Source organism: Sulfolobus acidocaldarius DSM 639 (assembly GCF_000012285.1).
Classification (GTDB): Archaea; Thermoproteota; Thermoprotei_A; order Sulfolobales; family Sulfolobaceae; genus Sulfolobus; species Sulfolobus acidocaldarius.
This window is the reverse complement of sequence record NC_007181.1, coordinates 1312834-1369943: the sequence shown is the minus strand read 5'-3', so window position 1 is coordinate 1369943 and position 57110 is coordinate 1312834. Positions and strand designations below refer to the sequence as shown.

Genomic DNA, 57110 nt, shown 5'->3' with positions numbered 1-57110 from the left:
TCCTGAGAGGATAAACTAAGCCTCAATTCTTTTCAACCCCCTTAATAGCAATAAACCATCTGTCTCCCCGTCTGGAGACGTTAAATTAAAAGAGGCTCTTTCAGGATGAGGCATCATACCTATAACATTACCACTCTCATTAGCTATACCTGCAATGTTATAGATAGAGCCATTAGGATTATTTTTATCATCAACGTTACCATTCTCGTCAGAGTAGAGAAAAACTGCAATTCTTTTTGCCATCTCAGAGTCATTATGGTAATATCTTCCTTCAGCGTGAGCTATGGGTACTCTAACTACAGTTTTAGTTAAACCTCTGGTGAGAACAGTGTCAAACCTATTTACCTTTAGATAAACCCATTTGCTCAAGAAACGTAAATTCAGGTTAGGTAATAATGCACCCTGAAGTATCCCACTTTCCACCAAGATCTGAAAACCATTACAGATCCCGATAACTACTTTTCCAGCATCTGCCATCTCTTTTATTTTTTTCATGGTCTCTGTACTAGCAGCAATACTCCCAGCTCTCAGATAATCTCCGAAGCTGAATCCACCTGGTATAATTACTGCCTTAAAGTTATCAGGATCAAAGTCCTTATGCCTAACTATTTCACTCTCTACCCCCACCTCTTTAAGAGCCTTATAGACATCAATCTCGCAAGTGGTTCCTGGGAACTTAATTACTGCTACCCTCACTCCTTGACACCCTGATAATGATCTTATGAACAATGGGGTTGAACAGTCTCATCTCCTCAGCTATTCTCTTCACTGTCTCTTGAGCTTCTTCAGAAGAATTACTCTCTATTCTGAAAAGTAAATACTTGCCAGCTCTGGTTTCTCTTACGTTATTTGTAGATTTCTGTACAACATAACGTTGAATTGTCTCTCCTTCAGGATCTCTTATACCATCCTTACTGATTATTATGAGCTCAACATTATATAACGTCTTTATCACCTTGATATCAAGTTAAAGAAGTCTTCATATGCCTTCTTTACTACCTCTAATGACTCGCCCTTTCTGTATAAGTCTTTATCTAAAATTTTGTTTGTTTTTTCATCTCTAACTCTCATTGAATCAAGCGTTATCTCGTCTCCAACGATCAAATTGTTATCTTTATCTTTTCCGAACTCGAGCTTCAAATCGTATAAGACTAAACCCCTCTCTTTAAGGAAGTTTTTCATTACAGCATTTACCTTAACTATCACTTCCTCTACTATTTCAGCTTCCTTCCTGGTTAACAAGTTGAAGTACTGTAGGTGAGAGTAATTTAATAATGGGTCATGCCTTAAATCGTCTTTAAGGAAAAATTCCACTATTGGAGGATCAAATACCTCTCCCTCTTTTATAGGTAATCTCTTTACTATGCTTCCAGTTGCAATGTTTCTTAGAACTACCTCTACTGGAATCATCTTCAATTTAGTGACTATCATCGTTTTTTCGTCATACATACCAACGTAATGAGTTCTGATATCGTTCTTCTCTAATAATCTGAAGAACAGCGCTGAAGTTTGAGCATTTAAAGTACCTTTACCCGGAAGTTCATCTTTTCTGGCACCATCACCTGCGGTTATACTATCTTTAAATCTAAGAAGATAATGCTCAGGATCGAATTCATATACTATTTTGGTTTTTCCCTCTGCGACCCTCTTAGGTTCCATATAAATTTTATACTCGAGTAATATAAAAAACTATCCTATTTACGTGATGGTATTTTTACTTTATTAAGTAAATGACTCTTTTTATGACAGAGTGTAAACGAAGATATTATGAGCGAGATAACAATAGACGACTTCGCAAAAATGGATCTTCGAGTGGGGATAGTTAAAGAAGCTGAGAGGATAGAAGGAACTAAATTACTAAAGTTAATTGTAGACCTAGGAACTGAAACTAGGCAGATAATAAGCGGAATCGCAGAGTATTATACACCACAGGAGCTATTGGGTAAAAAGGTTGTTGTCATAGTAAATTTGAAGCCTAGAAAAATAAGGGGATTTGAAAGTCAGGGAATGATACTAGCTGCTGGATGTAAAGAAGATGAAGCAAAAGGAATAAAACCTAAGATATTAACTGTAGACGGGGAAACTCCCGCAGGAACGAAAGTATGTTGAATCCTTTTGAGAAAATTTCAATACCAAATGATCCTGAAACAGTTATAAAAACAATCCTTAACAGAATTCCAAAAATCAATGGAAATACTCCGAAGGACAGAGAAATAAGGAGAATAAAATATGTTGTGGAACAAGTTAGGAAATATCGTGTTTTTTTAGACACTTTTCCAAAAATAAGTGATCTTCACCCATTCTATAGAGAACTTTTGGAAATAACTTCAGGAGATATAGGACATTTTCAAAGATGCCTGTCTGCAATTAGGAAAAGTGTATTATTAGCTGAGAAACTCTCAGATGAATATATCTCACTCATAAAGAGGGATCCACAAAATAGACCAAATAAATATATGAGACAATACGTTGGAAGAGTCTTCTCCGTACTGAGGAAGAGGAAGGAGTGTATTGACTTAGTAATTAGAATTTCGAAGGAATTAAAGAAATTACAGACCATCGATCCCTATTTGCCGACAATAATAGTTGCAGGACCACCCAATGTTGGTAAAAGTAGCCTAGTGAGTAAAATATCCTCAGCTAAACCTGAGATAGCATCATACCCATTTACCACCAAGGAGATACATGTTGGACATATAACGTCTGGTATATTAACTGTCCAAGTTATAGATACGCCAGGGATCTTAGATAGACCTATGAAAGACAGAAACGTGGTGGAGTTAAAGGCTATTAATGCGATTAAGAACTTAAATGGCATAATCCTGTTCTTATTTGACGCATCAAACTCATCAATGTATACTTATAAGGAACAACTTGATCTATATAGAGAAATAATGGGCTTAGGAAAAGTGGTCATTCCAGTAATTAATAAGATTGATGACCTAAATGAGGAACTTTATAACGCTATAAAAAATGAAATAAAAAATGAGCAAATTTTTGAAATAAGTGCAGAGAAGAACACTGGAATAAATGAACTTTTAAACTACGCTCTTAAACTATTATCGAAACAGAGTGAAGTATTGGATAATTGAGATATTCACATCGATTCAGGGAGAAGGAGAAGTAATTGGTACACCGTCTAACTTCGTTAGATTAGCAGGATGTCATATGCGTTGCATATGGTGTGATACCAAGTACTCTTGGCATAAATATGATGGTAAAGAGTTAAGTATTCAGGAGATTATCTCGAAAATTAACGTCTCGGTAAAGACCACTACAATAACAGGTGGAGAACCCCTTCTACAAGACATAATCCCCTTAGCTGAAGAGTTAAAAAAACTAGAGCAGAGGATAGTAGTAGAAACTAGTGGAACTATAAAGCCTAACCAGAAATTAATGGAACTAGTAGACGTTTTCTCTGTATCCCCTAAATTGAGTAATGCTGGTTATAGGTTAAAGTACAACTTTAAGGACGACGACTGGGCTACCTACTATAAATTTGTTATAGTTAATCCCAAGACCGATATACCGGAAGTAATAAAATTTGTAGAAGAAAACAGGATAGATCACAGAAAAGTTCTACTCCAGCCTGATGGAAGAAGGAACGATTATGTAAATGCCTTAAAGGAGTTAGCTGATTCTGTAATGGAATTTGGTGTCCAGTTTAGAGTCCTCCCCCAACTTCATAGAATCATTAGCTACAGATAACTCCACTATATTCCTTAAATTGTTTAATTTTTCCTTTCCCTTGTTCAGGATTTCTAAAGAAACTTCTACCAAATGTTTTGCTTCCTCTTCTGGAAGATTAGGCTTAAGTAAATGAACCATCTTGACACCTGTCCTTAGTTCCACTAAAATTCCTTTATCGTTAAAGGATAAAATCCCACTATGTTTAAAACCAACGTCCCTAGCAAGTTTTAGAACGTTTAATGCTTCCTCCATATCCTTAGTGTAAACATGAATAATAGGTCCTTGAACAATGAGCCAAAGCCTTCGTACAATTCCCTTATCTAAAACATCATATAGATCTTCTACCGAAAATTTTAAATGATCTTTAAATACTACCGTGGAGTCTCTCCTTTCCCAAGGTAATTTAGCATCTATTATACTAATTCTACCACTGCAACTGCTCTGTGTATAAGACTTCTGCCTTGAGAAGAACGCTTTTAAAATATCATATATATCAGGGTCTAGATAACCTATCTCCTTGTCTCTGTTTATCCTCTCCCAAGCTTTAGCCTTATATTCCTCCCAACTAGTCATGCTTACGCTTTTTATCCAATATGCATATAAAGTATTTATGGATATACTCGATAAATTTCATTAAAGAAGAGAATGCGATAATTTATCTTAATGAAAATGAAATAAAAATAGACGACTTAAGAAGAGAGATACCTATAGGAGTAAGAGTAATATTAACAGGGAAGAACAAAAGGAAAAGACTCCTGGATCTCGGTCTTCTTAGCCTTATATTAAGAAAGTGTGAAAAAGGTGAGTACATAGTTAAGTTATTTCTAGATCTGTCCATTTCGATGAAGGATATAAAGGAGAAGATAGGAGTTTATACTGAACTAGAGTATCTAAGTCTATGTGATTTAGAGAGATTTAAAGAACTAGATAAGGATGTAATATACATATTGCAACAACTTAAAAATTTCGTACAGAATAGAAACAGTAACGAGCAGTGAAGCTGTAAGGGTTAGTGCAGGGATTACGAAATCAATAAGAAGAGCCCAGCTTAGTATTAGAGTTACACCCTTGAAAAGGAAAAACTAGTTTTTGAACGTTTAAATCCGCCTATATTCCCTCAGAGCTACTTATAGACAAGATCGAAATGGTCAATAAAAGGGTTACTAAACCAATTTTTAGAGGTCAAAATATTCTTAAATGCTGGGATTAAAAGAAGATACTTGTGAAGAAAAGGACGATTGCTGAATTACTCACTGACATTCGTATGGCTAAGTATAAAATCGATATGTGGATAAGTAAAGCTGAGAATAGAAACAAAGCGCTAGAAAGATTGTCGCTGTCAAACATAGGTAGATTTCCTTTGCTCAGTAAAGAATACATTAAGGAAACAGAGCTTACGAGGAAATACATAGTAACTTTGGTTCAACTAAAAATTCTATTAGAAATTCTTGAAATAAGGCTGGAAACATTGATAATTTTAGGGAATGTAGTTACCTACCTATCTCCACTGGTAGAGGCATTGAACGAGTTAAAGGGACAATTAGGAGCATCTATAGAGTTTTCCCCTATAATTGATGAAATTATTGAGACTATAAGGACAGTCTATATAGCTCCCAACACTGTTCAGCAGAGTCCCCAAATTAACGTGAAAGAGGAAGCTAGACAACTACTTAAAGAAGCTGAGGATGTGGCTAAGAAGGAGCTTAAAGAAAACTATAAAATTGAGATTTAAAACTATATAGTGAAAATAGAGTATGAGTAAACCTATAGTTAGGAGGATTCAATTAACTGGAGGCTCAACATATATTATCTCGTTACCTAAAGGATGGGTTAAGCAACATTCTCTCAAACCAGGAGATGAAGTCGAAATTGCTGAGGACAGGCAAATGAGACTAATTCTTAGTCCTAGAGCTGGGAATGATACAGATAAGAAAGAGAGAAGTATAACTATGAACTGTGAAGGAGCTGATATCTCGTTCTTAGTGAGAGAAATTATAGCGTATTACATGGCAGGATACTCATTGGTTGACGTTTATTGTAACAAGTTTAATACAATGGAGAAGGAGAAGATAAAAGAATTAGTAAGAAATAGACTTTTAGGTGCTGAAGTTATAGACGAAAGCTCGAATAATATATCTATTCAATTCCTGGTCAATGAAAAAGATTTATCCATAACTAAATCATTAGGAAGAGCATTCAATATATCCTATAACATGTTTAGAGACGCATTAAATGGGTTACAAAAAGGAGACAAGGAGTTATCCAAGGAGATAAGAAATAGAGATGATGACGTGGATAGGTTTTTCTTCTATACCATAAGACAACTCTCGTTATCAGTCGAATATCCAGATATACTTGATGAGGAGAAGTTCAATCTCACTCAGCTTACTGATATCTCATCAATAGCTAAGTCTATAGAGAGAGTATCAGATCATGCAATACGAATAGCTGAACAGACTCAATCCATAGAGAGGTTAAACAACGAAACCGTATACAACCACGGTATGTCAGTGATCGAACTCTACAAAACGTCATTTTCAGCTTTTTCCAATAGAGACCGAAAGAGAGCCCATGATGTTATAAATAAGGGATTTGAGACATTAGATACTAATAGTAAACTCTCAGAAAACGTTATTATGAACTTTCACAGTTTAAAGGACGATAGTTCCACGTTAATAGTGTTAGACTCAATAAGAAGGGTAACAAGATATTCAATGGATATTGCTGAGGCTACTATAGATCTATTGGCTAAGCAAACTGAGTGAAGAGTAATTTAAGATTTGTGAATTTTTTAGAGGAATTCGAGTAAACATTAAGTAATTCCTGAAATGTTTTAACTTTTTTAACTTGTTTACTTAATGACTCAAGTTCTGACTTATCCTCTAAAGTATACACACCATTTCTAAAGAGGATTAAAGCACACTCATTTGAAGTCACACCTACAGCTAGATAATTTCGCATAAATAGAAAATCTGCTGTCTCTAAATCCTTATGAGAGAAGAAACAGATGCCTGGATGCGTATGAGTAGAGGCAAGAGCTGAGGGATGTGGTAAAACAACCTTATCCTCTTCGCCCTCAAGAATCAGAAAGTATCCATCATCCAGCAATATATTAATATACTCTATTTCAGTCTCCTTAGTAGACCTTGCATACTCACTCATGGTAGTTCTAATGAAGTTTACATATTTCTCTGCAAATACTGAATAAAGATGATAATAAGTGTAATTGCCTTTCCCCACTTTAGATTCGTAGTATCCTGACAGGGTATACAAATTAACCAAATCTGTTGTGGGAACTTCACCGGTCTCTTCGTGTATCTCTTCAGCCTTATCTATCATTTCAGATATCCTAGCCAGTTCCTCGCTTAATTGGTTCTTATCATGTTTGCCGAACTTTACACTCATTTATTGTTACCTTCTGATTATCAATAAATTCTATTAGCGTTTTTAAAGGCTCTCCAGAGTCATAAATACTCCTTCCAATTATTTCATAATCAGCACCATTACATATTGCCTCACCTATTTTGGCACCTTGGACACCAACACCAGGAGAAATAATTATGGTATTTGGAAAATCTGATCTCGCTAACTTGAGCATTAAAGGCTTAGTGGCACCTACAACTATTCCTTTAGGTTTTGTCACATTGACTATACTTTTCAAGTACTTATAATAATCGTCATTCCATCCTTTATGGGACATTGAAAGAACTAGATACAATCCTTTGTTCCTACTGTCAAGATAGTTTTTCAATTTATCTAGAGCTCCTTCATAACCTATGAATGAGTGGGATATATAAGAGTCTGCAAATTGCTCTAGATTTTTCACAATAGATATCATGGTAGAGTCTATATCAGCTAACTTTAAATCAAAAATTATCTCGTCCCAGTCCAATTTCCTAATATCTTTAAGATAACCAAGACCTCCTTCTAGCAATGTTACATAGCTAATTTTTATTTTGTTTATATGGGTAGTGAAATCCTTTAGTAAGTTTATAGGCAAAATCTTATCTAAAGCTAAAATTATTCTAGCTTTTTCCAATATTTTTCACCATATAATCAGATATGAGCTTTTTTTCATTCTCAGCGACGAGATTTGACTTAATTAGAGAATTCAGTATTTCGCTTACCTTATATACTGACAATAACCTTATACCTACACTTTCTAATTTTTCAAAAGCTCCTTCTTCTCTATCGACTATAACTAGAGCATGTTCAACTTTACCTCCAGCTTTCCTTACCTCCTCCACTGCTTTAAGAATTGAACCACCAGTAGTAGCTACATCATCTACAACGATTACCTTCTTACCATCTACGTCAGCTTCCAACAATCTTTCAGTGCCGTGACCCTTTTTCTCAGCTCTGATGTATCCCATAGGTTTATTCAACTTACAAGCAATAAATGAGGCAAATGGAACGCCCCCAGTAACAACTCCCAATATCATATCAAAATTAATACCTTTTACTATGTCGACTGCAGAACTAACGACGAATGAAAATATGTCAGGATGGTTGGGGAGTTTCCTTAAATCTAGGTAATAGGGGCTAACTTTACCTGATGTTAACATAAAATTTCCTATCAAAAGCAATTTTTTATCAAGTAGAGCTTTCACGAAATCCATTTTAACCCTATTTAAACTGAAGGCAAAAGACTTTAAATATAATTTTAGACTAACCTTATTTAAGGGCGTTATTGAAACATATAATTTCGGCGTATAATTTTTCTCGTGATGAGCTAGAGGACATATTTGCCCTAACAGATAAGTATAGTAAAAATCTAAATGATACCAGAAAAATACTTAGTGGTAAGACAATATCCATAGCTTTCTTTGAGCCTAGTACACGTACATATCTAAGTTTCCAAAAGGCAATAATCAATCTAGGAGGAGATGTAATAGGGTTCAGCGGAGAGGAATCAACCTCAGTTGCTAAAGGAGAGAATCTAGCGGATACAATAAGAATGTTGAATAACTATTCTGACGGTATTGTAATGAGACATAAATACGATGGTGCGTCTAGATTTGCATCAGAAATATCAGATATACCAGTCATTAATGCAGGAGATGGTAAGCACGAGCATCCTACCCAGGCTGTAATAGACATTTACACAATAAATAAGCACTTTAATACAATTGATGGGTTAGTTTTTGCGCTTCTAGGAGACCTAAAATACGCTAGAACAGTAAATAGTCTGCTTCGTATACTAACAAGGTTTAGACCAAAGTTAGTTTATCTAATTTCGCCTCAATTGTTAAGAGCTCGAAAGGAGATACTTGACGAGTTAAACTATCCCGTTAAAGAAGTAGAGAATCCATTTGAAGTAATAAACGAAGTTGACGTTTTATACGTAACCAGGATACAAAAGGAAAGATTTGTAGATGAAATGGAATACGAAAAGATAAAAGGAAGTTACATTGTTAGTCTAGACTTAGCAAATAAAATGAAGAAAGATTCTATAATATTACACCCTCTTCCTAGAGTTAATGAGATTGACAGAAAAGTGGACAAGACTACTAAGGCAAAGTATTTTGAACAAGCCTCTTACGGTGTACCCGTAAGAATGAGCATACTTACTAAGATTTATGGTGAGTGAAATGGAGATCCAAGGTAATAGAAAGGAACTAATGGTAAGTAAAATAAAGAACGGTACAGTCATAGACCACATACCGGCAGGAAGAGCATTCGCAGTACTTAATGTCTTAGGTATAAAGGGACATGAAGGATTTAGAATTGCATTAGTTATAAATGTTGATAGCAAGAAAATGGGTAAGAAGGATATTGTAAAGATAGAAGATAAAGAGATAAGTGATACAGAAGCTAACCTTATTACATTAATAGCACCAACAGCTACAATTAATATAGTTAGGGAGTATGAGGTTGTAAAGAAAACCAAGTTAGAGGTTCCTAAGGTGGTAAAGGGAATACTGAAATGTCCAAATCCTTACTGCATAACGAGTAATGATGTGGAAGCTATTCCCACTTTCAAAACATTGACGGAAAAACCATTAAAAATGAGATGTGAGTATTGTGAGACAATAATTGACGAGAACGAGATAATGAGCCAGATATTGGGTGCAAATAATAAATGAACCTGACCTATTCAAGAGTTATAAAAGTAGAACCTGACTATAAGTACAACTCTTATAGAGTAATAATACAGTCTGCCATTGATCCTTTGCCTGGACAATTTATAAGTGTCATATTTCCTTCAGAAAGAGAAATACCCCTGACAGTTGCAGATTACGAAAATAATTTACTAACGGTGTATATAGATTCTACAACACTTCAGAAAAGATTTATGGAGAAGAAGAAAGTTCTACTGAAAGGACCTTTGGGAAAACCCTTAAAATATAAGGGGAAAAAGCTCTTGGGCATAATTAAAGATAAGAAGAATTACTTAGACATTCTCTATCCCTTAAAAGTAGGGAAAAGGCTTGGAATGGAAGTAAAAGTTTATTGTCTCGAGAACTGTCAAGATCTGGAATTTGAGACTACAGACAAAATAGAGGGCGATATGATAATATCTTCAGCTCCAAAGGAAGACTTACATAAGCTCCCATCTGACTCTTTCGTATATTTAAGATGGGTTAAAATGAATTGTACATTAGGAGTTTGCGGAGAGTGTGAATATAAGGGCGTTATAGCCTGTGTTGAGGGACCATTCGTACAGGTGAGTAGGATTGTGGATAAAAGGGAAAGCGTATTATGAAGGAGAAATAAAAGAAATCTGCATAAATTTTGACAGGTCAATAAAGGAAATTAGGGCAAACTGCAAGCCTGATATGACTTTTACCAATGAAGAATTGATACTGCCTGCATCAGTTGATCTCCATGTCCACGTTAGAGGAGCACAATTGTCATATAAAGAAACTGTGGCTACAGCCACAAGTGAAGCAGTCTATGGTGGTGTTGGAGTTATAGTGGATATGCCAAACACTGTTCCTTACATTAATACCCCTGAGAGAATAAAGGAGAGATTAAGAGAATTTCAATTATATTCAAGAACTGACTACGGTATATATAGTGGTGTAAGCAAAGAAGTTGAAGAAATAGATAAATTGCCAATAGCAGGATACAAAATATATCCCGAAGACCTGGAAAAGGAAGAAACAAGGTATGTTTTAGAAAAAAGTAAAAAATTGAAAATACTACACCCAGAGATGCCCTTTGTATCCAAGATCGAAAGGAGTCTAAGAAGGAGTTATTGGATGGAAACTGCTGCCATCAATTTAGTGAAAGGAAACATGCATATTACACATATAACCAACTTCGAAACACTGCAATTGGCTAAAAGTATGGGCTTTACCACGGATATAACAGCACATCACCTTGTTGTAGATGGCGAAAGGGACTGTATAAGCAAAGTTAACCCACCTATCAGGGACTATGTTACAAGGCTTAAACTATTCTTAAAGGGGTTATTTGAGGTGGATTGTATTGCAAGTGACCATGCGCCGCATTCAAAAGAGGAGAAGAGAATGAACTTTGATCTTTGTCCACCAGGGATAGCAGGTGTCTCTTTCTCCACACCATATATATACTCATTAATGTTCAAGGGTTTAATCAGTATAGATAGAGCCGTTTCACTATTATCTGGTAATCCTTCTAGAATACTAAACATACCCACTGGAAAGATAAAGGAAGGATATAGGGCTAATTTTACAGTAATAAAGAGAGAGAACTGGAGGTACACAACAAAATTCAGTAAAGTCACGGAGACACCGATGGATGGATTTAGTTTAGATGCTAAAGTTACAAACGTGATAGTTGAAGGTAAATTGGCATTTGATGGAGAGAATGTATATCCTATAAGAGGTGTGAATATATTTGATTCAAGTAGCAGGAGTTAATTTTGAAGATCCTATAGTAATAGCGTCAGGTATTGTACCACCAACAAAAGAATACATGCAAAATGTATGTGAAAAGTACGAGCCCTCAGCTATAACCAGTAAGACCTTAACTTATTCACCATTGGAACCTCATAGATCACCTACTTTTGTGAAAATAAGTGATAATTGCTATCTTAACGCCATAGGTTTAGGGAATCCTGGGATTCAAATTCTGAGAGATTTAGGGGAGATAAAGTGTAAACTGATAATAAGCATAGGCGGTAGTAATGTAAATGAGTACATTGATGCTGTGTCTAAAATAAATGATATTCCCGTTATGATTGAGCTTAATGTGAGTAGCCCAAATAGAAGGGGTTTTGGCGAGTCCAACTTAACTTATGTGGAGGAAATAGTTAAGAATGTAAAGTCAATAGTGAAAAAACCAGTATTTGTGAAGTTAGGTCCTTGGGACAATATAGTAGAGATAGCCGGTAGGGCTCTTTCCGCAGGAGCAGATGGACTAACTTTAATTAATACACTTAAAGGAATGCTGATTGACGTTGAAGATTTCAAGCCTATACTGAGCTATGGTACAGGCGGAATATCTGGAAAATGTATACATGCATTAGCTGTAAGAGTTATTCATGACGTGTTTAAGGAATATGAGCCTGAAATAATAGGAGTGGGAGGAGTCTTCGATTGGAGGGATGCAATAGAATTAATCTCTGTCGGTGCTAAACTGGTCGGATTAGGTACAGTCCTGGTAGAGAAAGGATTTGATGTAATACGTGAGATAAGAGAGGGCATAGGTACTTACTTAGAAGAGAAAGGATTAAAAGTTGAGGAAATAAGAGGAATAGGAGTGAAAAGATGAGTAGAATAGGAGTGAAAGGCAGAGATATGGAGTCTTTGCTGTATATGGGCAAGATTAAATCAGTTAATGTTGAGTATTGCGATGAGGCTAAAAAACAGGCTAAGGTTGTTGCAACTCTTGTTACTGGCGACGAAGTCGAAACTGAATGTATACCTGTGAGAGCAGCAGGAAAGATCAGTATTGTGATCAAGCATTATTTACGGATGGGAGTAGATAAGATGATAATTCAGGAAGGCGAAACTAAAAATATAAGAAATGTAGATACTGAAGAGGGAGAAGATGAAACTGAGAATCAACAAGATTCCTAAGAGCGAGGAAGACCTTGACACAATAAGAAGAGAAATAGAGGATGAACATCATCATGATGAACATGGAGAACATATAGACCAGCACATGCTTGACGAAATTTTATCAGCACTACAGCAATTACAAATAAAGATAAATGAAACAAAGGACGATACTGAAAGATGTAAGGGGGAAATTTCCCGTATCTATTCAATACTTAGTAAACTTGTGGTTGCAACATTTACCGAAGATAAGGATCAAAGAATTAAAATCCTAAGAGAACTTTTATCTCAATTAGAATGAGTGAGAACCTAGCTATAACCATAGCGACAATAGTTGTAAAACTATTTGCAATTATAGATCCTTTTTCTGTGCTTCCATTTCTACTAGCAATATATGAAGAAGCAAATAGGGACTCACAGGAGAAAGTGTCTTGGAATTACATGATAAATAAGATTACGATCGCAATCCTAATTCTACTGACATTGTTTTCCTTAATTGGTAGACCCTTATTAGACTTCTTGGGACTTTCGGCACAAGCACTACAAATTGCAGGAGGAGTGCTATTGGTATATCTAGGAATTGACACTATGGGTGGATTTCAGCAGTTAAGATTCATAAGAAGTCTCAGAGAGGCAATAGTAACTCCAATAGCTACTCCCTTACTAGTTGGACCAGGTACTATGACTGCGCTCATAAGTTTATCAGTGGATTATAATCCACTAGAATTAGTGATAAGCAGTGGAATAGTAACCCTATTAGTCTATCTCTCGTTATTGAGTGGACCTTATCTAGTGAAAATCCTAGGACAGACTGGTACAGTTGCGGCAGGAAGATTTACTGCAATTATAATTGCAGCATTTGGCGTTCAACTTATACTATCCGGTATATCACAACTAAACTTTAAATGAAGAATCCTTATTAAGATAAAAATTTTTTAACAGGTCCATATATTTATAATGTAGAAATATATGTCAGATAGAAAAAAGATAGAAATAGACGCAATAGATAAAAAACTTTTAATAGAATTACTTAAAGATTCTAGAATAAGTCTCAGAAGATTAGCAGAAGAAATGAACGTTTCCCCTGCAACACTACATAATAGACTTATGAGGCTAGTCCAAGAAGGAGTAGTCAAAGGATTTACTGCACTAATAGATTATTCAAAGTTAGGTTATCCTGTCACAAGCATATTAATGATCAAGGTAGATGGTAAACACATTCTTGAGTTCGAAAAAGAGGTATCTAACCTAGATAACGTAGTAGCAGTATACGATGTGGTAGGTGAATATGATGTCATGCTTATTGCTAAATTTAGGAGTATAGAAGATCTAGATACCTTTATTAAGTCGCTTCTTAAAAATCCTAAGATAGAAAGGACATACACCAGTATAGTATTAAATGTGGTAAAGGAAGATCCTAGAATAAAAATTATATAAGTTTTTATTAAGCAAAACCCTTATATATATCTTTAAGGCTTTACATCAATATATGGTGATTTTTGAATGCAATTCTGTCCTAAATGTGGCGGACTAATGGTGCCGGCTAAGAAAGATAACAAGGATATTCTAAGGTGCACTAAATGTAAGTTTGAGAGGGAGATGACGGACAAGGAGAAAAAGCAGTATAGTGTAAAAGAGAATAAGGGTAAGACCGCTAAAGTACTCACAACATCTCTAGTTAGCGACAAGGGGGAGATCAAATTATCTGAAGATCAGTTAGCCCATGAGAGAGAGGAATACTATAAGGAAGTTGGATTAGATCTACTGAGAGAAGAGTTAGAAGAATCACAAGAAGAGGAGTAAAATTAATTTATAATCCTCAAATTTATAGGCAGTTATCATTATTCTTGTAGAACGATTTGTAATGTACACGTTTTCTTGGTAAATTCCCACAAAAAGCTTTAATGGTTACTTTTAACCATCATACTAAATAGCCATGAAAATATCAAACGTTGAATCAAAATATAGCATGAAAGTAAGAGGACAAGAGTTACTTATAGAAGAAGCAAGAAATGAAAAGGGAGAAAAAATCATAATATTTCAGAGTCTTACTAGTGCAAAGCTACTTAATAATGAAGAATGGAAAGAAAATACAACCGATGCTAAAAATGTAGAAAAGAGAGAAGATTTGCCTCAAGATGTAAGAAAAATTACAGGTAAAATATTAAGCCTTATCTAAATCATCTTTATAAATGAAAAGAACATACAATTAAGTTAAGGTGATTTCTTGACCGAAGAGAAGTACGATTTTATTTTGACCACTGATCGGTGTCTAATGACCAACCATCATGGCAAAGAGTTCCTAGGATTCCTAGGCACTGGTCCTGCAGTAGGTGTTCCAGAAAGTGTATGGAAGTGGTTAGCATGCCCAAAAATGAAAACAGATGATTTGGGGAGACCAGTCCAGGCACCCTATGGGTTAAGAAAAGTAGAGGCTTCATTAATAGATGCAGGGTTCAAAGCTGCAGTTATAGATCCTGATCATCTGAATAAATATTTGGAAACTGCAAAGGCACTAATGGTCTCCCATCACGACTATTTTGCATTCGGACCACCATCATCTACATGGTGGGGGATCACAAAGAAAGAACCAATCAATTACAAGAGTTTCCAGGAACTCATAAGAAGACCTGAAATAAAGAAAGCAAAAGAAAGAGGAATGAAAATTATCGCCGGAGGACCTTCAGTATGGCAGTGGTTGTGGAGAGAAGATATGATACAAGATGTTCAAATAGACACATTAGTAGATGGTGAGGCTGATAGATTCATCGTAAAACTAGCACAAATGATAATGGATAATGAACCATTACCTAAATATGTATACATTGGTGCAGATGAGGCACCATCAGTCGACGAAATTTCAGAAATTAAAGGAGCTAGTGTCAATGGACTCATTGAGATAATGAGAGGATGTGCACGATCATGCAGGTTCTGCTCAGTAACATTAAGACCAACTAGATATTATCCTTTAGATAAAATAGAAAAAGAATTACTAGTTAATGTTAAGAACGGAGTAAGGCATGGAGTAATACACAGCGATGACGTATTATTCTATGGGGCTACAGGAATATTTCCTAGACCTGAACCACTTATTAAATTGCATAAATTGGTGAAAAAATACTATAAAACCATAGCATGGAGCCACGCAAGCTTAGCAGCCATAAGATATTCAGAAGAGAAGTATGGTCTTATAAGTAAATTGTCAGAGATTATTTATGACAACGAGAGCCAGAAATATTTAGGTGTAGAGGTCGGGATTGAGACTGGTTCATCAAGGTTAGCTAAAGAAATAATGCCAGCAAAATCAGCTCCATTCAAAATAGAGGAATACCCTGAGACTGTTGAACAGGCTTTCAAAATTATGCATGAAAATAGAATTATACCAGCTGGCACGATGATAGTGGGCTTACCAGAAGAAACCGAAGATGATGTTTATAAAACCATAGAGTTAGTGGATAATTTGCGTTCATACAGAAGTATACTTGTCCCAATGTTCTTCGTTCCAATGGGATATTTCAAAAATAAGGACTGGTTTACTAGAATAAAACTAACAGAGGCACATATAGAGTTATACAGAAAGGTCTTTTGGCATGATGTGTATTGGGGAGAAGATATTATGAACAGATTCTACATGAAGGGACCATTATACTACCCAGTGAGGATGGCTCTTAAGCTATTCTTAAGAATAGCAAAGAGGCAAATGAGAAAAATAGAGGCTAATCTAGGAAAGTACCTTAAGAAGTAGTATTAGGCTTTTTCTTTGGATATATATATTCCTTTGGAGCACCACTAAACGTTTCTAAATATTTCCTCAAAACTTTTGGTACTTCTACAACACCGTCTTCCTTTTGGAAATTCTCAAGTATAGCTGTTATAGCCCTAGTGCTAGCTATTGCCGTACTGTTTAAAGTATGCAGATATCCTTTCTTATTGTTCTTTTCCACATATCTAATTCTCATCCTATAAGCCTGCCAGTCGAGACAATTACTACAACTGACCATCTCTCTAAACTTAGCTTGTGCCGGCATCCACACCTCAAGATCGTATTTTTTAGCCGCAGGAGCACCTAAATCACCAGATGCTATATTTATTACTCTATACGGTAAACCAAGACCTCGGAATATCTCCTCTGCATTTTCAATCATTTCTTCATGATATTTCCAGCTATCCTCAGGAGAGGAGAAGATAAATTGCTCAACCTTATGAAATTGATGTACTCTGAATATACCTTTTAAATCCTTATTTGCGGCACCAGCCTCTTTCCTGAATGCAGGGCTCACACCAACTAACTTGAGGGGCAATTCCTCCTTTGGTATCTCCTCCTTATAGTATAGAGCTGCTATGGAGTGTTCGGCAGTAGCTATTAAATATAGATCCTCTCCCTCAATCTTGTATATAGCGTCCTTAAACGTATCAAGATCTATAACACTCTTAATTACCTCTCCTCTAAGCATATAAGGTGGTAAAACAAGAGTATACCCCCTTGAAGTTATTGTATCAATAGCGTAAAGTAATAAGGCTAGATCTAACCATACTATATCGTTAAAGAGATAGTAGAAACGCGACGCTGCGACTTCCCCTGCTTTCTTCGTATCACCTAGCCGTAAAACATTCTCCAGCATATCTGCATGTCCTACGGGTTTCCAATTTATTACCTCGTAGTCAACCTTATGCCCGTTTGTCTGCTTTAGGAATTCATTAACGTCATCCTTGTATACTTTAAACTTACCCCAGAATCTTATAGGAACACTATAACTCTCATCTGGACCTATTGGAACGGAATCGTGTACAAGATTAGGAAGAGATAACAACAAATTCTCCCTTTCCTCTTCTATCTTCTGCAATTCTTTCTCCTTATCCTCTAAGGTCTTTAGTAGTTCCTTAGCCTTATTTATTAATTCACTTTTTTGCTCTTTTGGAGCTTTAGGAATTTGAGAACTAATTAAATTATGCTCATGTCTTAATCTCTCGACTTCCTGAAGAGTCTGTCTCCATTTTTTATCCAGTTCTACTGCCTTATCTACAGTAGATGTATCAATAAATCTTCTCTTTAGATTTTCCTTCAAAACTTCTGGATTGTTTCTTATTAGCTCTAATATACTCCAAGACACATTTAATCAAATGATTAGAAAGGATTTATGCATTCCGCTCTTGCTGAGACTCTTGTTGAGAGTCAGGTAAACCATAAGTTTGAATCCACATCTCTACAATATCATAACCGTACAGCTTTTTGAACCTCTCTCTACCTTCAGCTGTCATCTTAAATGGAGTCCACTGTGTATCAAAGTCAATATCGACTTCAACGCTCTTTGCAGGCACGGTTTCTTTCACTACTTGCTCTACCGTGTAAATTAAGTCATCGATAACTGGGCAACCAGGAGCTGTAAGACCAAGCCTTATGTAAATCTCCCCATCATCATTAATTCTCAACTCATAAATTAAACCTAAGTTAACTATATCCACTGGAATTTCTGGATCATAAACTTGTGTTAATGCCTCCATTATTTTAGCCTTCCATTCCTCTTTATTTATCGAACTCATATCTTCAACCAATTAAAAATATATGATGAACAAATATTAACGCTTTTCTACTATCTACCGAATTCTGATAAATCTCTATAAAAACAGCTTCTATTTCCTGTATGACATGTTGAACCTTGAGGATTAACCAACACTACTAAAGCGTCTCCATCACAATCTACTTTCACATCCTCCACTATTTGATAATTATGACTAGTTTCTCCTTTCAACCAAAGTTTCTTCTTACTTATAGACCAAAAATGCACATAACCTGTAGTCAAAGTTTTTATCACAGCGTCCTTGTTCATACTACCTACCATCAAAACTTCCTTGGTATTAACATTTTGGAGCACGGCAATTACTGTGGAGTCAGTATGTCTAAACCAAAGTTTATCAACTATCTTTTTAGCTTGCTCCTCACTTAACTTCATCACTTTCTTAACCACCTGTATACATTCGTTAAAAACTTCCTTCCAACTAGACTGCTTTTTTCAGGATGAAACTGTGTACCAACAATATTCCCGATATTAACTACGGCAGGATAGTCTATACCATACGAGGTAGTACTTAAAATCACACTTTTGTCAGTAGGATAAGCGACATAACTATGAGCATAGTACACATATTGATCATCAATCCCCTCACTCAGCTCATTATACTTAATCACATTAACCTTATCCCAACCAATATGTGGAATCTTAACTCTTGGATGATTTATCTTATCGACTCTGCCTTTCAGCCAACCTAAACCTTTGTTCAGACCACCTTCAGTACCTTCTTCAAACATTATCTGCATGCCTAGACAAATACCCAAAAACCCTGTCCCATTACTTCTGAGCACCTCAAATTTCTCCTTCCTAGCGACAAGATATTTAGATACCGCACTAAAGGAACCTACTCCAGGGAATACAATTAAGTCCTCACTACCCTTTGGTTCTTTAGATATTTCCACCTCAAACCCAACTCTCCTAAGCCCTGAGTATATACTAAATAAATTCCCAACTCCATAATCGATTATTACTGCCCTCATTTTTTCATCCTTCTTTCCAGTTCTTTATAAACATCTTGGGGTGTAACGTTCTCTAGAGCCATAAGAACCAAAAGATGATATATTAAGTCTGAGACCTCTTCAACAAATCTCTGCTGACTCTCTACTAGAGAAGCAATTATTGCCTCAGTTGACTCCTCTCCAACTTTCTGGGCAACATAATGCTTTCCCCTCTTAATTAGCTCAACAGTATAGCTACCTTCCTTCATGGTCTTCATACGATCCAGTATTATGGAATATAATTTATCTATGACATTATCACTCATACCTAGCACCTATGCTCTTAGAGTGATATATGAAACCCTCGTACTCAGCTATCAACTTTGCCATATTTACAAGTTCCTTATCAGGATTTACGGAATTGGCGTAGGAAATGGGCTTCAAGAAGTCATAAACAGTTAAACCTCCTCTTACCCTGGACCAAGCATTTGTCGGAAGTATGTGATCAGGACCAGCTGCATAGTCTATCAGTGCTGGAGGTGTTTTACCTAGACTTATTGCACCAGCATTCTTAATCTTATGTAAATAAGATTTAGGATCATTTACAAACAACGACAAATGTTCTGGCGCTATATCGTTTGCCACATCTATCGCTTCATCTATACTCTTGACCTTGACAATATAATACGTAAACTCCTCCTTATCTAATTCCTCTCTTACTTTATCAATTAGGAAATCTGAAGTGGTAACTAGTATTATATAAGATGTAGATCCATGTTCCGCTTGTGCTCTCATATCCAATATAACATGCCTATAATCTGCTGAACTATCTGCTATAACAACTAGTTCAGTTGGTCCCTCTATTCCATCAATTGCCACATCTTTGCTAACCAAAAACTTCGATGCTTGGACAAAAATATTTCCCGGACCTACAATTTTATCTACCTTTTTCACACTCTCAGTTCCATAAGCTAGTGCAGCTATTGCCTGAGCTCCACCAATTCTATATAACGCATTAATTTTTAGTTTTTTAGCTATATATGCAATTACAGAGTCTATTCTATTTGGCGGGGTTGCCACATAAATTTCACTAACTCCTGCTACTCTAGCAGGAATTGCAGCCATCAACAACGTAGAGGGATAAGACTTCAATCCTCCAGGTACATATATACCAACTTTCTCAATTGCTCTCCAAAGTATACCAAATTCTATTCCGTTATATCCTCCCCCTACCATATATGGTAGAGTTGTCTTATGAAATTCAACAAGCTGATCATAGATTCTGTCTATGGCAGCCTTATATTCCTCCGGTATTTTACTTGCTAGTTCATCTATTCTATTCTCGACTAAGGAATCTAATTTAGCCTTATCGTACTTCTCCTCTAACTCTAATAGTGCTTTATCTCCTCTTTCCTTAACTTGATTTAATATTTGTTCGACTAAAGGGAGTACTTTACTAAATTCGTTTGGTCTAGATTTTGGTATCTCATATTTGATCACATTCTCACCTCTACCCCGTTTTTACCCAAATACTTTTTCAAATCCATAATTCTGATAACACCGTCATGAAAAACGCCCGCAGCAAGAGCTGCATCGGCAACTTTCAGAATGCCTAAAAAATCATCAATTTTCCCTGCACCACCACTGGCAATTATAGGTATATTTACAGATTTAGATATTAACTCCGTGATTTCTATGTCGTATCCCTCTCTAGTTCCATCCCTATCAATACTAGTAAGTAATATTTCTCCCGCCCCTAACTTTTCCACTTCCTTAGCCCAACTTATGGCGTTTATACCCGTATTGTATTTACCTGACCTAGTAAATACATAATAATCATTACCTATTCTTTTCACGTCTATAGCTACAACTATCGCCTGTGAACCAAATTCAGCTGAAGATATTGACACTAAATCCTTATTCTCTACAGCTGCTGTATTTATACTAACCTTATCTGCACCGTTTCCAAGTATCTTAGACACATCATCTAAACTCCTAATTCCGCCTCCAACCGTCAAAGGTATTGAGATAACACTGGCAGTATCTTTAACAACATTCATCATGGTCTTTCTTCCCTCAATTGTCGCTGTAATATCTAAGAATACAATTTCGTCAGCCCCTTCCTCTTCATATCTTGCAGCTAATTCAACAGGATCTCCCTTATCTACAAGGTTAAGGAAATTTACCCCTTTAACTACCCTTCCATCTTTCACGTCAAGACAAGGAATAATCCTTTTGGACGTCATAGGCTTCCCTTGAGACTCCTTACTTCTTCGAACAATATTCTACTAGCCTCATATAATGACATGCCCAAACCTTTAAATGATGCTTCTAGTACATGATGCGTGTTCTTTCCCCTCAGCTGAATCACGTGAAGGTTAACTCCAGAATGATAAGAGAAACTAGAGAAGAAATGATATATATTCTCTATAGCTAAATCCCCTATAGTGTTTCTTTTTAATTTAAACTCAACGTTACTAACCCCTCTCCCTGAAATATCTACTGCAACTAATACTAACGCATCATCCATTGGTATAATAGTATTTGCAAACCTCCTTATACCCTTTTTATCGCCTAGAACTTCCTTGAATGCTTGACCCAATGTTATGGCAGTATCTTCAACCACATGATGATCGTCATAGTTCTGTCTATCCACAACATTCACCTTGGCTGTAGAGTTCATGTAATATAGTAACGTGTAAAGCATATGATTGAAGAAGTTCACAGGCGTAGAGACCTCTATTTCTCCCTTATTGTCTATATCTAAGAATATCTCTACCTTAGTCTCCTTTGTTTCCCTTAGTTTACTTATACTCCTAGACAAATCTGATACCTCTCAATGTCCCATTATAAAAGCTCATTCCTATTATACTATAATCGAACCCAAATGATTTTAGTTTAAGAAGATCATCCAAACTACCAATACCACCAGCATATTCCTTAATTTTCTTCACACTCTTCACATATTCAACCACATTATTATCTATCCCTCCCTTTGTGCCCTCATTGGGTATGTAAGTAAATATTACACCCCCAGACTCTAAATCTAATAGGTCACTTACTTTCACACTTTTCTCTTTCCATCCTTTTATGAGCACATAGCCATTATCGTCATAGTCAATTGACAAAAATACTTTATCAACCCCAACACCTGAAATAATCTTATCATATTCTTGTCTGTTAGTTATAGGAAGAGTAGAAACAACTATTGAAGAACAATATTCAAGAATATCTTTAGCAATCTCTAATTTTCTTACTCCTCCTCCAACTTGAGTCCACGAGAAACCTAATGTGCATATCTGCTTGATAATATCTTTATTATCTCCTAGACCTTCTGCTGCGTCAAGATCCACAATATGAATTGCGTCGTACCCTTCTGAAATGATTTCTTTAGCTATCTTCAATGGATCCCCCAATATTATCCCTGAACCGCCCTTTCCGCGAATTCTTTTCACAGCTACTTTGTTACTGATATCTATGCTGGGCATAACTTTCATCACTTTATCACCTTTTCTATATCTACTACCACTATGTCTCGGGCACCATTAGCCACAACTTTTGCTATAATTTCTGGTAATTTATCACCATCTATTACTGTGATCACTTCCCATGCATCGCCTTTAGCTAGTTTAGAAAGAGTTGGTGATAGCATAGCTGGTAATGACTGTATAACATTGTTTAATTTACTATCTGGCACATTCATAAATATCATTTTCTTATTTCTAGCATAAAGAGCTCCCTTCATCATCGTTAACATTAGATTAATTTTGTCAGCCTCATCACTCTTCATCCAATATCTGTTACCAATAACTACTGCCTGAGTTTCTAAAACAGTATCTAGTGGTTTTAAACCATGTAATTTAAGTGTAGTTCCGGTACTCATTACGTCTATAATTGCGTCCGCTGCCCCTAATGATGGAATGACCTCTGCAGCACCACTTATCTTGACTACCTTTGCGGGAATCCCTTTTTCTGTTATATATTTTTTAGCTAAGTTGTAATATTTAGTGGCTATCCTTATCTCTTGTTTTATTTGATCAGGAGAATTATAATCCCAGGAAAGTGGTACTGCTAGCACTATTTTGGCTTTTCCGAAATCTAACCTTATTAACTCATCCACGTTTGCACCTGACTCTAATACATAATCATATCCAGTAATTCCAATATCTGCAGCACCAGCTTCTACGAGACTTGGTATATCCTCTGTCCTTAACATTACTAATTGTATTCCTTCCCAATTAGTTGGTATTATCAGAGCTCTCTCGTCTGAAGATAAAGGTCTTATCCCTACATAATTTAGAAATTGGAGTACTGGTTGCTGTAATCTTCCCTTATTAGGAATTGCCAGTTTCAACTAACTCACCTAATGCTTTTATTAAAGCTTCACAATCACTTTCACTACCTACAGATATACGGTAATATCCTGAGACTGGTTTCCTTATAGCTATCCTTTTAGCCATAAGAAAACTTAACAGGTTCCTGTTGTCTTTTACGAAAACAAAGTTTGTGAAAGAGTTATACACTTTTAGACCTAATCTTCTTAATTCTGATAATAGATATTCCCTGTTTTTAGATACTTCAGCCACAACATGTTTTGTATAAGAAGGATCCTCAAGTGCAGTTATCCCCGCTATTAAGCCTGGAAGCGAGATATCAAAAGGTGTTGAAGGTTTCATTAGTACCTTAATGACGTCCTTATTTGCTATCAAATAGCCTACTCTAAATGAAGCAAGTGAAAATGCTTTGCTTAACGTCCTGACTATCATCAAGTTAGGATAATCGTAGATGAGCCTGGAGAAGCTCTTGCCATAAAATTCAAAGTATGCCTCGTCGATCATAACGAAGCCTTTTACAGTTTCAAGTAACTCCTTTAACACATCTTCAGACAACATTGGAGAACCTGTGGGATTATTAGGATTATCTATGACGACAAGTCTAGCGTCTTTACTCTCATTTAGCAATTTCTCATTATCTTCTTTCCACCAGTCTCCATCCTCAATTAAATTTATTTTAGCTTTCTTTAGTCCGCGCACAGAAGCGTAAATATTATACATGCTATATGATGGATAGTTGAACACAACCTTGTCTCCAGGTTGAACTAGATTGTAAAATACAGATCTTATCGCACCGTCCCCACCAGGCGTAGGATAAATGTTCTCTGGTTCAACTTTTGTATACTCCGCAGCTAAACGTCTTAACCTCTCTGTAAGTTCAGGGTGCTGATAGCGGTTTCCATAAATTAGATATTTTTCCACAGCCTGTATAATATGTAAGGGAGGTGGATATGGGGATTCATTAAGATGTAGTCTTATACCATCTTTTATATCATCAAATGCGTAATCTTCTGCTTCAATTAACCACGGATATATTAACTTTGAAACATCGGTTGGTGCAATAAATGACCCTATTAAACACACGAGACAGTGAAAAATAAATTTTACCTTATATCAGATAATCCTTCGGACATGATTAATATAGTCCAGGAAATATTAGAAGAGCCTTCATTGATATTTAGTTACTATAACAACGTAAAAATAGTGATTCTGCTCAACTTAATTAAACATTTAAGGTCTATGGGTAAAGAAATATGTATTGTTAACCTAGAGAAAATTAAACCTGACGTTTTACCACCGGATTTTCATTCAGTATGCAATGAAAAAAGTGAAGTGATTGTTTATGAAGCTGAAGACGAGAAAGAAGTACCTGTGAAATTTACAGTTATTATATCATCAAAGAAATTAAAACTAGGGGTTAGAATGATACAGATAGACAAATTAGGTGAAAATCTCTACAAAATGAAAATAAATAATAACGTTTTACATTTGTTTAGAGTCCTTAATGATTACACGATAAAAGAGGAACAAATAGGAGATGTGGAGAACGAGATACTAAAACTTCTAAGAGAGTACCAACAAATGAGCATGAGGGAGATAGTTCAAATAATAGCACATAAAACAAATTCCAGCAGGGAGGAGGTTAGGAATAAACTATATTTCCTGAAAACTATTGGTGCTGTAGAGATAAAGGAAGGGATAGTGTCACTCAATGATTATGGCTGGTCTAAGAGGTAGAGCGTCCTTATTGTACTTGGTTCTATCCATTTCTGATGCGTCTAGTATCCTTATTTCCTTTATACCCAGCTTGTAAGATAGATATTTGAGTCCCTTATCCAAAAGATCCTTTTCGTCAAAGTCGAAGTTAGTGACTAATTTCTTCATATCGTCATCAATCTCTCTCGCTTCCTCATAGATTTTTTGATATAACCTGGCATCTTGCTTGCCTTTAGGTTTATGTATCTCCATTAGCTGTCTTAATTGACCGCCCTTTTGGACTATATTTATGGCATCCCTCAAGACGTTTAGAAATTCCTTATTAGCCACAAATATCTTTATGCTCTTTGGGGTATCCTTGTATACGCTCAATATAGCCTGTATGTCGTTTAATAATTTTCTGTGATACGTATGAGTTAAGTCAATAAACAAGTCCACATTGGATTGATCTATTATTGGCCAACTCTCTAAGCTCACTAGTGTATTTTTCCCTATTTTATGCCATAATTCCTCTGCAAAGTGAGGCGCAAATGGAGAAAGCAGTTTAATCCATATCTGTAATATCTGGCTTAGGAGCTTACCGTTAGGTTCTCTGCCCTCAGATCTAACGAGTTCGAAGTATTCATTAATGTATGACGAGAAATTGTATAAAATTTCGTTTGACGAAGACCTTAAATCTAGAGAGTCCATGTACTGCGTAACATTGATTACCATCTGATAGAACTTACTTTTTAACCACTTCTCAGGAAATCCTTCATCCTCGCCCTTAAACTCCTTCAACTTCTCTAGAAGATCATAATAGTTCTTTAAAGTATCGATAATGGATTTTGCATAGCTATCACTGAAATTAACGTCTGAACCTATATCAGCATTTGTTGTTAAGGCTATTCTTATCACATCAGGACTATACATTCTAATTGCCTTCCTTAGCGGAACTATATTTCTCAGGGATTTACTCATCTTTTTACCATCATATAATACAAAGCCATTAACTGCTATCCCCTTAGGCCAAAGTTGATGTGGAAATATGGCGGCGTGATTAAAGATGAAGAATGACAAATGATTAGGTACTAAATCTTTACCACTGTGTCTAACATCTAATGGATACCAATACAGAAACTCATCTCTCATTGCCTTTATGACCTCAACAGGGATTCCGCTAATTTTCGATATCTCATCTGGATTACCATTTCCTAGCATTATATATTCCCAGAATTCATAGGTGAGCTGAGAAGGTTTTAGTTTATGTTCTTTGAGTCTATGGGCTATGGTGTAGAATGCCATGTAAATAGTGGAGTCACTTAGACTCTCAATAATCCACTTCTTGTCCCATGGGAGAGGTGTTCCTAGTCCTCTAGTCCTAGCACATGCCCTTTTTTGTAACCAATCTACTACAAACTCAAAGTCTTTCTTAATTTCAGGAGGAATGAATCTAATACTTTCAATAGATTTCCTTGCAAGATCTTTCCATTCCTGGTTGCCATAATCTAGGAACCATTGGTCCTTAAGTATTTTCACGACAACCTCATTACCACATCTGCAATACACAGGTCTATTCATTATCTCATATATCTTTCTTCCTAATCCTTTCTGGGTGATGAATTCTGTTATTTTCTGCCTTGCTGCTGGAACTGGAAGATTAACTAAAGGTTTTAATTCCTCGACATATTCTGGTTTAACTAGCTTAGTTATATCGATCATGACTCCTTTATTATACTCTATTCTGTAAACTTGCTCAGTCAATTTTTTCAAGTCATTATCGTTTTGGGGATTAGATTTTTCTACTAAGTCTTTAGCTAAAGTCTCTCCCATGCCCTCTACTCTTATCACAGAAATTATAGATAACTCCGATTTAGTCTTCTTAAGATAAAAGTAGTCAAAGGGTGCATGTGCTGGTACAGACATCACCACACCAGTCCCTGTCAGAGGATCCACAAAGTTAGCACCAATTATAGGAACCTCTTTTCCAGTTATGGGGTTAACCGCTGAATGTTTAACAAGCTCGCTTCCCTTTACAACTGTAATAACTTTCAGATTGTCTATTTGGAAAGACAACTTAGATGAAGCTTTTTCACTCATAACGTATTTCTTTCCATCTATTTCAACTATGGAGTATGACTCATGAGGATTAACCCATACCGCAATAGCTCCAAAGACCGTCTCTGGTCTTAAAGTTGCTACTGGTAGAATTCCCATATCAGAATCAAAGTAGATCAATACGAACTCTCCGATCTCTGGTTCCATATCGCCTTTTGTATCATGCATGCCCACAGGGATATGGTGAACTGGACACCAACCTACAGGGTGAGTATCCCTCACTATGAAACCTTTTTCCTGTAGTTTCCTAAATTGCCATATTATAAACGATGAAAACTCAGGGTCTATTGTTGTAAATTCTCTTCTCCAATCTATGCTTAGTCCTATCTCCTTCATGGCTTGCTTTATTTCTTCTTTAAAGTAATTAGCCATAAATAAAGGATCTACTAATTTAGAGATTACATCATCAGGAATTTCATAAATACTTTTGAAAATATCTATCAGTTCTTTATCTCCTTTAGCCACATCATCAGCCATAGCTATTATTGGTGTACCAGTGTAATGAAATGCCATGGGAAATAATACATTGTAACCTCTCATCCTCATGTAACGCGCATATATATCGCCAGTCACATACGTTCTTCCGTGACCTAAATGAAATGGTGAATTAGGATAAGGAAAAGCAATTGTAGTAAAGAATTTCTTCTTATTTGGATCTGGCGTTGCATCAAATACTCTTTTATTTTCCCACTCTTTCTGCCATTTCTCTGAAATTTTAATTAGAAATTCAGCAAAGCGACCATAATTCGAAATAAACGCTCACCAAAACACGTATATATATCACTTAATATAAAAACATTAAACATGTTTACTAGATCAGGTGATGATGGAAAAACAAGTATAGTAAACAAAAAGGTTGGCAAGGATTCGCCGGTAGTTGAACTTTTAGGAGACATTGATGAGCTGAACTCACATATAGGTTACACCATTACACGACTATCATGGGAAGATATGAAAGAGGACCTCCAAAAAATTCAAGTCCACCTGTTTGAGGTCGGAGAAGATATAGCTAGTGATAGTAAGAAAAAGAAAATCGATGAAAGTTACGTAAAATGGATTGAGGAGAGAACTATAGCCTACAGAAAAGAAAGTGGTCCTGTAAAACTATTTGTGATACCTGGAGGATCAGAGGAGGCTTCCTTACTTCATATTACCAGGACAGTCTGTAGAAGAGTTGAGAGAAATATGGTCAGGTATTCTAAGGAACTACAAGAACTAAACAAACAAAACATAGTTTATCTGAATAGATTGTCATCATTACTATTTGCTATGGCATTGGTTGCGAATAAGAGGAAAAACGTGCAAGAAAAGTATTATGACATAGGAAAATTCTGGTAATTAAGCAATCCTGAGTTAATCAAAAGTTCACAATTTTTACATATTTCCCTACCATAACTGGTAGGATCACCACAAATTTTACACCTTGGTAGTTCATCTTTAAAGCTACTACCACTCCTGACTCTTTCTGCTATAATATCGAAGGTGTCTAATATCTGTAACAGAGTACCTGGTCTTTTCTCTTCTAACGCGTACAATAGTTCTCTTACCTTTGCTCTCAGTGTGGGTTTCAACTCTATGTAAGGGCATTCAACTTCCTGAAACTTATAACCCTTATAGTATGCATACATTGTGGTTTCCCATTCATATATCCTCCTTAGTGGTTTCACTCTAAGTACAAACCTGGAACTAAGTTTGATGGGTTTATCACCAAATCTTATCAACCTAATTAGATCACCTCTAATCACATTCAACATAATAGCCTGAACTTCATCATCTAAATTGTGACCGGTGGCAACGTAGTCCCCATTCAACTTAAGACCTGCTGTGTTTATCAATTTTCTCCTAAATCCGCCACAAAATGTACAAGCTGACACATTTAGATTTCTCTTTTTAGAATTAGCCACCATTTGGTCTAAGGTGAAACCTACACTTTTCTCAAAACTGTCCTCTATTAACTCTATCCCTAACTCATTTAGAAAGTTCTTAAACTGAATCACCTGTTCTACTCTATTGTATCCACTTATTCCTTCAATTATATTATACGCGACCAACTTATCATGATCAATAAAAGAGGCTAATGTATCTGCCAGGACATAACTATCCTTACCACCAGATACTGCAAGTACTATTTTGCTAGCTCTAGATAAACCTAACCTTTCTATCTCCCTTTTCACCCTGTCCCTTATATCTTCTATAAAACAATACCTACATAGAGACCTACCCTTATGAGCCTGGTATATCTCAGCATCTCTCACTCCGCATAAACTACACTTCATTTCTCTTTTCTCCCCTCAACTAACTTATTCCCACTCACCACTTCATCTATGCTGTGTATGGCACATCCTTGTTCTTCAAGTGTCTTCTTCACTTCCTCGAAATCTATATTATTACCCTCTATTACTATCATAAGACCCATGGTTTCGACGTCCATGTCTATTACGCTTATATTAACACCATCCACTCCTTCCAAAGTGGAAATTTTGTTTGCAAGTTCTACTATAGAAATACCTCTTATAGGTTTTAATACGTCAAGCACCAGTCTTCTAATAACCACTTCAAATCTAAAAATAATTGGTAACCATACCATATAAAATTACATCAATAGAGTAACAATCTAATGAAGAAAAGGGAAAATACTCAGAAGAGCTAATTTAAGGATATACGTTAATTCTGTGACCGTAACATACTATTCATATGAAAAAATGCCTTTAAAACATGTGTAAAGTACGAGTTAAAAATTTAAATAAGTATGATACCCCCTATCAATAGTATGGGGGGTTGGGATGATGGGGGTTGTTAGTCTTCCTAGAGTCATAGGCAAACAAGTATACGGCTCACTATATGAGTGCGATACAACAGTGCTGGGAGAACAGAAGGTATTAGAACAGATAGTAAGAAAAGCAGCAGAAGAGGGTAATATGACACTCCTTGATGTGAAAGCTTGGAAAATTGGTGATGGTGTAAGTATTGTGGCTATAGTTCTCGAGAGCCACATTACAATTCACACCTGGCCTGAGTATAATTTTGCTACTGTAGATGTTTATTCCTGTGGATCACACACAGATCCCAGAAAAGCCTTCCTATACATAGTTAAAGAATTAAAGGCCAGGAGATATACTATGAATGAGGCTGATAGATCATCAGAGTTTTAATAGCTGGAGGAGGTATAGCAGGTCTTATAGTTGGTCACCATATTTCTGATGTGAACCCAATCGTATTTGATAGAAAACCTTTTGTGGGGAAGAAGTGCACTGGAATTATAAGCAGGAAGACCTTTGAAAAACTAGATATATCAAGAGAATTTATAGATAGAGAGTTTAAATCTATAATTCTTCACTATGAAAATAAAAAAATACAAATTAGAGCTGACCTAATTAGATTAAATAGATATAAGTTAGAGCAGAGCTTGGCACAAGATCTAGATGTAAAATTAAAAACAGACGCTATAGTAAAAAATGAAAAAGAAGTAATCACAAATAATAACGAGAAAATAACAGCAGATAAAGTAATAATTGCAAGTGGTTGGAAGGGAAGATCAAAATGGGTTAAGGCAATAGAGTACCTTACAGAACCAGTAGAAATGGAGGACATACACGTGTTCTTCAACAGAAATAATGTAGGTGGGTTTAGTTGGATTGTTCCTCTACCTTATGGCACCCTCGTCGGTGCATTAGGTTATGACGACCCGAAAAAATTTATTCCTAAACTAGATGCCAGAGTTTTAGATATCCACGGTGGTGGAATTCCAAGAGCGCATCCTACTTTCATAAGAAACGGTATAGGAGACGTTCTGGGTCTTGTAAAAATTTCAACAGGTGGCGGAATTTTCTCCATATCTGAGATGTTAGAAGGATTGAAAAAAATAGTATACGAGGATGACGAGAGACTATACAAGGAAAAATTCAATCAGTTGAAAAAGGAGATTAACAGACAACTTACTTTGTTTAATCTTGTAGAGAAAATGTGGGGAACTACACTAAGATCTCTCTTTTATATTCTAAATGAGAGAACTATAAATATAGATACAGAATTTGATTTACATTCACTTATTCCTCGCAGAATCTTTAGACCTCTCCCTGATTAAATTATAACATCCCTCACCTTTTTCTATGAATCCTAACTCAATTAGTTTATTAATAACTTTCTCTGGATCACTTATTCCAAGAGCCTTTAATTCCCTGACCGCTAAAATCTCGCCTACGGAAACTACGTTCTGGAAATATTTCTTCGCCTTCTCTAATTCGTCCTCTGGCAATAAGCTTCACCTTATAAATTCCATTACTATATAATAATTCAACATGAGTGTTAAAGCTTACTTGGAACTGATCAGAGTACATAACGTCGTAGGTTCTGCAGTTTCAGCCTTCATGGGCTATGTAATAGCAACCACGTGGAAGTTTACACCACTTTTCTTTCTCCCGCTACTTGTGGTAAGCCTAATAGCAGCTGGTGGTTATGTAATCAATGATGTCTACGACATAGAAGTTGATAAAATAAATAAGCCAGAAAGACCCTTACCCTCTGGTAGGATTGCAGTAAACATAGCTAGAAGGTTCTCCATTGTACTATTCGCTGTTGGGCTAATAATTTCAATTCCTCTAGGATTGATTCCTTTTGGCTTTGCACTCATAACTATAGTACTACTATATGAATATGCAAGGTCATTGAAGAAACTAGGCTTAGTGGGAAACTTTATCGTAGCTCTTACCAGTGCGCTCTCTGCGTATTACGGTGGACTAGCAAGTGGTTCACTTTTGGGTAACTTCATAATTCCCACAATTTACATCTTCTTCTTCACCTTATCGAGAGAATTCGTAAAGGGAATAGAGGACATTGAAGGAGATAAACGAAATGGTGTAAATACGTTGGCAGTGAAATTGGGGGAGAAAAGTACTTGGATAATAGCTAAAATTATTCTTGGAATCCTAATATTCACCTCACCTTTACCCTATTTTCTTGGATTTAATGTAATATATCTCATAGGCATTTTAGCACTAGATGTTCTCCTTGTATACATATTGATTCTCCACAACACTATAGAAAGTGCTACAAAAGCTAGGAGCTTAATGAAAATTTACGCTATAGGAACCTTAATCGTCTTCACATTGGGAAGTTTAAGAATATGATAAGGTTTTATCAAACGATTTTCTATACCCCGCTCTAATCCCTACAACTCTTACGTTGATTGTACCTTTTTTAGGCTGCAAAGGCAAAGTAAATGTCCTGAGTTCGCCTTTCTTAACGTTTTCAAATGATTTGAAACTTATTGATGCACCGTTCAGAAGAACATTCACAATTACTTTATCTAAGTCGACATCGCCCTCATTTAGTAATTTTACTGTTAAAGAGTAGTTAACGACTTCCGCCTGTACGTCAAGGACGATCTTAGGAATAACATAATTAAGATTGTAAAATGTGAGCAAGTGTGCACTTGCCTTTACGTTATTTCCACAACTAAAGCCAACTGCTATATTTCCCTTTTTCTGAACAAGAAGGTCTATTAAATCTACCCTACTATCAAATTTCTTGTCCTCTATCTGAAGTACTCCATCCTTATTTGAATTCCTGACAATTAGGTAACACTCTCCATTGCAATTTAGATTTAACACTTCTTGTGGCTTTATTAGCATAGTTCCAGCCATAAGTTCATAATATGTTTTGAAATCTTGAGCAGGATAAAATACTATATGTCCTATATTAACCAGACTAATCTGTTGAAGTTCCTTGTATACTACTGATACATCATTTTTACCTTGTCTTACTAGAGGTGAAACATCAAAGATTACGGTTGAGAACCTTTTATTGGAATCTTCTACATCTATGTTAGGCTTAAACTCCTTTGTAAGTGAGAAATCATTAAGCCAGACTCTCCATCGTGGGTTAACTTCCTTATTTCTCTCAATATTGATTACCAGGTAAACCTTTTGTGGCTTATAGTCAACACTAAAGGAATATGTCACTTCCTTATCTGAGCTTCCTAATTTTACAGGACTTACTAGAAAGTCATAATCGATGGTACCCTCGAAAACACCTTTATCGAAAGGCACTATACTACCTATTGGCATACTATTAATTAGGGTACTAAACTAAAATAAAGTAAATGATTAAACAGATTCTCGCTTACATCAGGAAATCAGATCTTGTAGTAGAGGTATTGGACGCAAGAGAACCTGATCTCACCAGATCTAAGCGACTAGAAAACTACGTGATGGAGAATCAAAAGAAATTACTCATAGTCTTAAACAAAGGAGACTTGATCCCTGTAGAAGTTTTAGAGAAATGGAAAAAATTCATAGAGGAAAATGAAGGTATACCTACAATATACATATCAGCCACACGACATCTAGGTACAAAGGTTCTCAGAGAGAAAATTAAGGAACTGATAGAGGGTGAAGGTAAAATAATTTTCATTGGTTATCCAAAGACTGGAAAGTCTTCAATAATAAACGCCTTAAAGGGACGGCATTCAGCAACTACCTCTAAACACCCTATGAGCTATGGATATACAAGAAGTATTCAGCTTTTCAGAATAGATAACAGAATATTTGCATGGGATACACCTGGGATAATACCCCCTGATGGCAACGAGCTTGAAAGAATCATAAGAGGAGCAAATGTGGATAAGCTGGAGGATCCAGTTAGAGGAGCAAAATTGTTAATAGAGAGAATAGAAGGAATAGATAAAAGCGTTCTTAGAAATACGTATAAAATAGATTACTCTAATTACTTGGATTTCTTGGAAAAACTTGCACTAAAGAGAGGATGGATTCTAAAGACCAGTCATGAACCTAACATAGATGAAGCAGCCAAGGCTTTTATAAGGGATTATCATGAAGGCAAAATAATTTATTATTTACTACCTGAAAACGTTAACAAATGATAAAATTAGTGGTCTTCGATGCGGATAAGACATTATGGACCCATTCAAATATCTCAATTTTTCGACCTCCAATAAGATTAATTGATGAAAATAGTGTTGAAGACTCAATAGGTAACAAATTAAGATTATTTGAAAATGTTAGGGAAACATTGTCTGAAATTAGACAAATGGGATTGTTTACAGCTATGGCAACGTGGAACATACCTGAAAAGACAGAACTTGTTTTATCTACTCTTAAATTAAAAGATTACTTTGATGTCATAGTATCTAATGAACATCCTTATAAATTTCTTTATATTATAGAAATAATAAATAAATTAAGTAGGCTGAAGAATGTTAAGATTAAACCAGATGAAATTATATTTGTTGATGATAGAAGATCTCACTTCGGAAATATATGGCTATATGTGGGGAAGGTGAATTGTTTAGAAATGTGGGTTGATGTCACAAGTTATACTCAACTACTGGAAAAAATTAAAACTATTTATAAACTAAAGGAAGAAAGTAAAAAGATATACAATAATGCTTAAAAATTTAAAGTGATATTATTGCCGAAGTGAAAAAAATGAAGGGTGAATATACCCTCCAAATTTAATAATAGTACCCATATATTCTTCTATAAGTCAGAAGAATTTAACACAGAAAGATCTATATTTAAATATATTCTTAGAAGGTGTTTATAATGCCTAGTGGTGCTAGAATAGTAGTAGATTCTCTAAAAAGAGAAGGAGTAAAAGTAATCTTTGGAATACCAGGTTTATCAAATATGCCCATATATGACGCATTCCTAGAGGATCTAAAGAATGGTGAACTAAGACATGTTCTAATGAGACACGAGCAAGCTGCAGCACATGCCGCAGACGCTTATGCTAGAGTATCAGGATTTCCAGGAGTTTGCACCGCAACCTCAGGACCAGGAGTTACCAATCTAGTAACTGGATTAATATCTGCTTACTGGGATTCCTCCCCTGTAGTTGCAATAGCAGGACAAGTAGTAAGACCGTCAATTGGAAAGATGGCTTTTCAAGAGGCGGACACTATAGGTATTTTTGAGCATATAACAAAGTACGTGATAGAAGTTAAAAAAATAGAAGAATTGCCACAAATGATAAAGAATGCATTCTATATCGCTGGAACTGGAAGACCGGGACCAGTAGTAGTTGACATACCTAGAGATATACTAAATGAAAAAATGGAAGATGTTAAATGGCCTGAAAAACCTATAGTTCCTGGTTACAGAGAATTCCCCACGATTATAGATAGACAAAAAATCAAGAAAGCTGCAGAACTGTTAATAAACGCTGAGAGACCCATAATATTAGCAGGAACAGGGGCAACCTGGTCTAATGCTACAGAGGAAATACTTGAATTAGCAGAGCTATTGCATACACCTATAATATCGACATTCCCTGGAAAAAGTGCAATACCTCATGATCATCCACTATACTTTGGTCCTATGGGATATTATGGAAGAGCGGAAGCATCAATGGCTGCCCTAGAATCAGACGTAATGTTGGTTGTGGGAGCTAGACTAAGTGATAGGACAATCACATCTTACGACGAGATGAAAGAGACTAAGAAAAAGTTCATAATGGTAAATGTTGACCCTACCGATGGAGAAAGAGGATTAAAAGTAGACATAAACCTTGTGGGTAATGCAAAGACGTTATTGAGAGAACTAATAAAAGCTGTAGTAGAGGTAGGTAAAAAGAACGATAAAAGTGAGTGGGTAAAGAGAATAAAAGAATATCAGGAATATTATTCACAATTCTACTACATAGAGGAAAACAATAAACTGAAGCCTTGGAAAATACTTAAGATTATAAGAAACTCAATTCCTAGGAATTCAATAGTAACGACAGGAGTTGGGCAACATCAAATGTGGGCTGAAGTTTTTTGGGATGTTTTAGAACCCAGAACTTTTCTCTCCTCCACAGGAATGGGAACTATGGGATTTGGACTGCCAGCAGCTATCGGTGCAAAGTTGGCAAAACCAGACAGAGTAGTTGTAGATCTAGACGGAGATGGATCATTCCTGATGACTGCAACTAATTTAGCCACTGCAGTAGATGAAAACATTCCCATAATATCCGTAATATTTGATAACAGAACCTTAGGTTTAGTAAGGCAAGTTCAGGACCTGTTCTTTGGAAGAAGGATAGTAGGAGTAGACTATGGACCTTCGCCAGACTTCGTAAAGCTTGCTGAATCATTTGGAGCACTTGGTTTTAACGCTACAACATATGAAGAATTGGAGAAGTCCATAAAAATTGCTATAAAGGAGAATATTCCTTCTGTAATTAGATTACCTATAGATAAGGAGGAGTTAGCTTTACCCACATTACCTCCAGGTGGAAAGTTAAAACAGGTGATAGTACGTGACCCAAGAAAAGGTAGTTAGAGTAATTGGTTACTACAGAGACCCTAGTTTCCTAGAAAGAATAATAGGTCAGTTTAGAAAACTACTCATGGACATAAACTGGATGCAGGCTAGAAAAGTCTCAGACAACGGACTTTACGAGATATATTTTGGAATACCATATACTAACAACTTTGAAATTGCTATAGCAAATTTAAGTAAAACAGTTGATGTGGAAAAAGTTGAACTACTGGAAGATGCTACTGTAACTACATACATAATAAAGCAAGACGGAAACGTAATTAAGGGAGATAGTGTAGATGCAGAGGAATATGACATGGTCGTTTATAAACCAGTTTTTTCTAAGATTACTGTACTAAGTTGGGGTGTTATAAGTGGCAAAAATCTATACTGATAAAGATGTGTCATTAGATGTTATAAAAGAAAAGAGAGTTGCAGTTTTAGGTTATGGTAGTCAAGGGAGAGCATGGGCTCTTAATCTAAGGGATTCAGGCATAAAAGTTAGTGTAGGCTTAGAAAGAGAAGGTAATTCATGGAAACAGGCAGAAAACGACGGCTTTAAACCACTTCGTACTGAAGAAGCAGTGAGGAATTCAGATATAATAATATTTCTACTTCCAGATATGATTCAAAGGACAGTTTATCTGGAGAGAGTTAAGCCATACCTTAAAGAAGGAATGGATTTAGTATTTGCCCATGGTTTCAACATACATTATAGGTTAATAGAACCACCATCCAACGTTGATGTATACATGATAGCACCTAAAGCTCCAGGACCGATAGTGAGAGAATACTTTGCGAAGGGAGGAGGAGTACCAGCATTGGTAGCAACATATCAAGACCACTCAGGCAAAGCTTTACAAAAGGCACTAGCAGTGGCAAAAGCTATTGGAGCTACAAGAGCTGGGGTAATCGAGACCACATTCAAAGAGGAAACTGAAACCGACCTATTTGGGGAACAAGTAGATCTAGTAGGTGGAGTTATGCAACTAATGAGATATGCTTTCCAAACCCTGGTAGAGGCAGGCTATCAACCAGAGGTAGCTTACTTCGAAACAATAAATGAGATGAAATTAATTGTAGATTTAGTGTACGAGAAAGGTTTCTCAGGGATGTTAACTGCAGTGTCAGATACCGCAAAGTACGGAGGAATGACAGTTGGAAAAATGGTAATAGATGAGAGTGTTAAAGAGCGAATGAAAAAAGCGTTAGATAACATCAGAAGCGGAAAATTCGCAGAGAAGTGGGTTGAAGAATATGGTAAGGGTGCAAATACTATCAAAGAAGGTATGAAAGAAGTTGATAATAGCACTGAGGAGAAGGTAGGTAGATCTCTTAGAGATATAATTCTGAGAGGAAAACCTAAATCCTAAGTGTTTTTATTTTATTATGTGAGTAATAAAACTAAAGGCAGTACACTTGAGAGATATCTTGTTTCAAGGCTTAGAGATAAAGGATTTGCAGTTATAAGGGCGCCAGCAAGCGGGTCTAACAGAAAGGATCATGTTCCTGATGTAATTGCGATGAAGTCTGGCGTCATAATACTTATAGAAATGAAAAGCAGGAAAAACGGAAACAAAATATACATTCAAAAAGAACAGGCTGAGGGAATAAAAGAATTTGCGAAAAAAAGTGGAGGTGAACTTTTTCTAGGAGCTAAGATCGCAAAAGATCTCAAATTTCTAAGATTTGACGAACTGCGGAGGACAGAAGCAGGAAATTATGTTGCGGATTTAGAGACAATTAAGTCAGGAATGGATTTCGATGAACTGGTAAGGTATGTTGAGGGAAAAATAAGTAAAACATTAGATTCCTTTATGTAGTATCCTCATCAGGAAACCTTACTCTTATCTTTATCTTGTACTTTTTCTCATATTTTTTCAATTTAGAGACAACTTTTTTATTAAACATTCCTATTTCGTCTCTAGGTATTGTTATTATATACTCTCCATTTTCGAATGATATGGAAGCAGAGGGTATAATATTGTTGATCATACTCTCTAATCTTCTCTGGGTAGAATTTGTCTGTAGGTTTTTAACAGGAACTATCATCGTTTGTTCTCCAAAAACGTATATCTCGTATTCAGCTTTATCACTTATTAAATCCTTAACCTCCACAACAGGTCTAGCCAGGTCGGCTTCCTTTAACCCTGTCGGAACTTTGACCGTTATATCAAGACCGTAAACCTTTGCAACGTTTCCTGAATTAATGAAAACCACAGTGTCTAGAATGTTAGGGATTGTACCAATATCGATTCTATTTATAAACCTATGTATTGCATCTATTGGTGATGTTGCATGAACAACACCAATCATTCCAATTCCTGCTAACCTAAGATCTATGTAGAGCTTGAAATCCTCATCATTTCTCATTTCGTCATATACAGTATAATCTGGTCTACTTAACAGAAGAATATCATGAAGTTCTCCAACTTCAGCGTAATTTTTGGAATACTGCGTAACCTCTGGTGGTAGATGCATATCTCTAGGTGATTCAATTGTTTTTACAACCTTATTCATTCTCGTGTAGAATTCAGCTAAAGCTTGAGCAAAAGTAGTTTTACCCATTCCCGGAGAACCAGCAATTAGTATGCCTTCTGCCTTATCCCTTAACCTTTTGAGTAATTTTTCATCCATATTATACTCTTCAAGCTTCTTTTTCACTACAGGTCTGGTTATGGTGACTTCCCAACCATCACTCAAAGGTGGTCTAATTATAACTACCCTATAGTTACCAAGTTGAACAATTGTTGAACCTTTCCTTTCAATTTCTATAAAAGAGTCTTTAACGTAATTTACTGAGGAAAGGATCTCGTTAACTACCCTCTTAATATCAGTGCTAGTGAGAGGGTTGCTTAATAGTTCAACAAACTGCCATGAACCTGGCTTACCTTTCTTTGCTTTTGGTGTTACGCCCTCTTTCAAATGCACACTCATAGTGGTTTCATCAAACATTTTCTCGATTTCTAACTCTGTCTGACTTGGTTGAAGGAGGACGACATCAATATTCAAACTTTCTGATAGTTTCTTCTGTATTTCGTCTGTAGTTACTATCGTACATTTACGGGATAAACAGTAGTCTCTTAAAACTCCGTTTAATGAACCGTGCAAATTTTCACTGTTAACTATTTCAAAACTAACAAGTAAATTCTCGCTTATTTCCTTTAATCTCTTCACCTCATCCAATGCTATCTCAGCCGTAACTAAACCTTCTTTTGCCTCTCTCTCTAAATCCTCTAAGAGTCTCTTGTGAATTAGGATATTACCATAAATCGTTCTGTTCTCAATGTACTTCGAAAGACCATGAAGAAGAGCAGACTTATCTGGAAGTAAATCTCTTGCAGGCAAGACTAAAATACCCTTCTGAATAGGATTTTATTTCATACTAAAAAATTTATTTCTTTATTTTGCTCAAGAAATACTCATGTACAATTGTGCTCTCTGATAATTCAGGATGAAACGTTGTAGCTAACATATTCTTCTGCTCTGCCATTACAATTCCGTTCTCAAACGAAATTAGAGCAGTTGCGTCGTTCCACGTTCTCTTTATAATCGGAGCCCTTATAAACACAACTCTTGCTTTACCGCCACCTATAACGCGAAAATCTAGATCTGTTTCAAAACTCTCCCTCTGTCTCCCATAATAGTTTCTTACTACCTGAATGTCCATAGTCCCTATCAATGGCTGAGATTTCTTACCCACTTTTGCATCAGACACATCTTTAGCTAACATTATCGCACCTGCACATGTACCCAAGACAGGTAATCCAGCATTGATTTTTGCTTTTATCTCGTCTAAGACACCTAACTTTTCAGCAATTATTCCTATAGTGGTACTTTCTCCTCCAGGTATAACGACACCGTCTATTAAATCAACGTCCTTAGGTTTCTTTACAGCTATAACTTCTCCTGTTAAATTAAGCTTGCTCATAGCTCTCTTTAGTTGTATTGCATGTTCCTCAAAACTTCCTTGATATGCTATAACACCAACTTTCACTTTACACACCCCTTACCTGTAATAATTCCTCAGGTTTCAAGGTCTTAATATCGATACCCATCATGCTCTTGTTCTCACTGATCATTTTCTGAGCCTCTAATACGATTTCTGGATCTTCCCAGTTAGCTGCAGCTAAAACAACTGCTTTAGCTCTTTGATCTGGGTCTTGACTCTTAAATATGCCAGAACCTACAAATATACCGTCAGAGCCTAACCACATCATTAAAGCAGCATCTGCTGGAGTAGCAATACCTCCGGCAGCAAAGTTGACTATAGGCAGTCTTTTCAATTTCACAACTAATTCTACCAATTGATAAGGTACCTGGTATTCTCTGGCTTTCTTTAATCTGTCTTCTTCAGGAAGCGAAATTAATGTGGATATCTCGTAATTCATTATTTTCATGTGCTTTACTGCCTCACTGACATTTCCTGTCCCTGCTTCTCCTTTAGTCCTTATCATTGAGGCACCCTCGTATATTCTTCTCAGAGCTTCACCGAGGTTTCTAGCCCCGTTTACGAAGGGCACTTTGAATTCCCATTTGTTAATATGATGTTCTTCATCTGCAGGAGTTAAGACTTCACTTTCGTCTATCATGTCAACTCCTAACGCTTCAAGTACTCTCGCTTCGTAGTAGTGCCCAATTCTAACCTTTGCCATCACTGGAATTGTTATGGAATTCATTACCTCCTCAATTATTTTTGGATCTGCCATTCTCGCTACTCCTCCGCTTTTCCTAACATCATAGGGTAACTTATCAAGCACCATTACAGCAACTGCCCCTGCGTTCTCTGCAATCTCAGCTTGGGTAACATTAGTAACATCCATAATTACGCCTCCTTTCTGGAAAATGGGAAAAGCGTGTTTAGCCATTACTGTTCCTTGTGCAGGTAATGTTTGAGGTATAGAAGGAGAAATTGACAATAGACCTGTATCACTAATAATATCTTTTAACTCAGCTAACTTATAGAAAAACTTCTCTATTTCATAAAAACTCAGATCATATAGTCTCATACGATAAAGAAGTTATATTAACTTAAAAACTTTAATACAATTTGGCTTTCTGTTTCCTCTCCTGTTCTGGTCTTATCTTTATTACACCTAAATATACAGCACAATTCACACAATAACACTTGGTCACTGGATATCTCATTATAATAGCCCCTTTCTTCTCCAGCTCTTGCGCTAGAGCTGGATCCACAGGACTATAAGGCTTAGTCACACAGATTGCCTTATCCTCAGGAATTCTTGCACCACATTGGTCACAATGTATGCTACCAACGTGTCCTTTGTCGCCCTTTCTTCTTCCTCTATTCTCCCTCTTCTTTGGCAAAAATCAAACACCCTACTTTATTCACCGCAGTTATTTTTAATAAGTTTTTGCTAGCCTTAGAGTTGTCTTAGCAGGTTTTTTACAAACCACGCAAGTAGATTTGGAAACATCTCTTGGACTATCATAAGGCTTACCTAAAACTCTTGCACCCGTAGTTTCCTCAATTTTCAAACCGCATTCATTAGATTCGCACCATGGAACCTCCACTATACCTGCCTTGCTATCCAACATTTTCTTAGCTTCCTCAAGGTTGTCGGTATATCTGATCTTACTCCTCAAAAAGTTCCAAGCCCTCTCCTTCAGATCCTTTCTAAGTGTTTCTAATAGTTTTACCACTTCACTAACTAGATTCTCTTTTTTGACACTTATCCCTTGAAGAGTATCCCTTCTCTTTATAAATACGCTATTTGAGGATAGCTCTCTTGGACCTATTTCAATTCTCAAGGGTACGCCCTTAATCTCCCAAATATAATACTTCTCTCCAGGTGTTTTTTCTGTATCTTTATCTATAACGGTGTTAATTCCATTACTCACCAAAATTTTTGCCACGTCTTCAGAATACTCAATTATCTTTTCAGTCTCCTTTTCATCTTTGGCTGGAATGGGTATTATTACAGCTTTAATTGGTGCTAACACTGGTGAAAGTATTGTACCATGATCGTCTCCATTTATTGAGACAGCAACTGCTATTACCCTATCAGAAATACCATAACTAGTTTGATGTGGATAATCTAATGTTCCGTCTTTTCTTTGCACTTTTAGATCAAATGCCTTGGTGAAATGTTGACCTAGATGATGTACAGTTCCTATTTGTAGAACTCTAGAATCTGGCATTATAGTATCAAAGGCTATGGTATATATAGCACCTGCGAACTTATCCCATTCTGGTCTTTGGGACATTATATATGGAATACCCAATTCCTCGAAGAAGTTCTTATATATTTCAATTGCCTCTTTTACCTGTCTTTCAGCGTCTTCGTACGTCTCATGGAGTGTATGAGCTTCCTTAAATGTTGATACTTCTCTGAGCCTAATCATTGGTCTGGTAGCCTTTGTCTCATATCTAAACACGCTAACAATCTGATAATACTTCTTGGGTAATTGTTTATAACTCTGAACCCAGTAGGTTTCCATGTAAGTTATTGCTGTCTCACTTGTAGGTCTTAATGCCAACCTTATATCCAAATTCTCTTCTCCACCTTTGGTAACCCAGAACACTTCAGACTCAAAACCTTTAATATGTTCACCTTCTCTCCTTAGTAGATCCTCAGGAACTAACAATGGAAATAAAACTTCTTCATGCCCCTTAGCGTCTAACAATTTCCTGATAAGGTCTACAGCAGCTTGCCTTATCTTAAAACCATATGGAAGCCATACACCCATTCCTTTTACAGGGTATCTTCCATAATCGTAGATCTCTGCCTCTCTTATTACCCAATCAAACCACTCTGAGAAATTATTTTCCCACTTCTCTCTCGTTAACTTCATAGCTGGACTACTGAATCAAAAAGATGAGCAGTTAAAAAACATTATTATCTTTATGACTCCTTTATATGCCTGCGAATAACATTAATACTGCAAATATTATACCGTATACAGCTATTCCTTCACCGATTGCTACGAAAATTAGAACAGTACCGAACATCTCTCTTTTCTCGGTAAGGACACCAATACCTGCTGCTGCAGCTGTACCTACTGCTACACCTGCTCCAATTGCCGCTAATCCAACAGCAAGTCCAGCACCAATATTAATTCCCATAAAACCTTGTGGAGTATCTTGCGGAGCTTGAGCAGCTGCTACTAGACCTCCTATTAAAATAGGAAGTATTAAAGATATTAGTAATGCCTTCCTCATTCTAATCTCATCATTATATGTTTTGGACTTCCTTTAAAATATTTCTCTTTACACTTTCAAGATCTTCGAATCGAGACTTTAGAATTTTATTATATTCTTCATTCAATTGAGATAAAATCTCTTTCTTTCTAGCATCCAATTTTGACTTAAGCTCATTAATGTAAGTTTCAGCCATTTTATTACCTCCTTCTTTGAAGTAATTTTCTAACCATTTTAAGTCTTGTGAACTCCTCCCTTGTTCTATCATCTAGAACGGACTTTATGTATTTTGAGGAAGACTGATAGAAAGGTAAGATAGACGTGTCTATTGCATTAATTAAACGCTGTGTTTTTCTCAATTCACCGCTGAGAGCCCTAATACTGGACTCTATTTCTATTAGTGTCAATATCTTCTTAAATGCATAGGACATTTGCTCTCTAGACTTTAATATATATGGAGAGATCTCTAGATTACCAAAAGGCTGTTGCTGAATTGTAGACTCATCTAAGTCCACTACAGGTATCTTTACACCAAATAGAACTTTAATACTAGTATTTACATTTAACGAGGATGGAATAGAATCTGCATAGGTCTGGATTGTAGACAAACCTTCAGAGGCAACACCTTGCAAGTAAGTGGAATAAACATCACTTAGAACCTTACTAACTTCATTGTACACTTTCTCGTACTCATCAGCATATTGCCTGAGGTATAGTAACAGGACTTCTCGCTTATTTTCTAATAGTCTCTTTATAGTCCTAATTAGCCTTATTTGCCTTCGTAAATTAATAAGGTTAATCTTTGTAGGTAAGACTTTCCTTGAGCTCATTTCTTTACCCTGTAGTTAGGATGATACTTCTTTATGTACTCAGTTCTAATCAAGCTTATTTCTGACTCTGGTAACATAGATATTACTTCCCATCCTATATCCAGTGTAGTCTCTATATCTCTATTCTCATTTATTCCCTGATTTATGAATTTCCTCTCGAACTGTTCAGCAAATAGTAAGTATTTCCTATCAACATCAGATAAGCTGTCCTCACCGATTATTGCGGCTAAACCTCTTATATCCTGTGCTCTTGCGTAAGCTGCAAATAACTGATTTGAAAGATCCTTATGATCATCCCTAGTCTTACCTTCTCCGATTCCGTCTCTCATTAATCTTGACAAACTAGCTAATACATTGATTGGTGGGTATATTCCCTTGTTAAACAAAGACCTATCAAGAACTATCTGACCCTCGGTTATATAGCCAGTCAAGTCAGGTATAGGGTGAGTAATATCATCGTTTGGCATAGTTAAAATTGGCATCTGGGTTATGGATCCCTTTTTACCTCTGACTTTTCCTGCTCTTTCATAGGTTACTGCTAGGTCAGTATACATGTAACCTGGATATCCACCTCTTCCGGGAACTTCCTCTTTTGATGCGCTTAACTCTCTTAGTGCCTCACAATAGTTTGTCATATCAATGAGAATTGCTAATATGTGCATATCTTTCTCATAAGCTAAGTACTCAGCTAGGGTCAATGCTGTCTTCGGAGTAAGTATCTTAAGTGATGGAGGGTCATTTGCTAGTGTTACGAACATTGCAACTCTATTTATTGCTCCAGTTTCCTCGAAGAATCTCCTAAAGAATAACGCCTCGTCGTATCTAATTCCGATTGCTGCAAATACAACTGCGAAATTACTCTCTTCTCCTCTTACTGTAGCTTGTTTAGCTATTTGTGCAGCTAATTGGTTTGCTGGTAAACCGCTACCGCTAAATATGGGAAGCTTCTGACCTCTCAGCAATGATGTTAAACCATCTATAGCAGAAACACCAGTCTGGATGAACTCTTCAGGGTACTCTCTTACGGAGGGATTAAGGGGGCTACCGTTAATATCCCTTTTCTCACCGCTTAAAACTTGAGGACCATTATCTAATGGTTCTCCCAACGGAGTAAATATTCTTCCTAACATTTCTTCAGAAATCTTTACTTCCAATCCTCTTCCTAAGAATCTAACTTTGGACTGTGTGGGGGAAACACCTGTAGTTCCTTCGAAAACTTGAACTATTGCAACACCTGACTGAGAATCAACAACTATACCTCTCCTTTTGCTCCCATCAGGCATTTCTACTTCAATTAATTCGTTATATGCAGCATCTGTAACTCCCTCTATAGCCATTAGGGGTCCTTTGATCATAGAAATGCTATTATACTCCCTGATGTTCATCAATGTGGACAAAATTATGCCACCTCCTTTAATAAGCTGTCAAAAGCCTCTTTTAATTTATTGTCAAGTTCGTCTATCTTATTTAGCTCATCATTTTTCACAGTATACTTAACTCTCACAATGTCTGGTTCGAATGACCCTACTTTCTCCAATATCTTCTTTAACGTGAGACCTTTATCTAACAACTGGGATGCGTTAGTGTAAAAGTCATAAATTAATCTCATGATCTTAGCTTGTTTTTGAGGAGATGAGAAGGCATCTATATCATCGAATGCGTTCTGTTTCAGGAAAGCGTCTCTAATCAACTTTGAAGCCTCTAAAATCAACTTATCCTTATCTGAGAGTGATTCTGGTCCTACTAGCCTAACTATTTGTCTTAACTCGTCCTCCCTCAGAAGGATCTTCACTAATACACTCCTCATTTCAAACCAAGTAGGATCAACGTTCTTGTGCCACCAACTGGCTACTAAATCAACATATGCTGAGAATCCTTGAATCCAGTTAATTGCAGGATAATGCCTTGCTTGTGCTAAAGACACATCAAGAGGCCAAAAGACTCTTACAAATCTCAATGTGTTGCTTGTTACTGGCTCTGTGAAATCACCGCCAGGTGGTGAAACTGCTGATGCTATACTTACAGAACCAAATCTCTCGGGCTTTCCTAATGCAATTACTCTTCCAGCTCTCTCATAGTATTCAGCTAATCTTGATGGTAGATAACTTGGGAATCCTTCCTCTGCTGGCATCTCTTCCATTCGTCCACCTAACTCTCTAAGTGCCTCAGCCCATCTCGATGTGGAATCAGCAACTAGTAACACGTCATAACCCTGATCTCTGAAGTACTCAGCCATAGTAACACCGACATATATACTAGATTCCCTTGCGGCTACTGGCATATTACTGGTGTTGGCTACCAATATAGTCCTCTGTAACAAAGGCTTCCCTGTCCATGGATCCTTAAGCTTCGGGAATTGTCTCAACTCATCAGTCATCTCATTACCTCTCTCTCCACAACCAACGTATATTACAACTTTAGCTTCAGACCACTTTGCCAAACTTTGTAAAGTGACTGTTTTACCGCTTCCAAATGGACCAGGTATTGCTGCAGTTCCGCCTTTAGCTATAGGGAATATGGTATCAACAACTCTGGTTCCAGTTAGGAGTGGTTCTGTTGGCTCTAGTTTTTCCTTGAAAGGTCTAGGAATTCTAACAGGCCATCTTTGATATAATTTTAATTCTTTAACATCGCCTTCCATATCAACTCTTGCAATTACATCTTCTACTGTATAATCACCCTCAGGAGAAATCTCCTTAAGTGTCCCATGAACGTTTGGTGGTACTATAATTCTGTGTTCTATTAGATCCGTTTCATTAACCTTAGCTATTATATCACCTGGTGATACTTTGTCACCTTTCTTAGCAACAGGAATAACGTGCCATTTCTTATTTCTTTCCAACGCAGGTACTTTAACTCCTCTAGTAACAAAGGGGGATTTTACAGATTCTGCAATTCTGTCTAATGGCCTCTGCAGACCATCAAAAATACCTCCCATTAAACCTGGTCCTAATTCTACTGATAACAATGAACCGGTTCTATATGCCTTCTCTCCTGGTTTAATTCCATCTGTGGCTTCGTAGACTTGAATGTATGCCCTATCTCCTTCTATTCTGGTTATCTCTCCAACTAGTCTTAATTCACCAACTTCAACAACTTCGAACATTTGAGCATTTCTCATACCGTCTGCTACAACTAGTGGACCATTTACCCTAACTACTCTACCTTCTCCTGCCATTTTTACTCACCAAATAAAATTCTTGCAACATCATCTCTTAAATCTTCAAAAATTTGATTTAAAATTGTTTTAAGGGTAAAATCACGTGTCAACTTCTTATCTGGATAGTATATTTTTACTCCACCCTTAATAGAATTATCTACCTCTACTGATACGTTATTGATTCGCTTTGTCGTTAATATTCCCTCAATGAACTTCTTATCGTTATTTGAGCAATAAACAATAGCTCCCTCAGTTAACTCCCTAGATAAAATACTTTCTATTCTATTTTTGTAATCCTTAGTATTTGCTATCTTTTCTAACTCATCTAAAGTCTTCTGAAATACTTGCTGAACCCAGTAATCCTTCTCCTTATTTACAGCTCTTTTAGTTTCTACTTCAAGCTTAGCTTCCTCTCCTCTCAAAGCCTCAATATTTTTTGATATAATCTCCTGGATTCTCTTTGAGTATTCAGATAATATTTCATTATAAGCCTCATCTACAATTAGATTTGCCTCGGTGAAAGCTTTCTTTAACTCTTCGTCTATCTTCTTTTTCTCGACCTCTTGAGTCTTAGATAATAACTCTTCAAAATCAACCATTTTACTCACCCAAAACCAAGTGATTTAAGTATTAAACCTTTTACATCAACAGGTTTAGCTTCACTAAATGGGCTTGGAATAACTGTTATGAGTGGTTTTTTCTGCTCTAATATAAGGTTATCCACTTTTTCCTTTACTGGAGTGTATGTGTCATTAGTTACTAACACTAAGTCTACATCTTCTCTTTTTCTAATCTTTAGAAGTGTGTTCTCTAGTTCTAGAGGGTCTTCTAATATAATACCCTCCGTACCTATAAGTTTAAACAAATTAACAGTATACTTATCGCCAATAACAATAACTTTACCCATCAAGATTAGATAACTTAAGCTCGAGAATAAATATTTTAAGGTAAAACGTTTTTTCCATATTGAATAGTTTTGATTCTGCCGGAAACAGTGGTAAGAGCTGAAATAATAACGACAAAGGATAACGTGAATGAAGTCGTTAGTAAACTTCTTAAATTGGGGACTTTTGAGCCCGATGATCCTAAAGTACCAATTTCACAGAACAGGCTTGAGGATGCAAGAAGGATATTAGGAGAAATCAACGATAAAATAGCAAGACTAATACTCCTCATGGAAGCATCTGAAATAGCTGTAGAGCCAAAAGGAAACCTAAAACAGGATAAACAGGATTGGATTGAAATAGCACGTATTTATACTTCTGAAGCCTCTAAAATAGAGGAAAAATATCGCGAATTGCTTGAAGAAATACAAAAATTGAAATCAGAGAGAGATTCATTAAAACTCAAACTTGATGAATTAGAACCATTCAAGGATGTAGATATTGACCTGAAGAAAATATATGCAAACACTTATTTTGACGTGGCATTGGCTATATTAAATCGCCAACAAATTGAGGAGTTGAAGAAAAGAGGTTTTGAAGTTATCTCGTATCAGTCAAATAATTTCTATCCGTCCCTGATCATAGGTCTAAAGGGGACTGGACTTAATGAGACGTTAAAGGAATTAGGAATCAAAAGATTAGAGACCCAGGATTTGGTGTCGCCTAGCCAGCAATATAAGACCATTATGGACAGAATTAACTACATAGATGGTGTTCTTGGTGCAAAAAGAAAGGAATTAAGAGAGAAAGCTAATGAAGATAAAGAATGGATACAATCTACATACGGAAAACTTCTAACACTTAGAGACAGTATGTTGGTTCTATCTAAAGCCAAAATTTCAGACTACTTTATTCAAATCGAGGGATATGTGTTAGAAAAATCCACTAAACAATTAACAAATTCCTTAAAAGATTCAGCTGTAGTAGTGTACGAATATCCGAAGAGATTCGGTGAACAAGAAGAACCACCTACTTATGTTAATTTACCTAAGTCAATAAGACCACTAGAGAGCATAATAGAGTTATACGGCACTCCTTCATATTGGGAGATATCACCCACACTATTTCTTATAATTACTTTCCCTCTGATCTTCGGACTTATGTTTCCGGATCTGGGAAACGCAATAATTTTACTCATATTTGCAGTTTGGTTCCACAATTATGGCAAAAAGAGAAATAGTGAGAGTATTAGATACCTATCTCTAGTGTTAATTTATAGTAGTATTATTGCAGCGATAACAGGTATATTAGCTAGGGAGTTCTTTGGACCTTTAGCTGTGGGCGGTCTACGTGAATTGTTAAATAACCCGTCCTATCCAGTAGGGCCATTATATAACATCTGGCCTATTTCCGAATCTGTATATGAGAAGATAGCTCCAATACTGCCAACCTCAGGAGAAACAGGTATAGTTAATACTATAATAATATCATTGCTACTAGGTTCAATATTACTGTTTGTAAGTTCAATATTAGGCGTGATAAATACAATAAAGAAGAAGGATTACGAATACCTTGTCCTAGATAGGTTACCTTTACTTCTGATTTACACTCCACCACTGATCGTATTCTCCTATGGATTTACAAATATCTCAAACTATACATTACAGATACAGGAATTACTGGGAGGTATTGAATACTTCATATTCCATTCAGGTTCGCCTGCCCCTGGTACAACACAAATATTAGCAACGTCATTAGTTATCTGGGTAGAGCTTGCCCTAATATATAATTGGATAGGAAAAATAATTATACTTAGAAAGCATGAGAAGGTTAGTATAGGAAATGCTATAGTTACTGGATTTATAGAAGGTGCATTTGAAGCTGGAATATTATTACTATCAAATGTAATTTCATTCATAAGGATCTTAATATTCGCAATTGCTCACTACTACATACTATTCGCGTTCTCGTTCATGGGTTATCTTGCGGCAGGTTCTCCAAATTCATTACTTGCAGTATTCATAAATCCAGCATCAATAGCAATCATAATAGTAGGTAATTTGCTGGCTATAGCACTAGAAGGGCTAGTAGTTTTCATACAGGACATGAGATTACACTTCTACGAAATGTTCAGCAAATTCTATGAGGGAAGAGGAAGAAAATTCAATCCAGTAAAAACGTATGTTGAATTACCTTAAAAGATCAGGTCTTTCTTTTTCCACTTCCCTTCTTATTTCATCCAATTTTTTCATTAACTCTTCTGGTGACATTTCTATCTTCTTAAATAAACTCCTTATTTCGCCTATTTTATGACCAGGCATTATTTTCAAGGAGCCTGCTGAGTCCCATGTCTCACTCTCCAAATTAGAGAGTCCTAATTGTTGATATAAGTTAGATGAATAAGTTGGCATGATTGGATATAGCATTATAGCAAGGGTCCTCAAGGAGTTTACAGAAATGTATAATACATTATTAGCTTCCTCTTTATTGGTCTTTACTAATGACCAGGGGGCTCTATTATTCAGATAAAGATTTCCTGACCTGGCAAGTTTTAAGATCTCTTCACTTCCCGCCTTTATCTTTCCTAGCTCAAACAACTCTCCCATCCTTTTAGGAGATTCCTTAATTAACGTAATCAAATTCTTGTCTTCGTCATTGAATATTGCCTCCTTAGGAGATGGGACAACACCATCATAGTATCGCTTTACCATCGAGAGTACCCTATTAGCGTAATTGCCAATGTCGTCGTTTAGCTCTGTATTAACTATTCTAAGAGCTTCTCTCCAAGTGAAGTTTGTGTCTTTCTCCTCTGGTCTTAACCTAATTAATATAAACCTCCAATACTCTACATCCATCAATTTATCAGCTTCATCGATCCACACGCCTATTTTCCTACTCTTACTAAACTTCTGACCCTCATAGAGAAGATATTCAGTAGCAGCTATAACGCTAGGTAAATTATATTTTTCATTACTTGCCATCAACATTGCAGGTAATATAACAGCATGGAAAGGAATGTTATCCTTTCCGATGAAATAATAGGTTTTAGTATCATTATATAACCAAAATTCCTTCCACATCTCTTCTTTTCCTAAATTTTTGAAGTACTCTACTGTTGCAGATAGATAACCTAGAAGAGCTTCAAACCAGACATATATTGTTTTGTTCTCTGCACCTGCAAATGGTGCAGGTATACCCCACATGTTATCTCGTGTTATACTTCTTGGTCTAAGACCTTCCTTAACCCAGCTTAATGCAACAGATTTTACGTTATCAGGCATTGTGCTGGAACTGGATATCCAGTCCCTTATTTTATCTCCAAATTCAGATAAATCGAAAAACCAATGCTTGGTAACTTTAAATACAGGTGGATTACCACATAGTGCACACTTAGCATTTACTAATGATCTTGGAGTCAACAATCTACCACAATTATCACACTGATCACCTCTAGCGTCTTCAAAGCCACAGTAAGGACATACTCCCTTTATAAATCTATCCGGAAGAAATAACTTGTCTTTTTCACAGTATGGAATCTCGTCCTCTTCTACCTTGATGTATTTCTCGAGTTTTACTAGAAAATTTCTAACGAACTCTTTGTGTACTTCAGACTCAGTCCTGCTATAATTGTCAAAGCTTATCTTCCATGTGTCAATAAATAATTTCTTATCATAGGCATGCGCCTGATCGGTCAATTTCTTGGGTTCTATGTTTCTCTTCCTTGCCTCAATTTCGATAGGTGTACCGTGTTCATCACTACCACTTACAAAAACGACATTTTCCTTTCCATATTTTAATCTGGCATATCTTGCAAAGACATCTGCTGATAATATAGAGCCTATTAAATTTCCCAGATGTGGAACTGCATTAACATAAGGCCATGCAGATGTTACTAAAACCTTCATAATTTCTGTCGCGGATAGTAAGCTTATAAAAATTGCTGATGTATTTTATAATAGTTAATGAAGTGCCTACAATAGACTTTTCCAAATATCCTTTTCTCAAAGATATTGGAGAGGAGCTGAAAAAATTCGGTGGAGGAGTAACTTTAAACGATATTTTGGAAAGCAAATACCTTGAGGTAGCAAAAGAGAGACTCGAAAAGATTATAAAAGATGAAAAAGTTGAGAGCTTTTCCAACGTTAGAAATTCCGTACTGGTGTTTTACTCACTCATATTGATAGTTGCTTTATTGAATAATAGAAGTATTACAGAAAATATAGCCAAAAAAGAGAGTAAACTTATTGAAAGTGACTTAATTAAAGAGAATCCTGAAAATCTTCTAGAAATAGGAAAACTTTTAGGAGTTAATGTAAGTAAGGATGAGTTGAAATTTTCAATAAAAGACAAGGGTAAAGAGAGAAATATAATACTACCTTTCAGTATTCCCTTAACAGACTATTTATTTCATATTAGAGAGATAAAGAGAATTAACGAGAACTTTAAATTAAACAAGCGCATAGTGACTAATGGAAAGGTCTACATTAACAAGGCAGATTTAACTAGATTGCTCAGAGAAAAGATTAGGCTTAAAATAATAGAACTTATTAACTCCATCAAATTACCCTCAGTTCCTGATAACCTTAAAAAGATTGCAGATGAGTTAAGAGGAAGGAAAACACCCCCTTGCATTGTAGAACTAAGAAAGAAAAAAGAGTTGACAGATGAAGAGAAAAGGATTCTAGTTGTGTACTCAGTGAACGTCAATGAAGTAACTGATGAATTAGATAAAGAGTTAGTAGCAAAATTTAGGGGAAACAGAAGGGAGAGATATATTGTTTATTCGTGCGAAATAATGAAAAAACTCAATCTATGCGTTGCTGAATGCGGAGTTAAAAATCCTCTGGAATTATATTACGGACGTCTACTTAGCTAAGGTTAAAGTAAATGTAAATGAACCTCTGAATTACTGTAACTATCGAGAGTATAAGGAAAATATATGCTATGTATAGTGAAATAAGGACTGAAAATATTGAAACTAGTAATATTACAAACAGTATTATTATACGCTCTCCCCTTTCAATTAAACCTCTGCCTTCTATTTTTTTAAGCCCCAGCGATTCAGCCTTGGCTCTAAGGTAAGAAATGGTAATAGATATACCTATCAATAAGCCAACCAATAATGATGGAAAACCTAAGCCTAAGAGACCTAAAATATAATTCATATCTTCAATTCTGTCTAAACTACTGTCGAGAAAACTTCCCTTGCTTCCAGCTGATCCTGATAATCTAGCTACCTCTCCATCTATAGCATCCATGAATCCGGACAGCAATAATAGGACTAACCCTAAGATAGGATTCTTAAAGAAAACTAGAACTATCAAGTAGATTAAAGATAAAATCAGACCAACGAAAGTTATAGTATTAGCATTAATTTTAATCTTAATTAGTGCTCTAGCAATAGGCAATAGAATTTTCTTGGACTGTTTTCGTATTCTTGTAAGCATAACCAACACCATTATAAGCAAATCAATTGATTTTTACTGGGAACATGAAAGCTAAAAAATTGATTTTAGTTACGTCGGAAAACCATCCTATGCATAAGGCATTTACAAAGATATTGGAAGATGTGAGTAAAGAACTTGGAATAGAAAAAGAAGTTAAAGTAGAAGATTACGTGTTCGTTACAGACTTTGGCGAGAAGGACGACTTTGGAATGCCATTCTTGCCTCAATTATTCATTGAGACTACTGACGGTAAAGTACAGCCAGTACTTACACAGATGCCTTTCAACCCTACAACTTTCCAGCCAGATATAGATAAAGGCAAACAAGAAGTGATTGACAAAATTAAAAATATTAGCTCTCAATAACATACAATAAGTGACTAACGTGAGTTACGTACCACATGTCCCTTACGTTCCAACACCAGATAAAGTAGTAAAAAGAATGCTAGAGATCGCAAAAGCAGGAAAAGAAGACACAGTTTATGATCTTGGATGCGGAGATGGTAGAGTAGTAATCACAGCAGCTAAAGATTTTGAAGTAAAGAAGTCAGTCTGCATAGAAATTAACGATGAAAGATTAAAGGAGACACTCGAAAATATAAACAAGAGTAACGTAGTCGGGAGAGCTTTTGCTGTGAAAGGTAACTTTTTTGAAGCCGATTTATCCGAGGCAACTGTACTAACAATGTTCTTGTTGACAAATGTTAATGAAATGCTAAAGCCAAAACTAGAAAAAGAATTGAAGCCTGGAACTAGAATAGTATCTCATGAATTTGAGATAAGAGGATGGATTCCAAAAGAAGTAATAAAAGTAGAAGACGGTAATATGACACATCTAGTATATTTATACATAGTTGGTGAACATAAGTGAAGATCTTAGTGTTGAGAAGTGAAGAAGGAAATATCTCTAAAAAAGAGGTAGTTGATGGAGGACTTAGAAACATACTTGTAAAAATAGCTAACGATGCTTTAGGAGAATGGGATGAAAGAAGCTCGGACTTCACTATAATAAAGGATACACAAGAGGTTAAAATACCACTTCCACTTAAGCCACAGTTATACGAAATAATAAAAGACTTCCTAAAATCTAGAACTAAAACTGAAGCAATAGCTGAGATACCAGTTTATATAATAAGTTTCGATAATCAATGGGTCGAATCTGATTATAGAGATAAAAAAGTCTATATAGTATCTCCATACATAGATGAAAACGCAGAGAAGGAATTAGAAGATTATGCAAAACAAGTAACATCGCTAGAACGACCAGAACCAACAGAACCAGAAGAAGATATGGACGATGAAGAAGAATAAAAATAATTATTACTGTATTTTAATTTAAAACTCTCCCTTCTATTATTCATTTCTTACTTCCGAAGAAGGAGTCAATTGATATTGTAGATACTATTTCATCCCAACTAATTCCGAACGCTTTAAGTATTTGTTCGAATGTAGTTCTTAGTGTCTCTACATATTTTTCTATGTCTATTTCTGAAATTTTAGCAAGCTGAATAGGCTTTACGCCATCCTTACTTTTAACCTTAACAAACATTATAACGTCTCTTGGTAACACATTTACACCAAATGCTCTAAGTTGTAAACCAGCCTTAACATGCTGAGGTGTATTTTTAGTGTATGAATCTAAAGGTTTTGATAACATTATTCTGAATGCCAAGTCATCAAGATTATATCCCTTATTTCTAAGTTTATTATATATATCCTTTATTTTAATCTCAAGCTTATTCTTTACCTCAGGAATATCATTTGGCGAATTTAAGGAAGCTAACATATTCTTTATTTCTGCAAATTCCTTCTTTATAAATTCCGGTGTATTTCTTTTTTTAGCTAACATTCCTTTAATTTCAGTCTTACCATCAGGATATACACCAAAGTAATTTTTCTTCAATCCTGAAAATGCTACGTACTTATATGATTTATCTACCTCTAGATCTAAATTGAAATTCTGTTTTACGAATTTTATTAGCTCCTCCAACTTGTCTTTTGTTGGATTGTATAAGAATAGCGAATCTGTATCTCCATAAATCACTTTGAGATTGAGCTTTTCAGCCTGTTTATAGGTGGTGGTTATTATGTATCTTCCGATCGCAGTCACACTCTCTGCCACTGCAGGGGCATATAGCGGGAAGTTCTCTGCTCCAAATACACCATAAGTGGCATTAATGAATACCTTCATGGCTCTCTGGACAACATCGTATAATGATCTTTGCTCCTCAGATATATTACTGTACTTTGCCTTCTTCTTGTAAACTTTAACTCTAAAATCCCTTATTAGTCCCGTGATCACTGCTGTTATTCCAGGTTTATCCATACACACATAATGTAGCTTCTCCCCAGTTTCGTCTTCAACCCATACCTTTTTAGTACACTCATCAATATCTATAGTTTCATAGCTAATGTTCCAATTCTTTATTATTGATGGATACAGCGATGCAAAATCTAATACTACCACATTAAAGTATACTCCTGCAGGAGGGTCTATGACAACAGCTCCCTTATACTTTTTACCCTTTATAACAGCAGCCGTTTTAACTTGGTTTGATCTTACAAGGATCTCTTCTTTAAGTGGGATGAGCCAGTTTCTCTTTCTATGTTCCCAATAATATAGATTCTTAATCCATGTTGAAACTTCTGTTCTAGTTAATTCTTCTAATCCTAGTTTCGATATTCTAGCTAGTAATACCATTAATTTTAGTACTAAATTGTTATTGAAAGTAGTAAGTTTAAGTGTGATCTCAGCATCCCTGAGGTTATACTCGATTAACTTATCTATGTCCAGAAAGCTAATGAACGTATCAAGCTTAACCTTAGAAATGCCCAGCAAGGCTGTAGCAACTGCGTCTAGGCTGTATTCACTATACTTGCCTTCAAAAGCATATATTCTCACTGCCCTGTTAAAGAAAAATTTGTAGAGGTCTATATGAATACCTGCTAAAAACTTACCCTCACCACTTACAACATCCAGTGGAACCTCCTCAGGGCTGAAATTAAGTCTCAAGGCTCTAAAATATATGTATGGTA

Annotated in this window: 73 protein-coding genes (2 of these 73 only partly in view); 34 read left to right on the top strand and 39 right to left on the bottom strand. The window is 36.1% G+C overall.

What is annotated here, in order from left to right; all coding sequences use genetic code 11:
• The 4 genes in view from purL to purC are tightly spaced (each overlapping or abutting the next) and all read right to left on the bottom strand, a layout consistent with a single transcriptional unit that may run on beyond the window.
• Window positions 1-26 carry the 5' end (the start) of a phosphoribosylformylglycinamidine synthase subunit PurL gene (gene purL, locus SACI_RS07685; protein ID WP_011278424.1) on the bottom strand. It extends 2107 nt beyond the left edge of the window, so only the first 26 of its 2133 coding nucleotides appear in the window; the start codon lies at window positions 24-26; its stop codon lies beyond the left edge, outside the window.
• A complete protein-coding gene (purQ, locus tag SACI_RS07680; RefSeq protein ID WP_015385642.1) occupies window positions 16-696 on the bottom strand; it encodes a phosphoribosylformylglycinamidine synthase I in 681 nt (226 codons plus the stop codon). The genes purL and purQ overlap by 11 nt, the downstream gene beginning before the upstream one ends.
• Window positions 677-955, bottom strand: coding sequence for a phosphoribosylformylglycinamidine synthase subunit PurS (purS, locus tag SACI_RS07675; RefSeq protein ID WP_011278423.1), 279 nt, complete (start codon window positions 953-955; stop codon window positions 677-679). Before purS ends, purQ begins: the two co-directional genes overlap by 20 nt.
• Window positions 952-1659, bottom strand: a complete 708-nt coding sequence (purC, locus tag SACI_RS07670; RefSeq protein WP_011278422.1) for a phosphoribosylaminoimidazolesuccinocarboxamide synthase — start codon at window positions 1657-1659, stop codon at window positions 952-954. Before purC ends, purS begins: the two co-directional genes overlap by 4 nt.
• 108 nt (window positions 1660-1767) lie before the next feature.
• On the opposite strand from purC, the gene metG (SACI_RS07665) reads away from it, so the two are divergent.
• From metG (SACI_RS07665) to SACI_RS07655, 3 genes are read left to right on the top strand one after another with little or no spacing between them, the layout of a single operon-like run.
• Window positions 1768-2109, top strand: coding sequence for a methionine--tRNA ligase subunit beta (metG, locus tag SACI_RS07665; protein WP_011278421.1), 342 nt, complete (start codon window positions 1768-1770; stop codon window positions 2107-2109).
• Window positions 2103-3092, top strand: coding sequence for an NOG1 family protein (locus SACI_RS07660; protein ID WP_015385641.1), 990 nt, complete (start codon window positions 2103-2105; stop codon window positions 3090-3092). The genes metG (SACI_RS07665) and SACI_RS07660 overlap by 7 nt, the downstream gene beginning before the upstream one ends.
• On the top strand, window positions 3073-3708 hold the full coding sequence (locus SACI_RS07655; protein ID WP_011278419.1) for a 7-carboxy-7-deazaguanine synthase QueE: 636 nt from the start codon (window positions 3073-3075) through the stop codon (window positions 3706-3708). Before SACI_RS07660 ends, SACI_RS07655 begins: the two co-directional genes overlap by 20 nt.
• On the opposite strand, the gene SACI_RS07650 is transcribed toward SACI_RS07655, so the two are convergent.
• The gene (locus SACI_RS07650) at window positions 3631-4263 is read right to left on the bottom strand and encodes a tRNA-wybutosine modification methyltransferase TYW3 (RefSeq protein ID WP_011278418.1); all 633 of its coding nucleotides are present in this window, start codon (window positions 4261-4263) and stop codon (window positions 3631-3633) included. The two genes, SACI_RS07655 and SACI_RS07650, sit on opposite strands and share 78 nt — an antisense overlap.
• A 20-nt stretch (window positions 4264-4283) precedes the next feature.
• Here SACI_RS07650 and SACI_RS07645 point away from each other — a divergent pair, with 20 nt between their 5' ends.
• From SACI_RS07645 to SACI_RS07635, 3 genes are all read left to right on the top strand, one after another.
• A complete protein-coding gene (locus SACI_RS07645; RefSeq protein ID WP_011278417.1) occupies window positions 4284-4688 on the top strand; it encodes a hypothetical protein in 405 nt (134 codons plus the stop codon).
• A 224-nt stretch (window positions 4689-4912) separates the two neighbouring features.
• Window positions 4913-5422, top strand: a complete 510-nt coding sequence (gene cdvB3 / locus SACI_RS07640; RefSeq protein ID WP_011278416.1) for a cell division protein CdvB3 — start codon at window positions 4913-4915, stop codon at window positions 5420-5422.
• 22 nt (window positions 5423-5444) lie between these two features.
• Entirely contained in the window at window positions 5445-6455 is a 1011-nt protein-coding gene (locus SACI_RS07635) for a phosphate uptake regulator PhoU (protein WP_011278415.1), read from the top strand.
• Here SACI_RS07635 and SACI_RS07630 read toward each other — a convergent pair.
• The 3 genes from SACI_RS07630 to pyrE are packed head-to-tail and all read right to left on the bottom strand — an operon-like array spanning window position 6439 to window position 8309.
• Entirely contained in the window at window positions 6439-7095 is a 657-nt protein-coding gene (locus SACI_RS07630) for a hypothetical protein (RefSeq protein ID WP_011278414.1), read from the bottom strand. The two genes, SACI_RS07635 and SACI_RS07630, sit on opposite strands and share 17 nt — an antisense overlap.
• A complete protein-coding gene (locus SACI_RS07625) occupies window positions 7070-7729 on the bottom strand; it encodes an orotidine 5'-phosphate decarboxylase (protein ID WP_011278413.1) in 660 nt (219 codons plus the stop codon). Before SACI_RS07625 ends, SACI_RS07630 begins: the two co-directional genes overlap by 26 nt.
• Window positions 7716-8309, bottom strand: a complete 594-nt coding sequence (pyrE, locus tag SACI_RS07620) for an orotate phosphoribosyltransferase (RefSeq protein WP_011278412.1) — start codon at window positions 8307-8309, stop codon at window positions 7716-7718. Before pyrE ends, SACI_RS07625 begins: the two co-directional genes overlap by 14 nt.
• Before the next feature lie 71 nt (window positions 8310-8380).
• Between pyrE and pyrB the strand changes: the two genes are divergently transcribed.
• The 12 genes from pyrB to SACI_RS07560 all read left to right on the top strand — a co-directional run bounded on the left by pyrB (window position 8381) and on the right by SACI_RS07560 (window position 16422).
• A complete protein-coding gene (pyrB, locus tag SACI_RS07615) occupies window positions 8381-9280 on the top strand; it encodes an aspartate carbamoyltransferase (RefSeq protein ID WP_011278411.1) in 900 nt (299 codons plus the stop codon).
• A 1-nt stretch (window position 9281) separates the two neighbouring features.
• The gene (pyrI, locus tag SACI_RS07610) at window positions 9282-9776 is read left to right on the top strand and encodes an aspartate carbamoyltransferase regulatory subunit (protein ID WP_011278410.1); all 495 of its coding nucleotides are present in this window, start codon (window positions 9282-9284) and stop codon (window positions 9774-9776) included.
• The gene (locus SACI_RS07605) at window positions 9773-10396 is read left to right on the top strand and encodes a hypothetical protein (RefSeq protein ID WP_011278409.1); all 624 of its coding nucleotides are present in this window, start codon (window positions 9773-9775) and stop codon (window positions 10394-10396) included. The genes pyrI and SACI_RS07605 overlap by 4 nt, the downstream gene beginning before the upstream one ends.
• Entirely contained in the window at window positions 10368-11537 is a 1170-nt protein-coding gene (gene pyrC / locus SACI_RS07600; protein ID WP_011278408.1) for a dihydroorotase, read from the top strand. The genes SACI_RS07605 and pyrC overlap by 29 nt, the downstream gene beginning before the upstream one ends.
• On the top strand, window positions 11515-12390 hold the full coding sequence (gene pyrD / locus SACI_RS07595) for a dihydroorotate dehydrogenase PyrD (RefSeq protein WP_011278407.1): 876 nt from the start codon (window positions 11515-11517) through the stop codon (window positions 12388-12390). Before pyrC ends, pyrD begins: the two co-directional genes overlap by 23 nt.
• Entirely contained in the window at window positions 12387-12698 is a 312-nt protein-coding gene (locus SACI_RS07590; RefSeq protein ID WP_011278406.1) for a hypothetical protein, read from the top strand. The genes pyrD and SACI_RS07590 overlap by 4 nt, the downstream gene beginning before the upstream one ends.
• Window positions 12670-12978, top strand: a complete 309-nt coding sequence (locus tag SACI_RS07585; protein ID WP_011278405.1) for a hypothetical protein — start codon at window positions 12670-12672, stop codon at window positions 12976-12978. The genes SACI_RS07590 and SACI_RS07585 overlap by 29 nt, the downstream gene beginning before the upstream one ends.
• A complete protein-coding gene (locus SACI_RS07580; protein WP_011278404.1) occupies window positions 12975-13586 on the top strand; it encodes a MarC family protein in 612 nt (203 codons plus the stop codon). The genes SACI_RS07585 and SACI_RS07580 overlap by 4 nt, the downstream gene beginning before the upstream one ends.
• Before the next feature lie 60 nt (window positions 13587-13646).
• Window positions 13647-14114: an Lrp/AsnC family transcriptional regulator gene (locus SACI_RS07575; protein ID WP_011278403.1), complete on the top strand. Its 468-nt coding sequence runs from the start codon at window positions 13647-13649 to the stop codon at window positions 14112-14114.
• A 66-nt stretch (window positions 14115-14180) separates the two neighbouring features.
• Window positions 14181-14480 carry a DNA-directed RNA polymerase subunit M gene (locus tag SACI_RS07570; protein WP_011278402.1) on the top strand — a complete coding sequence of 100 codons (300 nt, stop codon included), beginning with the start codon at window positions 14181-14183 and terminating at the stop codon, window positions 14478-14480.
• Between the two features lie 133 nt (window positions 14481-14613).
• On the top strand, window positions 14614-14856 hold the full coding sequence (locus SACI_RS07565; RefSeq protein ID WP_011278401.1) for a hypothetical protein: 243 nt from the start codon (window positions 14614-14616) through the stop codon (window positions 14854-14856).
• A 96-nt stretch (window positions 14857-14952) separates the two neighbouring features.
• Window positions 14953-16422 carry a B12-binding domain-containing radical SAM protein gene (locus SACI_RS07560; protein WP_011278400.1) on the top strand — a complete coding sequence of 490 codons (1470 nt, stop codon included), beginning with the start codon at window positions 14953-14955 and terminating at the stop codon, window positions 16420-16422.
• Here the strand turns inward: SACI_RS07560 and serS are convergent.
• The 11 genes from serS to hisC are packed head-to-tail and all read right to left on the bottom strand — an operon-like array spanning window position 16412 to window position 24602.
• Window positions 16412-17788 carry a serine--tRNA ligase gene (gene serS, locus SACI_RS07555; RefSeq protein WP_011278399.1) on the bottom strand — a complete coding sequence of 459 codons (1377 nt, stop codon included), beginning with the start codon at window positions 17786-17788 and terminating at the stop codon, window positions 16412-16414. The two genes, SACI_RS07560 and serS, sit on opposite strands and share 11 nt — an antisense overlap.
• A gap of 25 nt (window positions 17789-17813) precedes the next feature.
• Window positions 17814-18218, bottom strand: coding sequence for a metal-sulfur cluster assembly factor (locus SACI_RS07550; RefSeq protein WP_011278398.1), 405 nt, complete (start codon window positions 18216-18218; stop codon window positions 17814-17816).
• A gap of 50 nt (window positions 18219-18268) precedes the next feature.
• Window positions 18269-18628, bottom strand: a complete 360-nt coding sequence (hisI, locus tag SACI_RS07545) for a phosphoribosyl-AMP cyclohydrolase (RefSeq protein ID WP_015385638.1) — start codon at window positions 18626-18628, stop codon at window positions 18269-18271.
• Window positions 18628-19227: an imidazole glycerol phosphate synthase subunit HisH gene (gene hisH, locus SACI_RS07540; protein ID WP_011278396.1), complete on the bottom strand. Its 600-nt coding sequence runs from the start codon at window positions 19225-19227 to the stop codon at window positions 18628-18630. Before hisH ends, hisI begins: the two co-directional genes overlap by 1 nt.
• A complete protein-coding gene (gene hisE / locus SACI_RS07535; protein ID WP_011278395.1) occupies window positions 19224-19511 on the bottom strand; it encodes a phosphoribosyl-ATP diphosphatase in 288 nt (95 codons plus the stop codon). The genes hisH and hisE overlap by 4 nt, the downstream gene beginning before the upstream one ends.
• On the bottom strand, window positions 19504-20685 hold the full coding sequence (gene hisD, locus SACI_RS07530; RefSeq protein WP_011278394.1) for a histidinol dehydrogenase: 1182 nt from the start codon (window positions 20683-20685) through the stop codon (window positions 19504-19506). Before hisD ends, hisE begins: the two co-directional genes overlap by 8 nt.
• Window positions 20682-21431 carry an imidazole glycerol phosphate synthase subunit HisF gene (hisF, locus tag SACI_RS07525; protein WP_011278393.1) on the bottom strand — a complete coding sequence of 250 codons (750 nt, stop codon included), beginning with the start codon at window positions 21429-21431 and terminating at the stop codon, window positions 20682-20684. Before hisF ends, hisD begins: the two co-directional genes overlap by 4 nt.
• Complete coding sequence (gene hisBd / locus SACI_RS07520) at window positions 21428-22009, bottom strand: imidazoleglycerol-phosphate dehydratase (protein WP_011278392.1); 582 nt, start codon at window positions 22007-22009, stop codon at window positions 21428-21430. Before hisBd ends, hisF begins: the two co-directional genes overlap by 4 nt.
• Window positions 22002-22682 (bottom strand): 1-(5-phosphoribosyl)-5-((5-phosphoribosylamino)methylideneamino)imidazole-4-carboxamide isomerase, encoded by a 681-nt coding sequence (gene hisA / locus SACI_RS07515; protein WP_011278391.1) that lies wholly within the window; start codon window positions 22680-22682, stop codon window positions 22002-22004. The genes hisBd and hisA overlap by 8 nt, the downstream gene beginning before the upstream one ends.
• A complete protein-coding gene (hisG, locus tag SACI_RS07510) occupies window positions 22682-23539 on the bottom strand; it encodes an ATP phosphoribosyltransferase (protein WP_011278390.1) in 858 nt (285 codons plus the stop codon). Before hisG ends, hisA begins: the two co-directional genes overlap by 1 nt.
• Entirely contained in the window at window positions 23520-24602 is a 1083-nt protein-coding gene (hisC, locus tag SACI_RS07505; protein WP_011278389.1) for a histidinol-phosphate transaminase, read from the bottom strand. Before hisC ends, hisG begins: the two co-directional genes overlap by 20 nt.
• A 48-nt stretch (window positions 24603-24650) precedes the next feature.
• On the opposite strand from hisC, the gene SACI_RS07500 reads away from it, so the two are divergent.
• Entirely contained in the window at window positions 24651-25256 is a 606-nt protein-coding gene (locus SACI_RS07500) for a hypothetical protein (RefSeq protein WP_011278388.1), read from the top strand.
• Here the strand turns inward: SACI_RS07500 and leuS are convergent.
• Window positions 25224-28052, bottom strand: coding sequence for a leucine--tRNA ligase (leuS, locus tag SACI_RS07495; protein ID WP_370685266.1), 2829 nt, complete (start codon window positions 28050-28052; stop codon window positions 25224-25226). The genes SACI_RS07500 and leuS overlap by 33 nt on opposite strands.
• An 84-nt stretch (window positions 28053-28136) precedes the next feature.
• Here leuS and SACI_RS07490 point away from each other — a divergent pair, with 84 nt between their 5' ends.
• A complete protein-coding gene (locus tag SACI_RS07490) occupies window positions 28137-28670 on the top strand; it encodes a cob(I)yrinic acid a,c-diamide adenosyltransferase (protein WP_011278386.1) in 534 nt (177 codons plus the stop codon).
• Here the strand turns inward: SACI_RS07490 and SACI_RS07485 are convergent.
• Window positions 28646-29608, bottom strand: a complete 963-nt coding sequence (locus SACI_RS07485; RefSeq protein ID WP_011278385.1) for a TIGR00269 family protein — start codon at window positions 29606-29608, stop codon at window positions 28646-28648. The genes SACI_RS07490 and SACI_RS07485 overlap by 25 nt on opposite strands.
• On the bottom strand, window positions 29605-29886 hold the full coding sequence (locus SACI_RS07480; protein ID WP_176586690.1) for a DUF211 domain-containing protein: 282 nt from the start codon (window positions 29884-29886) through the stop codon (window positions 29605-29607). Before SACI_RS07480 ends, SACI_RS07485 begins: the two co-directional genes overlap by 4 nt.
• Window positions 29887-30115: 229 nt before the next feature.
• On the opposite strand from SACI_RS07480, the gene speD reads away from it, so the two are divergent.
• Both speD and SACI_RS07470 read left to right on the top strand, forming a co-directional pair.
• Window positions 30116-30484: an adenosylmethionine decarboxylase gene (gene speD / locus SACI_RS07475; protein WP_011278383.1), complete on the top strand. Its 369-nt coding sequence runs from the start codon at window positions 30116-30118 to the stop codon at window positions 30482-30484.
• Between the two features lie 50 nt (window positions 30485-30534).
• The gene (locus SACI_RS07470) at window positions 30535-31416 is read left to right on the top strand and encodes an NAD(P)/FAD-dependent oxidoreductase (RefSeq protein ID WP_011278382.1); all 882 of its coding nucleotides are present in this window, start codon (window positions 30535-30537) and stop codon (window positions 31414-31416) included.
• Here the strand turns inward: SACI_RS07470 and SACI_RS07465 are convergent.
• The gene (locus tag SACI_RS07465) at window positions 31375-31587 is read right to left on the bottom strand and encodes a PolB1-binding protein PBP2 family protein (protein ID WP_011278381.1); all 213 of its coding nucleotides are present in this window, start codon (window positions 31585-31587) and stop codon (window positions 31375-31377) included. The two genes, SACI_RS07470 and SACI_RS07465, sit on opposite strands and share 42 nt — an antisense overlap.
• Before the next feature lie 43 nt (window positions 31588-31630).
• On the opposite strand from SACI_RS07465, the gene SACI_RS07460 reads away from it, so the two are divergent.
• Window positions 31631-32458: a UbiA family prenyltransferase gene (locus SACI_RS07460; protein ID WP_011278380.1), complete on the top strand. Its 828-nt coding sequence runs from the start codon at window positions 31631-31633 to the stop codon at window positions 32456-32458.
• On the opposite strand, the gene SACI_RS07455 is transcribed toward SACI_RS07460, so the two are convergent.
• Complete coding sequence (locus SACI_RS07455) at window positions 32447-33397, bottom strand: hypothetical protein (protein ID WP_011278379.1); 951 nt, start codon at window positions 33395-33397, stop codon at window positions 32447-32449. The genes SACI_RS07460 and SACI_RS07455 overlap by 12 nt on opposite strands.
• A 35-nt stretch (window positions 33398-33432) precedes the next feature.
• Between SACI_RS07455 and SACI_RS07450 the strand changes: the two genes are divergently transcribed.
• The 6 genes from SACI_RS07450 to hjc all read left to right on the top strand — a co-directional run bounded on the left by SACI_RS07450 (window position 33433) and on the right by hjc (window position 38415).
• Window positions 33433-34212, top strand: a complete 780-nt coding sequence (locus SACI_RS07450) for a GTPase (protein WP_011278378.1) — start codon at window positions 33433-33435, stop codon at window positions 34210-34212.
• Window positions 34209-34742, top strand: a complete 534-nt coding sequence (locus SACI_RS07445; protein WP_011278377.1) for a magnesium-dependent phosphatase-1 — start codon at window positions 34209-34211, stop codon at window positions 34740-34742. The genes SACI_RS07450 and SACI_RS07445 overlap by 4 nt, the downstream gene beginning before the upstream one ends.
• 152 nt (window positions 34743-34894) lie before the next feature.
• Entirely contained in the window at window positions 34895-36613 is a 1719-nt protein-coding gene (locus SACI_RS07440) for an acetolactate synthase large subunit (protein WP_011278376.1), read from the top strand.
• Entirely contained in the window at window positions 36591-36986 is a 396-nt protein-coding gene (locus SACI_RS07435) for an ACT domain-containing protein (protein WP_011278375.1), read from the top strand. The genes SACI_RS07440 and SACI_RS07435 overlap by 23 nt, the downstream gene beginning before the upstream one ends.
• Window positions 36967-37965: a ketol-acid reductoisomerase gene (gene ilvC / locus SACI_RS07430; RefSeq protein ID WP_011278374.1), complete on the top strand. Its 999-nt coding sequence runs from the start codon at window positions 36967-36969 to the stop codon at window positions 37963-37965. The genes SACI_RS07435 and ilvC overlap by 20 nt, the downstream gene beginning before the upstream one ends.
• An 18-nt stretch (window positions 37966-37983) precedes the next feature.
• A complete protein-coding gene (gene hjc, locus SACI_RS07425; RefSeq protein WP_011278373.1) occupies window positions 37984-38415 on the top strand; it encodes a Holliday junction resolvase Hjc in 432 nt (143 codons plus the stop codon).
• Here hjc and SACI_RS07420 read toward each other — a convergent pair.
• The 12 genes from SACI_RS07420 to SACI_RS07365 form a co-directional block, all read right to left on the bottom strand.
• The gene (locus tag SACI_RS07420; protein ID WP_011278372.1) at window positions 38408-39940 is read right to left on the bottom strand and encodes a PINc/VapC family ATPase; all 1533 of its coding nucleotides are present in this window, start codon (window positions 39938-39940) and stop codon (window positions 38408-38410) included. The two genes, hjc and SACI_RS07420, sit on opposite strands and share 8 nt — an antisense overlap.
• A gap of 46 nt (window positions 39941-39986) precedes the next feature.
• Entirely contained in the window at window positions 39987-40589 is a 603-nt protein-coding gene (pdxT, locus tag SACI_RS07415) for a pyridoxal 5'-phosphate synthase glutaminase subunit PdxT (protein ID WP_011278371.1), read from the bottom strand.
• A gap of 1 nt (window position 40590) precedes the next feature.
• Window positions 40591-41601 carry a pyridoxal 5'-phosphate synthase lyase subunit PdxS gene (gene pdxS / locus SACI_RS07410; protein WP_011278370.1) on the bottom strand — a complete coding sequence of 337 codons (1011 nt, stop codon included), beginning with the start codon at window positions 41599-41601 and terminating at the stop codon, window positions 40591-40593.
• 31 nt (window positions 41602-41632) lie between these two features.
• Entirely contained in the window at window positions 41633-41920 is a 288-nt protein-coding gene (locus tag SACI_RS07405) for a 30S ribosomal protein S26e (RefSeq protein WP_011278369.1), read from the bottom strand.
• 36 nt (window positions 41921-41956) lie between these two features.
• On the bottom strand, window positions 41957-43408 hold the full coding sequence (gene proS, locus SACI_RS07400) for a proline--tRNA ligase (protein WP_011278368.1): 1452 nt from the start codon (window positions 43406-43408) through the stop codon (window positions 41957-41959).
• 61 nt (window positions 43409-43469) lie between these two features.
• A complete protein-coding gene (locus SACI_RS07395) occupies window positions 43470-43775 on the bottom strand; it encodes an ATP synthase subunit K (RefSeq protein WP_011278367.1) in 306 nt (101 codons plus the stop codon).
• Window positions 43776-43788: 13 nt separating this feature from the next.
• Window positions 43789-43950: a hypothetical protein gene (locus tag SACI_RS07390; RefSeq protein ID WP_015385632.1), complete on the bottom strand. Its 162-nt coding sequence runs from the start codon at window positions 43948-43950 to the stop codon at window positions 43789-43791.
• 4 nt (window positions 43951-43954) lie between these two features.
• On the bottom strand, window positions 43955-44584 hold the full coding sequence (locus SACI_RS07385; RefSeq protein WP_011278365.1) for a V-type ATP synthase subunit D: 630 nt from the start codon (window positions 44582-44584) through the stop codon (window positions 43955-43957).
• The gene (locus SACI_RS07380) at window positions 44581-45969 is read right to left on the bottom strand and encodes a V-type ATP synthase subunit B (RefSeq protein WP_370685265.1); all 1389 of its coding nucleotides are present in this window, start codon (window positions 45967-45969) and stop codon (window positions 44581-44583) included. The genes SACI_RS07385 and SACI_RS07380 overlap by 4 nt, the downstream gene beginning before the upstream one ends.
• A gap of 14 nt (window positions 45970-45983) precedes the next feature.
• Window positions 45984-47762, bottom strand: coding sequence for an ATP synthase subunit A (locus SACI_RS07375; protein ID WP_011278363.1), 1779 nt, complete (start codon window positions 47760-47762; stop codon window positions 45984-45986).
• Window positions 47763-47764: 2 nt separating this feature from the next.
• Entirely contained in the window at window positions 47765-48343 is a 579-nt protein-coding gene (locus SACI_RS07370; RefSeq protein WP_011278362.1) for a V-type ATP synthase subunit E, read from the bottom strand.
• Window positions 48344-48348: 5 nt separating this feature from the next.
• Window positions 48349-48651, bottom strand: coding sequence for a V-type ATP synthase subunit F (locus SACI_RS07365; RefSeq protein WP_011278361.1), 303 nt, complete (start codon window positions 48649-48651; stop codon window positions 48349-48351).
• Window positions 48652-48720: 69 nt separating this feature from the next.
• Here SACI_RS07365 and SACI_RS07360 point away from each other — a divergent pair, with 69 nt between their 5' ends.
• Window positions 48721-50826 (top strand): V-type ATP synthase subunit I, encoded by a 2106-nt coding sequence (locus SACI_RS07360; protein WP_080504021.1) that lies wholly within the window; start codon window positions 48721-48723, stop codon window positions 50824-50826.
• Here SACI_RS07360 and metG (SACI_RS07355) read toward each other — a convergent pair.
• Window positions 50818-52533, bottom strand: coding sequence for a methionine--tRNA ligase (metG, locus tag SACI_RS07355; RefSeq protein ID WP_011278359.1), 1716 nt, complete (start codon window positions 52531-52533; stop codon window positions 50818-50820). The genes SACI_RS07360 and metG (SACI_RS07355) overlap by 9 nt on opposite strands.
• Window positions 52534-52595: 62 nt before the next feature.
• Between metG (SACI_RS07355) and priL the strand changes: the two genes are divergently transcribed.
• On the top strand, window positions 52596-53504 hold the full coding sequence (gene priL / locus SACI_RS07350; protein WP_011278358.1) for a DNA primase regulatory subunit PriL: 909 nt from the start codon (window positions 52596-52598) through the stop codon (window positions 53502-53504).
• Here the strand turns inward: priL and pgsA are convergent.
• Window positions 53497-54075 carry an archaetidylinositol phosphate synthase gene (pgsA, locus tag SACI_RS07345; RefSeq protein ID WP_011278357.1) on the bottom strand — a complete coding sequence of 193 codons (579 nt, stop codon included), beginning with the start codon at window positions 54073-54075 and terminating at the stop codon, window positions 53497-53499. The genes priL and pgsA overlap by 8 nt on opposite strands.
• 44 nt (window positions 54076-54119) lie before the next feature.
• On the opposite strand from pgsA, the gene SACI_RS07340 reads away from it, so the two are divergent.
• Genes SACI_RS07340 through SACI_RS07330 form a run of 3 tightly spaced genes read left to right on the top strand, consistent with a single transcriptional unit; the run spans window position 54120 to window position 55385 of the window.
• Window positions 54120-54440, top strand: coding sequence for a hypothetical protein (locus SACI_RS07340; protein ID WP_011278356.1), 321 nt, complete (start codon window positions 54120-54122; stop codon window positions 54438-54440).
• 19 nt (window positions 54441-54459) lie between these two features.
• The gene (locus SACI_RS07335; protein ID WP_015385628.1) at window positions 54460-54945 is read left to right on the top strand and encodes a protein-lysine N-methyltransferase; all 486 of its coding nucleotides are present in this window, start codon (window positions 54460-54462) and stop codon (window positions 54943-54945) included.
• Window positions 54942-55385 (top strand): DUF2286 domain-containing protein, encoded by a 444-nt coding sequence (locus SACI_RS07330; RefSeq protein WP_011278354.1) that lies wholly within the window; start codon window positions 54942-54944, stop codon window positions 55383-55385. Before SACI_RS07335 ends, SACI_RS07330 begins: the two co-directional genes overlap by 4 nt.
• 46 nt (window positions 55386-55431) lie before the next feature.
• Here SACI_RS07330 and SACI_RS07325 read toward each other — a convergent pair whose 3' ends face one another.
• Window positions 55432-57110, bottom strand: the 3' portion of a protein-coding gene (locus tag SACI_RS07325) for a DNA-directed DNA polymerase I (protein WP_011278353.1). It continues 952 nt past the right edge of the window; the window shows 1679 of its 2631 coding nt (coding positions 953-2631); the start codon falls outside the window, past its right edge; its stop codon occupies window positions 55432-55434.

Bases quoted from the DNA above. Each gene is read 5' to 3' on its own strand.
- SACI_RS07605 (WP_011278409.1), top strand. From the start codon at position 9,773: ATGAACCTGACCTATTCAAGAGTTATAAAAGTAGAACCTGACTATAAG.
- purC (WP_011278422.1), bottom strand. From the start codon at position 1,659: ATGGAACCTAAGAGGGTCGCAGAGGGAAAAACCAAAATAGTATATGAA.
- SACI_RS07395 (WP_011278367.1), bottom strand. From the start codon at position 43,775: ATGAGGAAGGCATTACTAATATCTTTAATACTTCCTATTTTAATAGGA.
- pgsA (WP_011278357.1), bottom strand. From the start codon at position 54,075: ATGCTTACAAGAATACGAAAACAGTCCAAGAAAATTCTATTGCCTATT.
- metG (WP_011278421.1), top strand. From the start codon at position 1,768: ATGAGCGAGATAACAATAGACGACTTCGCAAAAATGGATCTTCGAGTG.
- hisF (WP_011278393.1), bottom strand. From the start codon at position 21,431: ATGACGTCCAAAAGGATTATTCCTTGTCTTGACGTGAAAGATGGAAGG.
- hisI (WP_015385638.1), bottom strand. From the start codon at position 18,628: ATGAAGTTAAGTGAGGAGCAAGCTAAAAAGATAGTTGATAAACTTTGG.
- SACI_RS07585 (WP_011278405.1), top strand. From the start codon at position 12,670: ATGAAACTGAGAATCAACAAGATTCCTAAGAGCGAGGAAGACCTTGAC.
- pyrI (WP_011278410.1), top strand. From the start codon at position 9,282: ATGGAGATCCAAGGTAATAGAAAGGAACTAATGGTAAGTAAAATAAAG.
- SACI_RS07645 (WP_011278417.1), top strand. From the start codon at position 4,284: ATGCATATAAAGTATTTATGGATATACTCGATAAATTTCATTAAAGAA.
- SACI_RS07450 (WP_011278378.1), top strand. From the start codon at position 33,433: ATGATTAAACAGATTCTCGCTTACATCAGGAAATCAGATCTTGTAGTA.
- SACI_RS07455 (WP_011278379.1), bottom strand. From the start codon at position 33,397: ATGCCAATAGGTAGTATAGTGCCTTTCGATAAAGGTGTTTTCGAGGGT.
- SACI_RS07490 (WP_011278386.1), top strand. From the start codon at position 28,137: ATGTTTACTAGATCAGGTGATGATGGAAAAACAAGTATAGTAAACAAA.
- SACI_RS07445 (WP_011278377.1), top strand. From the start codon at position 34,209: ATGATAAAATTAGTGGTCTTCGATGCGGATAAGACATTATGGACCCAT.
- SACI_RS07590 (WP_011278406.1), top strand. From the start codon at position 12,387: ATGAGTAGAATAGGAGTGAAAGGCAGAGATATGGAGTCTTTGCTGTAT.
- SACI_RS07390 (WP_015385632.1), bottom strand. From the start codon at position 43,950: ATGGCTGAAACTTACATTAATGAGCTTAAGTCAAAATTGGATGCTAGA.
- pdxS (WP_011278370.1), bottom strand. From the start codon at position 41,601: ATGAGACTATATGATCTGAGTTTTTATGAAATAGAGAAGTTTTTCTAT.
- SACI_RS07460 (WP_011278380.1), top strand. From the start codon at position 31,631: ATGAGTGTTAAAGCTTACTTGGAACTGATCAGAGTACATAACGTCGTA.
- SACI_RS07550 (WP_011278398.1), bottom strand. From the start codon at position 18,218: ATGAGTTCGATAAATAAAGAGGAATGGAAGGCTAAAATAATGGAGGCA.
- SACI_RS07580 (WP_011278404.1), top strand. From the start codon at position 12,975: ATGAGTGAGAACCTAGCTATAACCATAGCGACAATAGTTGTAAAACTA.
- SACI_RS07380 (WP_370685265.1), bottom strand. From the start codon at position 45,969: ATGAACATCAGGGAGTATAATAGCATTTCTATGATCAAAGGACCCCTA.
- SACI_RS07560 (WP_011278400.1), top strand. From the start codon at position 14,953: ATGACCAACCATCATGGCAAAGAGTTCCTAGGATTCCTAGGCACTGGT.
- SACI_RS07570 (WP_011278402.1), top strand. From the start codon at position 14,181: ATGCAATTCTGTCCTAAATGTGGCGGACTAATGGTGCCGGCTAAGAAA.
- SACI_RS07630 (WP_011278414.1), bottom strand. From the start codon at position 7,095: ATGAGTGTAAAGTTCGGCAAACATGATAAGAACCAATTAAGCGAGGAA.
- SACI_RS07485 (WP_011278385.1), bottom strand. From the start codon at position 29,608: ATGAAGTGTAGTTTATGCGGAGTGAGAGATGCTGAGATATACCAGGCT.
- hisH (WP_011278396.1), bottom strand. From the start codon at position 19,227: ATGAGGGCAGTAATAATCGATTATGGAGTTGGGAATTTATTTAGTATA.
- SACI_RS07565 (WP_011278401.1), top strand. From the start codon at position 14,614: ATGAAAATATCAAACGTTGAATCAAAATATAGCATGAAAGTAAGAGGA.
- pyrE (WP_011278412.1), bottom strand. From the start codon at position 8,309: ATGGATTTCGTGAAAGCTCTACTTGATAAAAAATTGCTTTTGATAGGA.
- SACI_RS07365 (WP_011278361.1), bottom strand. From the start codon at position 48,651: ATGGGTAAAGTTATTGTTATTGGCGATAAGTATACTGTTAATTTGTTT.
- proS (WP_011278368.1), bottom strand. From the start codon at position 43,408: ATGAAGTTAACGAGAGAGAAGTGGGAAAATAATTTCTCAGAGTGGTTT.
- SACI_RS07440 (WP_011278376.1), top strand. From the start codon at position 34,895: ATGCCTAGTGGTGCTAGAATAGTAGTAGATTCTCTAAAAAGAGAAGGA.
- SACI_RS07375 (WP_011278363.1), bottom strand. From the start codon at position 47,762: ATGGCAGGAGAAGGTAGAGTAGTTAGGGTAAATGGTCCACTAGTTGTA.
- SACI_RS07370 (WP_011278362.1), bottom strand. From the start codon at position 48,343: ATGGTTGATTTTGAAGAGTTATTATCTAAGACTCAAGAGGTCGAGAAA.
- SACI_RS07575 (WP_011278403.1), top strand. From the start codon at position 13,647: ATGTCAGATAGAAAAAAGATAGAAATAGACGCAATAGATAAAAAACTT.
- hisA (WP_011278391.1), bottom strand. From the start codon at position 22,682: ATGAAAGTTATGCCCAGCATAGATATCAGTAACAAAGTAGCTGTGAAA.
- speD (WP_011278383.1), top strand. From the start codon at position 30,116: ATGATGGGGGTTGTTAGTCTTCCTAGAGTCATAGGCAAACAAGTATAC.
- metG (WP_011278359.1), bottom strand. From the start codon at position 52,533: ATGAAGGTTTTAGTAACATCTGCATGGCCTTATGTTAATGCAGTTCCA.
- SACI_RS07650 (WP_011278418.1), bottom strand. From the start codon at position 4,263: ATGACTAGTTGGGAGGAATATAAGGCTAAAGCTTGGGAGAGGATAAAC.
- SACI_RS07635 (WP_011278415.1), top strand. From the start codon at position 5,445: ATGAGTAAACCTATAGTTAGGAGGATTCAATTAACTGGAGGCTCAACA.
- hisE (WP_011278395.1), bottom strand. From the start codon at position 19,511: ATGAGTGATAATGTCATAGATAAATTATATTCCATAATACTGGATCGT.
- SACI_RS07385 (WP_011278365.1), bottom strand. From the start codon at position 44,584: ATGAGCTCAAGGAAAGTCTTACCTACAAAGATTAACCTTATTAATTTA.
- SACI_RS07660 (WP_015385641.1), top strand. From the start codon at position 2,103: ATGTTGAATCCTTTTGAGAAAATTTCAATACCAAATGATCCTGAAACA.
- SACI_RS07500 (WP_011278388.1), top strand. From the start codon at position 24,651: ATGATTAATATAGTCCAGGAAATATTAGAAGAGCCTTCATTGATATTT.
- SACI_RS07340 (WP_011278356.1), top strand. From the start codon at position 54,120: ATGAAAGCTAAAAAATTGATTTTAGTTACGTCGGAAAACCATCCTATG.